The organism is Clostridium sp. YIM B02569 (genome assembly GCF_022320765.1).
GTDB classification, from domain to species: domain Bacteria; phylum Bacillota; class Clostridia; order Clostridiales; family Clostridiaceae; genus Clostridium; species Clostridium beijerinckii.
This window is the reverse complement of sequence record NZ_JAKJJX010000015.1, coordinates 1-57,671: the sequence shown is the minus strand read 5'-3', so window position 1 is coordinate 57,671 and position 57,671 is coordinate 1. Positions and strand designations below refer to the sequence as shown.

The 57,671-nt window shown below is 29.3% G+C and carries 60 protein-coding genes and 1 other annotated feature (1 of these 61 running past the window's edge); of the genes, 13 read left to right on the top strand and 47 right to left on the bottom strand.

Annotated features, from left to right (window positions below; genetic code table 11):
• From L3B96_RS14655 to L3B96_RS14555, 21 genes are all read right to left on the bottom strand, one after another.
• A protein-coding gene (locus L3B96_RS14655; protein WP_238861606.1) for a radical SAM protein crosses the window boundary here: on the bottom strand, positions 1–1,090 show its 5' portion. It extends 203 nt beyond the left edge of the window; only the first 1,090 of its 1,293 coding nucleotides appear in the window; the start codon lies at positions 1,088–1,090; the stop codon falls past the left edge of the window.
• 291 nt (positions 1,091–1,381) lie between these two features.
• A complete protein-coding gene (locus L3B96_RS14650) occupies positions 1,382–2,527 on the bottom strand; it encodes a hydrolase (protein ID WP_238861604.1) in 1,146 nt (381 codons plus the stop codon).
• A 168-nt stretch (positions 2,528–2,695) separates the two neighbouring features.
• Entirely contained in the window at positions 2,696–3,070 is a 375-nt protein-coding gene (locus tag L3B96_RS14645) for a hypothetical protein (RefSeq protein WP_238861602.1), read from the bottom strand.
• A 318-nt stretch (positions 3,071–3,388) separates the two neighbouring features.
• On the bottom strand, positions 3,389–4,408 hold the full coding sequence (locus tag L3B96_RS14640; RefSeq protein WP_238861601.1) for a nucleotidyltransferase domain-containing protein: 1,020 nt from the start codon (positions 4,406–4,408) through the stop codon (positions 3,389–3,391).
• Positions 4,405–4,752 (bottom strand): nucleotidyltransferase domain-containing protein, encoded by a 348-nt coding sequence (locus L3B96_RS14635; RefSeq protein WP_238861599.1) that lies wholly within the window; start codon positions 4,750–4,752, stop codon positions 4,405–4,407. The genes L3B96_RS14640 and L3B96_RS14635 overlap by 4 nt, the downstream gene beginning before the upstream one ends.
• Positions 4,718–5,185 (bottom strand): nucleotidyltransferase domain-containing protein, encoded by a 468-nt coding sequence (locus L3B96_RS14630; RefSeq protein WP_238861597.1) that lies wholly within the window; start codon positions 5,183–5,185, stop codon positions 4,718–4,720. Before L3B96_RS14630 ends, L3B96_RS14635 begins: the two co-directional genes overlap by 35 nt.
• Before the next feature lie 22 nt (positions 5,186–5,207).
• Entirely contained in the window at positions 5,208–5,789 is a 582-nt protein-coding gene (locus L3B96_RS14625) for a hypothetical protein (RefSeq protein ID WP_238861595.1), read from the bottom strand.
• A 36-nt stretch (positions 5,790–5,825) separates the two neighbouring features.
• Positions 5,826–7,049, bottom strand: a complete 1,224-nt coding sequence (locus L3B96_RS14620) for an RtcB family protein (RefSeq protein WP_238861593.1) — start codon at positions 7,047–7,049, stop codon at positions 5,826–5,828.
• 66 nt (positions 7,050–7,115) lie between these two features.
• Positions 7,116–7,589: a barstar family protein gene (locus tag L3B96_RS14615; protein ID WP_105411216.1), complete on the bottom strand. Its 474-nt coding sequence runs from the start codon at positions 7,587–7,589 to the stop codon at positions 7,116–7,118.
• A gap of 181 nt (positions 7,590–7,770) precedes the next feature.
• Positions 7,771–9,231: a TROVE domain-containing protein gene (locus tag L3B96_RS14610; protein WP_105411217.1), complete on the bottom strand. Its 1,461-nt coding sequence runs from the start codon at positions 9,229–9,231 to the stop codon at positions 7,771–7,773.
• Positions 9,232–10,020: 789 nt separating this feature from the next.
• Positions 10,021–11,034, bottom strand: a complete 1,014-nt coding sequence (locus tag L3B96_RS14605) for a WYL domain-containing protein (RefSeq protein ID WP_238861591.1) — start codon at positions 11,032–11,034, stop codon at positions 10,021–10,023.
• On the bottom strand, positions 11,018–12,322 hold the full coding sequence (locus L3B96_RS14600) for a WYL domain-containing protein (RefSeq protein WP_238861589.1): 1,305 nt from the start codon (positions 12,320–12,322) through the stop codon (positions 11,018–11,020). The genes L3B96_RS14605 and L3B96_RS14600 overlap by 17 nt, the downstream gene beginning before the upstream one ends.
• Before the next feature lie 27 nt (positions 12,323–12,349).
• Entirely contained in the window at positions 12,350–12,868 is a 519-nt protein-coding gene (locus L3B96_RS14595) for a GNAT family N-acetyltransferase (protein ID WP_238861588.1), read from the bottom strand.
• A 471-nt stretch (positions 12,869–13,339) separates the two neighbouring features.
• Complete coding sequence (locus tag L3B96_RS14590) at positions 13,340–14,431, bottom strand: leucine-rich repeat domain-containing protein (RefSeq protein ID WP_238861586.1); 1,092 nt, start codon at positions 14,429–14,431, stop codon at positions 13,340–13,342.
• 221 nt (positions 14,432–14,652) lie between these two features.
• On the bottom strand, positions 14,653–15,102 hold the full coding sequence (locus tag L3B96_RS14585; protein ID WP_238861584.1) for a flavodoxin family protein: 450 nt from the start codon (positions 15,100–15,102) through the stop codon (positions 14,653–14,655).
• Between the two features lie 269 nt (positions 15,103–15,371).
• A complete protein-coding gene (locus L3B96_RS14580; protein ID WP_238861582.1) occupies positions 15,372–16,634 on the bottom strand; it encodes a HAMP domain-containing sensor histidine kinase in 1,263 nt (420 codons plus the stop codon).
• Complete coding sequence (locus tag L3B96_RS14575; RefSeq protein ID WP_238861579.1) at positions 16,627–17,307, bottom strand: response regulator transcription factor; 681 nt, start codon at positions 17,305–17,307, stop codon at positions 16,627–16,629. The genes L3B96_RS14580 and L3B96_RS14575 overlap by 8 nt, the downstream gene beginning before the upstream one ends.
• Positions 17,300–17,854, bottom strand: a complete 555-nt coding sequence (locus L3B96_RS14570; RefSeq protein ID WP_238861577.1) for a ubiquitin — start codon at positions 17,852–17,854, stop codon at positions 17,300–17,302. Before L3B96_RS14570 ends, L3B96_RS14575 begins: the two co-directional genes overlap by 8 nt.
• Positions 17,855–18,117: 263 nt before the next feature.
• Entirely contained in the window at positions 18,118–18,660 is a 543-nt protein-coding gene (locus L3B96_RS14565) for a DUF4342 domain-containing protein (protein ID WP_238861575.1), read from the bottom strand.
• Positions 18,661–18,854: 194 nt separating this feature from the next.
• Positions 18,855–20,012, bottom strand: coding sequence for a nucleotide disphospho-sugar-binding domain-containing protein (locus tag L3B96_RS14560; protein ID WP_238861573.1), 1,158 nt, complete (start codon positions 20,010–20,012; stop codon positions 18,855–18,857).
• A gap of 521 nt (positions 20,013–20,533) precedes the next feature.
• On the bottom strand, positions 20,534–21,400 hold the full coding sequence (locus tag L3B96_RS14555; protein ID WP_238861572.1) for an EFR1 family ferrodoxin: 867 nt from the start codon (positions 21,398–21,400) through the stop codon (positions 20,534–20,536).
• A 184-nt stretch (positions 21,401–21,584) separates the two neighbouring features.
• Here L3B96_RS14555 and L3B96_RS14550 point away from each other — a divergent pair, with 184 nt between their 5' ends.
• The gene (locus tag L3B96_RS14550; protein ID WP_077855135.1) at positions 21,585–22,226 is read left to right on the top strand and encodes a TetR/AcrR family transcriptional regulator; all 642 of its coding nucleotides are present in this window, start codon (positions 21,585–21,587) and stop codon (positions 22,224–22,226) included.
• A gap of 228 nt (positions 22,227–22,454) precedes the next feature.
• Here the strand turns inward: L3B96_RS14550 and L3B96_RS14545 are convergent, their stop codons facing one another.
• The 4 genes from L3B96_RS14545 to L3B96_RS14530 all read right to left on the bottom strand — a co-directional run bounded on the left by L3B96_RS14545 (position 22,455) and on the right by L3B96_RS14530 (position 26,991).
• Entirely contained in the window at positions 22,455–23,549 is a 1,095-nt protein-coding gene (locus L3B96_RS14545) for an FMN-binding protein (protein ID WP_238861569.1), read from the bottom strand.
• Between the two features lie 21 nt (positions 23,550–23,570).
• Complete coding sequence (locus L3B96_RS14540) at positions 23,571–24,773, bottom strand: FMN-binding protein (protein ID WP_238861566.1); 1,203 nt, start codon at positions 24,771–24,773, stop codon at positions 23,571–23,573.
• Positions 24,774–25,183: 410 nt separating this feature from the next.
• On the bottom strand, positions 25,184–26,140 hold the full coding sequence (locus tag L3B96_RS14535) for an FAD:protein FMN transferase (protein ID WP_238861563.1): 957 nt from the start codon (positions 26,138–26,140) through the stop codon (positions 25,184–25,186).
• Between the two features lie 266 nt (positions 26,141–26,406).
• Positions 26,407–26,991, bottom strand: a complete 585-nt coding sequence (locus tag L3B96_RS14530) for a TetR family transcriptional regulator (RefSeq protein WP_238861561.1) — start codon at positions 26,989–26,991, stop codon at positions 26,407–26,409.
• Positions 26,992–27,129: 138 nt separating this feature from the next.
• On the opposite strand from L3B96_RS14530, the gene L3B96_RS14525 reads away from it, so the two are divergent.
• The gene (locus tag L3B96_RS14525) at positions 27,130–27,639 is read left to right on the top strand and encodes an HXXEE domain-containing protein (RefSeq protein ID WP_238861559.1); all 510 of its coding nucleotides are present in this window, start codon (positions 27,130–27,132) and stop codon (positions 27,637–27,639) included.
• 86 nt (positions 27,640–27,725) lie between these two features.
• Here L3B96_RS14525 and L3B96_RS14520 read toward each other — a convergent pair whose 3' ends face one another.
• Positions 27,726–28,079: a helix-turn-helix domain-containing protein gene (locus tag L3B96_RS14520; protein ID WP_238861557.1), complete on the bottom strand. Its 354-nt coding sequence runs from the start codon at positions 28,077–28,079 to the stop codon at positions 27,726–27,728.
• Between the two features lie 133 nt (positions 28,080–28,212).
• On the opposite strand from L3B96_RS14520, the gene L3B96_RS14515 reads away from it, so the two are divergent.
• The 3 genes from L3B96_RS14515 (at position 28,213) to L3B96_RS14505 (ending at position 31,101) form a co-directional block, all read left to right on the top strand.
• Positions 28,213–28,992: an EFR1 family ferrodoxin gene (locus L3B96_RS14515; RefSeq protein WP_238861556.1), complete on the top strand. Its 780-nt coding sequence runs from the start codon at positions 28,213–28,215 to the stop codon at positions 28,990–28,992.
• Positions 28,993–29,237: 245 nt separating this feature from the next.
• On the top strand, positions 29,238–30,194 hold the full coding sequence (locus L3B96_RS14510) for an AraC family transcriptional regulator (protein ID WP_238861555.1): 957 nt from the start codon (positions 29,238–29,240) through the stop codon (positions 30,192–30,194).
• Between the two features lie 346 nt (positions 30,195–30,540).
• The gene (locus tag L3B96_RS14505; RefSeq protein ID WP_238861554.1) at positions 30,541–31,101 is read left to right on the top strand and encodes a flavodoxin family protein; all 561 of its coding nucleotides are present in this window, start codon (positions 30,541–30,543) and stop codon (positions 31,099–31,101) included.
• Between the two features lie 394 nt (positions 31,102–31,495).
• Here the strand turns inward: L3B96_RS14505 and L3B96_RS14500 are convergent, their stop codons facing one another.
• From L3B96_RS14500 to L3B96_RS14470, 7 genes are all read right to left on the bottom strand, one after another.
• A complete protein-coding gene (locus L3B96_RS14500) occupies positions 31,496–31,882 on the bottom strand; it encodes a hypothetical protein (protein ID WP_039771692.1) in 387 nt (128 codons plus the stop codon).
• 148 nt (positions 31,883–32,030) lie between these two features.
• Positions 32,031–33,119: a cell wall-binding protein gene (locus L3B96_RS14495; protein WP_238861552.1), complete on the bottom strand. Its 1,089-nt coding sequence runs from the start codon at positions 33,117–33,119 to the stop codon at positions 32,031–32,033.
• Between the two features lie 350 nt (positions 33,120–33,469).
• The gene (locus L3B96_RS14490; RefSeq protein WP_238861550.1) at positions 33,470–33,715 is read right to left on the bottom strand and encodes an AraC family transcriptional regulator; all 246 of its coding nucleotides are present in this window, start codon (positions 33,713–33,715) and stop codon (positions 33,470–33,472) included.
• A gap of 226 nt (positions 33,716–33,941) precedes the next feature.
• Entirely contained in the window at positions 33,942–34,715 is a 774-nt protein-coding gene (locus L3B96_RS14485; protein ID WP_238861548.1) for an EFR1 family ferrodoxin, read from the bottom strand.
• 693 nt (positions 34,716–35,408) lie between these two features.
• Positions 35,409–35,723, bottom strand: a complete 315-nt coding sequence (locus tag L3B96_RS14480; RefSeq protein WP_238861546.1) for a hypothetical protein — start codon at positions 35,721–35,723, stop codon at positions 35,409–35,411.
• 234 nt (positions 35,724–35,957) lie between these two features.
• The gene (locus tag L3B96_RS14475) at positions 35,958–36,335 is read right to left on the bottom strand and encodes a hypothetical protein (protein ID WP_077831562.1); all 378 of its coding nucleotides are present in this window, start codon (positions 36,333–36,335) and stop codon (positions 35,958–35,960) included.
• A gap of 421 nt (positions 36,336–36,756) precedes the next feature.
• Entirely contained in the window at positions 36,757–37,650 is an 894-nt protein-coding gene (locus L3B96_RS14470; protein WP_171786176.1) for a LysR family transcriptional regulator, read from the bottom strand.
• A gap of 289 nt (positions 37,651–37,939) precedes the next feature.
• Here L3B96_RS14470 and L3B96_RS14465 point away from each other — a divergent pair, with 289 nt between their 5' ends.
• The gene (locus L3B96_RS14465; protein ID WP_238861544.1) at positions 37,940–38,500 is read left to right on the top strand and encodes a nitroreductase; all 561 of its coding nucleotides are present in this window, start codon (positions 37,940–37,942) and stop codon (positions 38,498–38,500) included.
• 1,186 nt (positions 38,501–39,686) lie between these two features.
• On the opposite strand, the gene lysS is transcribed toward L3B96_RS14465, so the two are convergent.
• From lysS to L3B96_RS14450, 3 genes are all read right to left on the bottom strand, one after another.
• Positions 39,687–41,213: a lysine--tRNA ligase gene (gene lysS, locus L3B96_RS14460; protein WP_238861543.1), complete on the bottom strand. Its 1,527-nt coding sequence runs from the start codon at positions 41,211–41,213 to the stop codon at positions 39,687–39,689.
• A gap of 170 nt (positions 41,214–41,383) precedes the next feature.
• Positions 41,384–41,784: a binding site (T-box leader), on the bottom strand.
• Positions 41,785–41,857: 73 nt separating this feature from the next.
• Positions 41,858–42,397: a dihydrofolate reductase family protein gene (locus tag L3B96_RS14455; protein WP_238861542.1), complete on the bottom strand. Its 540-nt coding sequence runs from the start codon at positions 42,395–42,397 to the stop codon at positions 41,858–41,860.
• A gap of 143 nt (positions 42,398–42,540) precedes the next feature.
• Entirely contained in the window at positions 42,541–43,287 is a 747-nt protein-coding gene (locus L3B96_RS14450; RefSeq protein WP_238861541.1) for an EFR1 family ferrodoxin, read from the bottom strand.
• A 119-nt stretch (positions 43,288–43,406) separates the two neighbouring features.
• Between L3B96_RS14450 and L3B96_RS14445 the strand changes: the two genes are divergently transcribed.
• On the top strand, positions 43,407–43,946 hold the full coding sequence (locus tag L3B96_RS14445) for a TetR/AcrR family transcriptional regulator (RefSeq protein ID WP_238861540.1): 540 nt from the start codon (positions 43,407–43,409) through the stop codon (positions 43,944–43,946).
• A 19-nt stretch (positions 43,947–43,965) separates the two neighbouring features.
• Here L3B96_RS14445 and L3B96_RS14440 read toward each other — a convergent pair whose 3' ends face one another.
• Both L3B96_RS14440 and L3B96_RS14435 read right to left on the bottom strand, forming a co-directional pair.
• On the bottom strand, positions 43,966–44,121 hold the full coding sequence (locus tag L3B96_RS14440) for a hypothetical protein (protein ID WP_155715541.1): 156 nt from the start codon (positions 44,119–44,121) through the stop codon (positions 43,966–43,968).
• A 71-nt stretch (positions 44,122–44,192) separates the two neighbouring features.
• Entirely contained in the window at positions 44,193–45,146 is a 954-nt protein-coding gene (locus L3B96_RS14435; RefSeq protein WP_238861538.1) for a 2-dehydropantoate 2-reductase N-terminal domain-containing protein, read from the bottom strand.
• A gap of 160 nt (positions 45,147–45,306) precedes the next feature.
• Here L3B96_RS14435 and L3B96_RS14430 point away from each other — a divergent pair, with 160 nt between their 5' ends.
• The gene (locus tag L3B96_RS14430; protein ID WP_238861536.1) at positions 45,307–45,873 is read left to right on the top strand and encodes a TetR/AcrR family transcriptional regulator; all 567 of its coding nucleotides are present in this window, start codon (positions 45,307–45,309) and stop codon (positions 45,871–45,873) included.
• Between the two features lie 435 nt (positions 45,874–46,308).
• On the opposite strand, the gene L3B96_RS14420 is transcribed toward L3B96_RS14430, so the two are convergent.
• The 3 genes from L3B96_RS14420 to L3B96_RS14410 all read right to left on the bottom strand — a co-directional run bounded on the left by L3B96_RS14420 (position 46,309) and on the right by L3B96_RS14410 (position 48,752).
• Positions 46,309–46,830 (bottom strand): helix-turn-helix transcriptional regulator, encoded by a 522-nt coding sequence (locus L3B96_RS14420; RefSeq protein WP_077308214.1) that lies wholly within the window; start codon positions 46,828–46,830, stop codon positions 46,309–46,311.
• Positions 46,831–46,893: 63 nt separating this feature from the next.
• Positions 46,894–47,742, bottom strand: coding sequence for a sialate O-acetylesterase (locus L3B96_RS14415; RefSeq protein WP_238861534.1), 849 nt, complete (start codon positions 47,740–47,742; stop codon positions 46,894–46,896).
• A 437-nt stretch (positions 47,743–48,179) separates the two neighbouring features.
• Entirely contained in the window at positions 48,180–48,752 is a 573-nt protein-coding gene (locus L3B96_RS14410; protein ID WP_238861532.1) for a flavin reductase family protein, read from the bottom strand.
• Positions 48,753–48,989: 237 nt separating this feature from the next.
• Between L3B96_RS14410 and L3B96_RS14405 the strand changes: the two genes are divergently transcribed.
• Entirely contained in the window at positions 48,990–49,382 is a 393-nt protein-coding gene (locus tag L3B96_RS14405; RefSeq protein ID WP_077830599.1) for a MerR family transcriptional regulator, read from the top strand.
• Positions 49,383–49,499: 117 nt separating this feature from the next.
• Here the strand turns inward: L3B96_RS14405 and murI are convergent, their stop codons facing one another.
• A complete protein-coding gene (gene murI, locus L3B96_RS14400) occupies positions 49,500–50,303 on the bottom strand; it encodes a glutamate racemase (protein ID WP_238861530.1) in 804 nt (267 codons plus the stop codon).
• A gap of 411 nt (positions 50,304–50,714) precedes the next feature.
• Between murI and L3B96_RS14395 the strand changes: the two genes are divergently transcribed.
• Positions 50,715–51,557, top strand: a complete 843-nt coding sequence (locus L3B96_RS14395; protein WP_238861528.1) for a nitroreductase family protein — start codon at positions 50,715–50,717, stop codon at positions 51,555–51,557.
• A 110-nt stretch (positions 51,558–51,667) separates the two neighbouring features.
• Here the strand turns inward: L3B96_RS14395 and L3B96_RS14390 are convergent, their stop codons facing one another.
• Together L3B96_RS14390 and L3B96_RS14385 are read right to left on the bottom strand one after the other, a co-directional pair.
• A complete protein-coding gene (locus L3B96_RS14390; protein ID WP_238861526.1) occupies positions 51,668–52,258 on the bottom strand; it encodes a TetR family transcriptional regulator in 591 nt (196 codons plus the stop codon).
• A 71-nt stretch (positions 52,259–52,329) separates the two neighbouring features.
• Positions 52,330–52,869 carry a GNAT family protein gene (locus L3B96_RS14385; RefSeq protein ID WP_077830596.1) on the bottom strand — a complete coding sequence of 180 codons (540 nt, stop codon included), beginning with the start codon at positions 52,867–52,869 and terminating at the stop codon, positions 52,330–52,332.
• Between the two features lie 390 nt (positions 52,870–53,259).
• Between L3B96_RS14385 and L3B96_RS14380 the strand changes: the two genes are divergently transcribed.
• Positions 53,260–53,946: a DUF421 domain-containing protein gene (locus L3B96_RS14380; RefSeq protein ID WP_023974145.1), complete on the top strand. Its 687-nt coding sequence runs from the start codon at positions 53,260–53,262 to the stop codon at positions 53,944–53,946.
• 177 nt (positions 53,947–54,123) lie between these two features.
• On the opposite strand, the gene L3B96_RS14375 is transcribed toward L3B96_RS14380, so the two are convergent.
• The 3 genes from L3B96_RS14375 to L3B96_RS14365 all read right to left on the bottom strand — a co-directional run bounded on the left by L3B96_RS14375 (position 54,124) and on the right by L3B96_RS14365 (position 56,840).
• Positions 54,124–54,474 carry a DUF2200 domain-containing protein gene (locus tag L3B96_RS14375; RefSeq protein WP_023974146.1) on the bottom strand — a complete coding sequence of 117 codons (351 nt, stop codon included), beginning with the start codon at positions 54,472–54,474 and terminating at the stop codon, positions 54,124–54,126.
• A 634-nt stretch (positions 54,475–55,108) separates the two neighbouring features.
• Positions 55,109–55,636, bottom strand: coding sequence for a GNAT family N-acetyltransferase (locus L3B96_RS14370; RefSeq protein ID WP_238861525.1), 528 nt, complete (start codon positions 55,634–55,636; stop codon positions 55,109–55,111).
• Positions 55,637–55,901: 265 nt separating this feature from the next.
• Positions 55,902–56,840 (bottom strand): YafY family protein, encoded by a 939-nt coding sequence (locus tag L3B96_RS14365; protein WP_238861523.1) that lies wholly within the window; start codon positions 56,838–56,840, stop codon positions 55,902–55,904.
• 127 nt (positions 56,841–56,967) lie between these two features.
• Here L3B96_RS14365 and L3B96_RS14360 point away from each other — a divergent pair, with 127 nt between their 5' ends.
• Positions 56,968–57,420, top strand: coding sequence for a VOC family protein (locus tag L3B96_RS14360; protein WP_238861521.1), 453 nt, complete (start codon positions 56,968–56,970; stop codon positions 57,418–57,420).
• 36 nt (positions 57,421–57,456) lie between these two features.
• Positions 57,457–57,585, top strand: a complete 129-nt coding sequence (locus tag L3B96_RS27285) for a hypothetical protein (RefSeq protein ID WP_017210371.1) — start codon at positions 57,457–57,459, stop codon at positions 57,583–57,585.
• Positions 57,586–57,671 lie beyond the last annotated feature (86 nt).

Below are 57,671 nucleotides of genomic sequence, written 5' to 3'. Positions count from 1 at the left end.
TGTAATAGCTCCAATCCTCTGTTATTAATCTCTTTTCTTCTTTTAGCTTTGAATATACTGGTGTTTTAGGCAGAGGCGTTAATATACTTACAGTTGCTCCATCTATTCCTAGCTCATTGCAGGCATCCAGAGTTTTCTTGAATACATCCTTTTTATCTGTATCAAATCCAAATATTATTCCTGCTTGTACACAAATTCCATTATTATGGATCTTATCTATGATACTTTTATATTTATCTACATCATTTATCCCTTTATTTACACTTCCTAAACTATCCTGTGAAAAAGATTCTATTCCTACAAAAAAGTATACACAGCCAGCCTCCCTAGCTAATTTTAATAATTCATCATCTTTACATCTCTCTAATGTTACTTGTGCTGCCCACTTTTTATTAAGTTTTTTCAACTCTATCAGTAATTCTTTCACAAAATTTATATCCCCAAAGAAATTATCATCCCAAAATACAAAAAACTTACTTTTCATGGTCTTTATTTCAGAAATAACTTCTTTAATAGGTCTTGTCCTAAACGGCTCGCAATAAATTTGCTTTAAATTGCAATAACTACAATTGTAAGGACATCCCCTTGAAGAAATAACTGCACCTTTTGTAAAGTATCTTTTATGAATTAGATCTCTTCTTGCTGTTGGCATATTTTTTAGATTAGGTACTTCTTTGCAGATATATTCTGGTTTTGCATTATCCTTATAGAAATCTTCTAAAAATTCTGGCCATATAATTTCTCCCTCTCCCACCATTATATAATCACAATGTTTTTTTACCTCTTCTGGTAATAATGTTGCATGTGGACCACCCATTACAACTTTAATATTCTTATCCATAAACTTCTTTGATATATTATAACAATGGGTAGCATTTGATGTATTTACAGTTATTGCAACCAGATTGAATTTTTCTTCAAAGGGAACTTTTTGATTATATTCATCTACTAGCGTTATTTCATATTTATTTTCATCTATAAAAGCTGCCAAGTATGGCATAGTTATCTGAATAAAATTGTTAAATTGACTTTTTCTAAATCTATTAATTTCCTCATTCTCAGGTGTTATTAATAGTATTTTCTTTTTCATGCCAGGTCCCCCATATCTATTATTAATTGATGCATATTTCTTTGTTACGATTTTTTTCTAAATGACTTTGGAGTTCATCCCAATTTGGCGTTGAAATATTTGATTTTTTCATTATATGTCATAAAAGCAGATTCTATAAATCCATTTCAATTATATTTATATTATAGCATTTTTTAACAAAACATATTATTGAACTTCAAATTTAATTGAATCTATAACAAAAAGTATCACATATCATATGATACGTGATACTTCAATTTACTATTTATTTGTATAACTGTATACAATAATTTATTGTCCATTGCTATACCATTTTTTTATAACTTCTGTACTTTCTTGACTTGGATAATAATGTTTGTCATTGCTTTGTTCACCAACTGCAAATATGGAAAATCCTAAAAACCAAGGTTCGTCTTGAAACTCTCTTCTATAGGCTTCAAAACAATTAGCTTGCTCAACGTTATTAATATTATTATTTTTATATGGATTCCAATTCCAAGGCTCATATGATGCGTAATCGAATTTAGGAAAGCCAAGTTCTCCAAAGAAAATAGGCTTATTCCATTTATCATAGAAGTTTTTTATTTCTTGTTTTATATTTTGGTGTCTAACTTGTCCGCTAAAATCTATCTGTGAATTTTCTATTGCGCTTGTAAGATTTTCAACTGTATTTGTAGGCTTATTTGTAAGTTCAAAATAAGCTGCTATAGAAATAAAATCTACTTTTGAAAATAACTTATTATTTAACTTGCTATTATATGCAGTAATACTGTCAGGAGACCATGAAGCAGTATCCCATTTATTTGTTCTATATGTTACCAATCCTTTATAATATGTTCTAACATAATCTATCGTATCACACCAATTGTTTTCTTCTGATTCCATATTAACTAGATTACTTCCTATGTTTAGGGCTGTTACATTATATGGCACTGCAATATCAGTTATTAATGTCTTTAATACATTAGTCTTCCAATTTAAAAAGAAAGCATTCATGTTATTAGGTTTCCATTCAGTTTCAGCCTTTGTCCCCTGCTCTATCCAAGGATATGGCTCTAATATTACATTTATATTTCCATTTGTATTCTTTAATTGTTTAATTAAATTAATTGCCTTTTCTTCACTTATTTTATCGACTATCATATTACTCGAAGAAATATTATCAACATCTATCATTACAGGTATATTTAAGGTATTCAATTGAAACTTATTTATATCATTTAAAACTTGTTCAGTATTATAGTCTGTCGATAAGCTACCTGATTTAATCTTCTTCCCATCAATTGTCCATCCGATTTTAGAATTTGATGTTTGATCACTTGTAAGAGTTGCTGCTTGTACATTAGATGAAATAATAAAAAAACTAATGAAAATAATTGCTATTAAAATTATATTTTTCAGTTTGTCTACTGTTTTGCAATTGTTTATATATTTCATGTATTTATTTCTCCCCTAACATTATGTCTTTATACGTTCTATTTGACATTCACCCTTGTAAATATATTCCTATTATAACACAATTTAAGGTAACACATTAGTTAATTCAAAAAACATTTTTATTTGTTATGTAAGCTTTACAGATCACTCCACCATATAAAAATAATATCAAATCTTGCTATCTCTTTTATTAATTTCATCTGCTATTAACGATTTCGAAATATACATTGCATTTATGATATTCTTAAGGCGAGTGTGATGAGATGTACCTTCCTCAAATTTTAGTTTAGCTTTTTCACATTTGCTGATAATTGAAGATACAGGAGTTAGTGCTTCTATCAATTCTTCTTTTGTATATATATCCATGGTATCTTCACCTATTATTAATGCTTTTGAAACATATAGAGCTTTTAGTCTATTTTTAAGAAGTGTGTGTTGTGAGGTGCCTTCTGCAAATTTTAGCTGCGCTTTTTCACAATTATTAATAGTTGACGATACAACTTTTAGTGCATCTACCAATTCTTTTCTTGTGTATTTTTCCATAGAATTTTACCTCCTAAATATACTGTTGGCTTTTTATATTTTTTAAATTAACAACCATAAACATCTATTTTTAATTTTAAATACTTTTCATAAGTTCAATATTAAAATAATCTTCTCTATATAGCTATGTCCATCTTTTACCTTTCTAATAACACTATTCCTATAAATTTGTTTTAACTGAACAGGATCAATATTAAAATCAAATTACATAAAACTATAAATCCTCTCTAAATCACTATAAACAAGTATCATAACCTTTCAAACTAATCTATATACTCATTCTAGCTAAATCCATTTTACTGATTTAAACCAACTAATCTACTTAATAATTTTTCTTGTACCATTATAATATCTCTCATACAAAGAAATCAATAATTCTTCAACTTGCCTCTCATCAGGTTCTTTAGGCAATGTAGTATTAACTGATGCTTCTTTAAAATTAAAATCATATAACTCGACTAACTTAAACAATTCATCATAACTATACTTGCCTTTTCTGATATCCATTAATAAATCATGTTCTTTCTCTCGATAGGTGTTGATTTCATGAGTTTTTAATATTTCTGTTCCCATGATTAGGAGCCTTATTAAGTGCATAGCATGTTTTAAAAGCTTCCCATCATCTTTTTTTCTATTCCTATGATTAAGCTTATCATAATCGTGAACAATATTACTCATTTCTGAGTATATACTTTTAAAATCTCTTAAAGAATATTTATCTATATGAATGTCCATTAATATCTCTGTTTCTATTTCATTTTTATCAGATTTATCAATGTATAATTTTATGCTACCCTTTGGAAACTCTGTGTAATTAGATGAAAAATGATTCATTTGATTATTTATTGTATTAAGTATATGTTTCTCCTTTTCTTCCTTCGGATACTCATCCCTTGCCAAGGCATTTTGCAGTCTTCTTAATTGTGCAGTAGCATAATTACCAAAAGTGTGTATAACTCTTTTTGATAAGAACAGCTCTCTATTTTTACGTAATGCCTCACCATATTTATTCATATATATAATATGCTCATCCTTAGTACCTAATAATTCAAGAATATTAGGATTTCCCTTTAATGCTAATGAAACAAATTTCCTAAGTCCATATATAACAGTATCAGTTGCTGTATCTTCAAATTGTTCAAAACTTTGAAACCCATATATATTTTCTTTTCTTTCAATTGTAATTCCTCGTAAATCTACATCACTATTATCTATATTAGTACCATATCCAATTGACCCTGAAAGTGTTAAGTATATTATGTTTTCTCCTAAGTTTTCATTTGAATGTATAAATTTATATTCCTCTTTATTTAAAATTTCCTTTGTTACTTTATTCATTCTATATCACCACTATATTCTTTAATAGTCTTATGGAAAAATTCATTTAGGATACTAGAATCTCTTTCTTTTTCAGTTTTAATATTTTTTGCATAACTATAATAATATTCTAGCTTGTCTCTTAAGAATTCCATTAATTCTGTAGGTTGTTTTATCGTGTCTGACTCTATCCTATCAGCTTTGATAGTAACAAGTTCTTCTATTATCGTCTTGACTTTGTCATCCATTTTAACTTCTTTCATCATTGCTTGTAAATTCATAGGTGGAATTGTATTGAAATTCTCTATCCACATACATGATAAAATTGGCCTAATAACATAAAAAAAGCTTTTTGATGTTAACATTATTTAAGCCTTCCAATCCATCAAAGCTTTTCTTTGCAATATTTATATAATGGTATTTGACTGATATTGGTGAAAAGTACTTTTCTGCCACCTGTCTTAATTCTTTTACAAGCTCTTGATTTTGCCTGTAGGTAATTGGCGATGATAGCCATTCTAATAAAGATGCATTTGACCTGTACATTAGTTTTAAAGCTTTTCGAAGATCCCATCCATTAACATCTAACACCTCATCTACAGGTATTTCAATAATATCAGGGCCTTCAAATACACTTAAATACCATTTAACTGGATGTATATAAATAAATCTCACATCAAAATCACTATCCTTAGATTCAAATCCCCAGCCTCGACTCCCTGACTCTATTGCATATAGTATTTTTACATTATTTTTTTCTTCTATATCTCTTAATTGAGCTTGTATTATTTTCTCCATGAATCTAGTTTCGCCCCCTTCCTCATTTTGTATATAAAAAAGTCTTATTATATCCCAATGCATTTCTATAAAATTTGTATCCTACATATTTTTTAAATTTAATTCCTTTATAATAGCACCCCCAGTAACTTCCCATACGTGCATAACCCAAAGCAATAAAACTTTTATTTTCATTAACAAATTCAGCTATTTGCTCTTTAGAAATTTTTGTAATATTATCATTGATACATTCAATTATCTCCATCACATATTCATCACAAAGCTTTATAATATATGGAAGTACCCACTTAGGAATTTCATTGAATGAAAAAATTGATTCAATATGCTTTTGTCTTATAAATCCATTATTATTTCTAGAATAAATACAATGCAAAATAATTTGCTCAGTTTCTGTTAATTCTTCTACAACATCTTCTAATAATTCTTTATTATAAAAACGATATGGAATTTGAAGCTTTTCTCCGTCTAAACTGATATCTGCAAAGCAATTTTGTAGTATAGGAAAAGAATTATAATAAGGTTCTTTTGATTCGATTATATTTAATACATTCTTTACATACTTTTCTAAATATTCAGGAAAACCTGAAACAAATTTATCTAACACTCACTTCACCTACTCAATATATTAATTTTCGCTTTCCTAACCCTGAGCTTTAAAATTATAAATTGGTTTGATTATTTCAATAATATCAACAGTCTCAGAAATATTTTCAAGTATTTCTTCCTTAGGCTTATATACCATTGGGGCTTCATCAATTGTCGCTTCTGTAACTGAAGTTGTAAAAATCCCTTCCATTGAAGCCTTAAATTCTTCCAAATTGACTTTTTCCTTAGCTTTAGTCCTGCTCATAATACGGCCTGCCCCATGTGGTGCTGAGTAATTCCAATCTGGATTACCTTTCCCTATTGCAATTATGCTTCCATCTCTCATATTAAGGGGAATTAATACTTTTTCTCCTTCATAGGCTGAAATACTTCCTTTTCTAATTATATTGTCTTTGAAATTTATATAATTATGAGTAGTAGAAAATGCTTCAAATTCATCAAAGCCTTTTCCAAACATCTTTTTCAAAATTATATCTGCCATTGTGTTTCTATTTAAGACAGCATATTCTTGGCAGATATTCATATCATGTAGATAATCCTTCCTATAATCTCCACTTAAAAAGCACAACTCTTTTGGGTAACTTGGCATCAAGTCATTATATAGTGCTTCTAAATCTTTTAAAGCTTTCTGGATTTCTTTTCTACGCCCATCAGCTTTATATTCACTAATTATTTTTTCTCTTTTAACAAAGTAATCACCTTTACCACTGCATAAATCTATTGCAAGATTTTGATAAATGCTAGCCACTTGTGTTCCTAAATTTCTGCTTCCTGAGTGAATCACAAGATACTTTATGCCATCAGCACTTTCATTTATTTCAATAAAGTGATTTCCTCCACCTAAAGTGCCGATACTTCGCTCAATTCTTTTAGTATTTTTCAAGCTCCTATAACATTTTAAATTTTGTAATTCTGGAAATCTAACAACTCTTCCTTCATGGACATTCATTCCTGATGGAATATATTTATGGATAATCTCATCTAGCTTTTCTAAATCAACATCTACTATTCCTAAATTTACAGTTAACATCCCGCATCCAATATCAACTCCTACAATATTAGGAATGACTTTATCACCCAAATCAGCTGTAAATCCAATAACACAACTTGCCCCTTTATGTGTATCAGGCATTATTCTAACCTTACAGCCCTCTACAAAAGGCTGATTACATAATTCTTTTAATTGTTCAATTGCTTCTATTTCTATATTATCTGTAAATACTTTTGCAGTATTATATTTTCCTTTAACTTCTAACATGAATTATCTTTAGTGATGTGCAACCCAACAAATGTCCACTCACTAAATCCTCACTTCCTTCAAAATTTATTCTAACTTTAAATCTACTATCCATCCTAAACGTGCTCTATTTGTAACACTTTTAATTGTTTCTACTATTTCATCAAACATAGTCATTTCTCCATTTTCGGCTTTTTCAATCATGTACTTTGATATATTTAACATATCGTAAAAAAAGCATTCATCTTCTTTTGCATCTTTTCTACCACCTTCATGCAATTCCTTCAGTTCATTGACTAATCCTTTTTCACAATTAATTCTCTCTATTTCATAATATTCTCTAAGCATATTGCAATCTAATTTTTCTTTTGACAAATTAGATTCCTTCCAAATAATTTCGCATGGTGCTTCTAATCCAAATCCGCCAAAAAGACAATCATCAAATTGCATTAAGTCTCTTCCAAAATATCCATTAGGTGCATTTACCGCTTTAGCAAATTCATTAAAAAATGAATCTAAATCATATATATTTTTTCCTTCAAGAACATAAATATTTTTCATATGAATTACCCATCCTTAAATCCAAAATTTAAATAAGGGGAGAAAAACTATTTAAGTATTTAGTGCTCTACCACCTGAGCTACTTATAATCTTTCCAAATTATAAGACCGGGTTCGAACCGGTGACATCTATCGTTAACATCGAAGTAACTTAAATATACACTTCCCCTTACTATTTTTGTCTATATAATTGATTCTAATTTTTCCTTAAAATAATACTCTTCAATCTTGTCCTTTATATTGCTAAGACCGTTTTCTACATTTGGTATGAATTCTAGTATTTTTTCATTCCATCCTGCAATTATATTTACTTTGTCTCCTTTAAATTGCTGTGTACCATAACCTAAAAGGTCAATTGCATGTACCCAGACATTAGGATTTACTTGCTTTCTATATTGATTTATCAAATCTTGGCATACTCTAGCATATCCATAATTTATTTCGTTGTCTGATAGAATTATTATTCTATCAACATAAATTTTATTATCTAACAAATGATATATTGGCAATGAAAGATTTGTCCCTCCGCCTGTAACACTTATAGAATTTGCATTAGCTATAATTCCATTTGTAGCTGCAAAAGGAGTTATTTTAAATCTTGTATCAAAAGTACTTGTTATAGCTTCATCACAAATGCTATTTGCAATCGCCATAAGAACAGTACCTATTTCAGCACAAGTAGTATCACTTTTTCTACTTAGCGTACTTCTCATAGAACCTGATACATCAGTAGATATAAAAGTCTTACCGCTTAATCTACCTATATTTTTTGTAGACAATCTAATTGCATTTTCCAATACATCATAAATTTTTGATGTTCCAAGGCCTTCATTTGATAGTACATTAAATGCTGAATAATATCTAAAAGGTAGCTGCTTGCTATTTTTAACTCTATTCTCATTTTCTAAAATTTCATATACCTTTTCTATATTATCTGGTTCAGCTTTAATGATGTTTCTCAAATTACGAAGTATAGCCATATAACCAAGCTTATTGCTATCAATTAATTTTTCCCAAGTATTCTTGTTATTGCCCTCACTTGAAAGCATTGTTTCCCATGTAAATGGTGTTTCTAGGTTATCCTCAAGTAATCTCTTAAACATATCGCTTTGCTTACCTGTACTTGGTCTTGGATGAACTAAATTTACTATGTCCTTAAGTTTAATCTCCTTTGCTCTATTGTATTTTGCAAGAGAATACTCATCAAATCTTATGAAAGAATCACCTAAACCTTTCTTCAGTGAATTTGGAATTGGTTTACCATATACATTTAAGTAATAACTTAAAATTTCCGCCATATCATCTACTCTTTCAACTATTTCACTTAAAACTCTTCTAACATACTTCTTTCCCTGCACATCATGAGCAAGCTCTGCAGCCATAACATGAGATATACTTCTTAAATGAATTTCTTTTCTAGCATATATGGCCAAATTTGCTACAAATTTCGGATCTATCTTAATAACATTTCTTAAATCGTTAACTATTTCTAAAGAATTATCTCCATAAAACTTTCCTTCATTAAAGAAACTTGTTAAAACTTCAGTTATTAATTTTTCCTTCAGTTCCATTTTAAAAGCCACATGGCCTTCCTTATTTACTGTATTTACTGTTGTGTTTCTAAAAAAATTAAATTTTGACATTTTAATTTGCTCCTTTCAATGATGAAGTTATATTTTTCAGATGACTTATGGAGTTGCACCATACTAATACTCTTATCATCATGTTAAATCAATTTTAATTAAATTGATTAATATCCTTTGCGTCCTACTTGTGAAGAAAAAATTTAAAACAATAAGGGAGAAAACCTAAAAGTGTTCATTGCTTTTATTGCAATTATCTTTACTCCGAAGTAACACCTTCATGCACTTCCCTTAATTTAATATGGAGAAAAAAGCTATTTAAGTATTCTGGTGGTGTGTTATCCCTTCTACTATACATATTAAAATATGCAATTGGATTCGAACCAATATTACCACCCCTAAAACGAAGTAACTTAAATATACACTGCCATATTTTTTCATCAATACAACAATTTAATAAGGAGAAAAGTTATTTAAGTATAATCTATTAGTGCTCTACCTGCTGAGCTACTCACAACTTTTTTAAGAATTATGAGACTGGAATCGAACCAGTGACACCTATATTTAAAACGAAGTAACTTAAATATTCACTTCCTTATTGCTTTGTCCTCTCGACTACAATACTTATTATATTATTTCTATAATTTTCTTACAGACAAAAACTTTGCATCTTTTGAATTATAATCCATTAGTACCAATAAAATGTCAAATGCCTGTCTCAATAAAATACTCTAAATACACTTAAGTAGCATATATACTGTAAAACAAAAGAGCCCGAAGTCTTTTTAACTTCCAGCTCTATTTCTTGATTATATATAATTAAGATAACTTATTTATATTTTCCATACCTTAAGTTGTTTCATACATAAATGCTCTTTTAATCTTATCAATAATAATCTCTCTAACCCTATTAGGCGCCTTTACTTTAACATATGGACCTAAGGACATTATTTTCCTTATAACCTCATCTTCTTCAAATGTATAACAATAAATATCTATTTCATATTTATTTTTTGAAATGGTTCTAGAATTTCTTTCAAATGAAGAAAAACTCATAAAACACCTTTCCATAGCTCCCCTGATATCTTCAAGTTCAATTGTAATTGGAACTTCTGAGTATTTCTTTTCCTTTAATTTCTTAAGAACATCTTTTCTTTTTATATTCGAATCTACATTATTGGCTATTTTAACTTCCTTTAAGGTATGTAAATTAACTAATATAGATCGTTTCTCATCTAAAGAATATAGGGATGCTCTAAATTTATCATCTTTTAATGAATACTCAATTCTAATTGGAATTGCTAATTGGTTATTATATTCATTGCCGTTTTTATCTACATTAGAATATAATATAGGCTTCTCATTAATTATACCTTCCAAAATAGTATAGAAATCCTTACTTAATTTTTCTAAATCAATATCAAAGCCATTTTGTACTTTATTTGTAAATTCTATTATTTGATTACTTCCCTTTTCTTTCATATCTGTCAAAGCTGTTTCTAATTTTTTTAAGGTTTCTTTTCCAAGTAAAGCTTGTACCACTGGTTCCTTAATCATTCCATTAAGCCAGGATTTTTCTAGCTTTGAAAATCTGACTTTAAGAGGTATACTATCTTCACTATTTAAAATACTATAATATTTTCCTTCTCTTTCTTTTAAAAAATTGAAATTATCCTCTTTACCATATTGATTTAAAATCATTCCTTCAAAAGTTTTAAAGTCTTTTCCTATTACTTTTTCATCGTACTCCTCGTCTTCAATAAGCCTTATAATTTCATCTTTATAAAGTCCATTTTTTGCTAGATTTAAAATTCTAAACACTAAATGAAAATATTTATTTTTATATTCATGAAATAACTCCATAATTATTTAGCATATCCTCCCAATCCTTTTTTATTTTCTTATGAAGATATCTAGGTGAAATAACCTTTAAATAGCCACCATATTTTCTAATCCACGGAATCATTTCACAAGAATCATTTACTATCTTTTTAAATAAATATTTAGTATCACTTATCTTCTCAAAAGTGCAATCCCCAAGCTCCCCTTTTATCTTTTCAACTATATAATATTCATTTAAAGAATCAATATTAACTTCAAATTCAACTTCTTCGTATGGAGTATCAGTGTTATGAGGCACACTTGAAAAACTTTTTTCCATAGCTAATTTATACTTTTCATCATATTCCTCATAATTAAATCTTGTTTTTAAAACCTCAATATCATCTTTCCTATCAAGCCTAGCACTAATACATCTTCCAGTGCTAGTAAACGAAAAGACGTAGAACCTTCCACATTCAACATCGTATCTAAGCTTAAAAGGCCTAATCACTTCATTATCATACATCTTGACACGAGTGGCTTTGCAATCATTTTTAAATCTTATCTCATTCCTATTTTCAATTGCTCTCATAACTTTTAAAATCAATTCTTCTTCAATTACAGGATGAAAATGCAGATTTTTATATTGGAAACAATTCTTATCCTTTGGTATTACATTTCGTTCAAATTCTAAATAATCCCTTAGTGTATCAAAAAAATAATGCCCACTTACATTAGGAAAAATAATATTTTTATATAAATCCACTATATTATAAAGCTTTAGAATTTCTTCATTATCAAGTTCTTTTAGTATATCCTCTGAAATGTAATACTCTTTAACTCGTCCATTTTTCTTAACTGATACGATTTCCATAGAATTTGCTAATTCATTAAGCTTTCTTTCTATAGTTTTACTACTTATATTTTCATAATCAATCAATTCTTCACTTACCAGCTCATTTTCAATATCTGAAAAGGCCATTGGTTTATTTTTATAATTTAAAATTAAAAGCAAATAATAATATAAGATAATATCAGCTTTAGTAAAACTCTTGCTTAAATATGTATTGACTAAAAAGTTTTTCGTATTTGATATATCATCATAGCTTAAACTTAAAAGTTTATTCTTGCCATCTTTATCTATCTTAATAAAATCCTTCTCTATATATTGTTTAATTCGGCGCATCTCATAACTAACTTTTCGTGAGCTCCCATGATTTTTACTTTCTAAGTCACCTTTTGAAAAACATCCGTATAAAAAAACGTCCCGAAGTATTGAACGTATTAAATCATAATGCTTAATAAAATCTGGAAAAATAGAAATCCCCACCTTTGCTTAATCAATCTCTAGTCAGCCCTATAATGATTTTTCAAAACACTTCAAATCTTCCCATATTACATTTTGAAAATGAAATTTTGTTGTACCTACATAAAGATATCCAATCTTAGGATATAGCGTTGCAGCCGGAATATTGCCTTCATAAGTATCAAGGCGAATAGCTTTATATCCTTTCTCTTTTGCGTATTTTTCAATGAATTCCATCATTATTTTTGCTTTACCTTTTCCACTTGCAGAAGGTCGAATACACAAAGTATGAATGACCATAATTTCGCTTGATTCTGCCTTAGTAACCCACGAAATATTGTCATATTCTTTGGGTTGAATACCATTAAGTACTACGCATCCATATATTCCGTCTTCGTCTTCACCAACAAACATTGTATTATTATCAATAACACTCCTTGCATAATCAACTGTTGGATAAAGCCCCTTTTGCCAATTTGTATAAGACACTGTTTGTTCTTCATAATCCAGAATCTCATTATATATCTTTTCTATTTCCAAAATATCATCTATAGTAGCAACCCTAACCATCGTCTTTCTCCTCCACAAATCACTATTTTTTCTTTCACTTATTATAACATATCTTGTAAATACCACACTTCGAAATTTTTAAATAGCATTTTATACCTTACCTCATAAATACTCTATATAGATAAAGAATTTTATTTATACTTTGCAATAAATACCATACTAGAAAGTAGAAACATTTTTATGCAGCAGGCATTGAAAATGAGCTGTTAAAAGCTCTTAATTGTAGGTTGTTCAACTAATGCTTGTCACAATTAAATTGGGAGCAAGCACTAGTGGTGCAACCTACAATTTAGCACTTTCAGCGAAATTTTCATAGTCCTGTGAAATAACAATGTTTTTACTTTCGGTGGATTATTGCACAAGTCTAGGTTATATACTGTTTATCTATATGTGAAATAAAAATTTTGCTTATAAAAATAGAGCAGCTTTTAAACCACTCTATAAAATTATTTATTTAATTATTGTTTATGACTAAACGCTTACTACAATCTTATTTTGATTTACACCAGATCTACGTAAAAGTTGTTTCATTGCTTCACTCTTTACATAAAAGTTGGTATTTTTACATCCACCAAATGCACTCATTCCTATTTGGGTTACACTGCTAGGAATTGTCATGCTTGTTAAGTTAGTGCAGCTTGCAAATATACTGGGTTCTATAGATGTCAAACCACTTGGAATGTTTGCACTTGTTAAGTTTGAACATCCGATAAATGCACTATTTACTATACTTGTTACACTGTCAGGAATTTTTATCTCTGTTAAGCCTGTACACCCTTCAAATGCTCTGTAATCTATGGTTTTTACACTATCAGGAATTTCTATGCTTGTTAGATTTGTACATTTACTGAACGCACTATTTCCTATAATTATTACACCATTTGAAATTGTATAATTTTTATCTACTTTTGCAGCAGGATAACATAGTATATTAGTTCCGTTTTTACTATATAACACTCCATCAACACTTTTATAACTTATATTATTATCATCTACAGATATATTTGCTAAGCTACTACAACCTATTAATGCTTTTTCCCCTATAGATTGAACGCTTGCTGGAATATTTAAGCTTGCCAAATTTGCACAGCCATAAAATGCAGAGTCTTCTATATTTGTCACACTATTGGGAATAATTATATTTTTAATGTTATTGTGTTTATAAAATGCCTTATTACCTATACCTGTTACTGCAACATTATCAATTTTATCTGGAATTACTACATTGCTGTCAGAACCTAGATATGCTACTATTTCACCTGATAATTTGCAAAAAGCCCATGCTCCATTTATTGTGACATTTGTAAATTGACCATCATCATTTAATCCAACTTTATCTCCAAAATCATTTGGCTTACCATGATCCATATAGCCTTGTGAATCAAAAAAATATAAATACCCATCTATTACTCTGAAACCTTCAGCCCATGAGTTTGCTTCTGTATACCACCAGCCTTTTGCATCCTGTTTCCATTCTGCATTTGCTCCTATCGGATTTAATGCCAATACTGAAGCTGCTACTAATGTAATAGCTATTACTTTTGTTAATTTTAATTTTTTCATATTTCTCTCCTATATCCCCTAAAACTTAATAAATATTAATAATATATTAAATTTTACCATTCCTATAAATAATTGTCTATAAATCTCTTAATCCTTTATAATAAATATAATAATCCTACTCGCATTGTCCCACTTTAAAGCTGCAGAAAAAAAATACCACATTTTCTAAATGCGATATTTCAATCTGTTATTTATTTTTGCTTGTAAATAATGATAAAATATTATAAAGATATAAGTTTTTTAGCAAAATCTTTTGCATTTTGAAAATCCTTATCATTTGGTCTGCCTTTAGCGATTCCACCAATTAATTTAAATGGTCCAAAAGTATCATAACCCTTGCATGCAAAACTACCAACAACATTAAACCCTTTTTCTTTTAGCTTTTGTTCAACAAAATCATTATATTTAGCTTTACCCTGTCCACTCGTAGAAAAAACAAATGCTTTTTTATTAGACAAAGTTGGTAACTTTTCAATTAACTCAAGAATATTTTTATGTAACTTCCCATAATATATTCCAGAACCAAAACCTATTAGATCATATTCATTTAATGTATTTATCTTTAAATTTCTTGTTTCTATTATATCAGCATTTATAGATTCGCCAATTACCCTTGCTATTTTTTCCGTATTGCCATGATGTATAGATGAACAGATTAATAAAACTTTCACATTAATATCCTCCTAAAAATATGCTATAAACCAATTATAACATATTTTGTAAATACTCAATTGTCTGTTTTCATATATATTGCAATTCACAAAGCACATCTCAAAATCTACAATTATAGCTAAAATTCTTGTAATATTATCATAATTATGACGAAGAATTATTTTGGCAACGTATATATTATGGTTAATAGTATTTTAATTTAAATATTATTATATAGATTTATTTTTAAAATATCTTCTTCTGTATCCTTCTTCACTTATACTTTCAGTTAAAAATTTATCGAGCTGCTAGGTAAAAATATTGTTATCCTAGTACCAATGCCTTTTCTGCTTAGTACAGAGAAATATCCTTTATGTCCATCAACAATCCATTTTGCTATAGATAACCCTAACCCAGTACCACCATTCTTTCTAACTCTTGCTGTATCTGCTCTAAAGAATCGCTCAAATATATGTGGTATGTCCTTTTCATCCATTCCTATACCATTATCCTGAATTGAAAAATAAGGTTCCCCTTTTTCATTTATTCCTGTTTTTAGCATTATAACTTCATTTTCTTCAGTATACTTAGCTGCATTTTCAATTAATATTCTAGCTGCCTGCTTAAGTAAACTAATATCACCTTGAACTATTATTTCTTCTGAACTGTAGTATTTATATATGTGCTTTTCATCTATCATCTTCGACTCTTCAAGTACTTCATTCATCATATCATTTAGTAAAAACTCTTTAGGGTTAATCTGTGTTTTACCATTAATCCCTCGAGCTAAAAATAGCAGCTGTTCTACTAGATTTTTCATATTTTCAGATTCAGTTTTAATGGCTTCAATAGACTCATTTAATACACTTGCATCATTTTTTCCCCATCGATCCAGCATATTAGCATAACCTTGAATTACTGAAATTGGAGTCCTGAGTTCATGAGATGCATCAGAAACAAACCTTGCTTGTTGTTTATAAGAATCTCTCATTCTTTCCAAAAGATTATTTATTGCCTCCTCTAATCCATGAAGCTCACTATCCCCTGTATATATTCTTTCATCAGAGGTTACAGGGCTAATTTTAGAGATAGCCTCTTCAAGATTTTGGAACTTCTCTTCATCAAAGGTCATATTACTAAGTCTGCTTGCAGTTTGAGCTATTTCATCAAGTGGTTTTAGCGCCCTTCTAATTTTCATTGTCCCAAAGATGATTTCTTTCAATAAGAATATTCCCTCTATAACAGCTATAGATTGAGCTACTCTTTGAATTATATATAAATAACTGCTTGCATCTTTAATCATAGTTTTACCGTTATCAAAAACTACTGTATATGTGGAACTTTCTATGGGAAAAAAGATAAATGTTCTTTTGGCATTTAACAGAAATTCTCCATAGAAATTAACTTCCAAATCAATACACCAATATCCGATAAGAAAGAGTATTAAAAATATATCAATCCAAAGAAACTTTGAAAATAGCTTTCTTACAAAAATAGAATTCAATTTTATTGTAATAGATATAACATTTTTTGATTTACTAACCTTATTCATCTTTTATAACGTATCCTACTCCACGTACTGTGGTTATTATCTTTGTTTTAAATGCATCATCTATTTTAGTTCTTAAAAATCTTATATAAACATCTATTACATTAGTTTCTCCAATATAATCATAGCCACATACTTTTTCCATTAGTATATCTCTAGTTAATACTATGTTCTTATTTTCCAATAAAATTTTTAGTAAAGTAAACTCTCTGTTTGTTAATTCTATTTCTTTATTATCATACGTTACCTTATGTCTCATCTTATCTAAAGACAATAATCCGCAGCTTATTATATCTGTATCTCTTTTTTCAATAACAGTTCTTCTTTTAAGCGCTGTTCTTATTCTTGCTAATAACTCTTCTATTGCAAAAGGTTTTGTTATATAATCATCTGCTCCTGCATCAAGTCCAGATACCTTATCCATAACAGCATCCCTTGCAGTAAGCATTATAACAGGCAAATCTGAACTTTTCCTAATTCTACGTAATACTTCTAATCCATTTATTTGTGGAATCATTATATCAAGAAGTACTAAATCTGCTTCACCCTTCTCAGCTATTTCAAGTCCTAATCTTCCATTATCAGCTTTTAAGATTTCATATCCTTCATGTAACAATTCTAACTCCACAAATCTTGCAAGCTTCTCATCATCCTCAACAATTAAAATTTTAACCATTTTTAAATCCCCTCTTTAATTTACCTTTTATCTTTTTAATATTTTCTGATATTTCCTTAAGTACATGATTAATCTTATTTATTTCTACCCTATTTCCTGATATTGAAAACTCAAAATCAAAGAAAAGACCTACTATATATAAAGGTATAACTGCCCAAAACGCAAATATTAATAATACTATAATCACTGTGACTGGAATCCTAAGAAATATCTTATTCTCTTTCTTTATCTCAAAGAAAATATTATTGCATATATCTACTATTTTGCATACTTTTACAAAAACCCCTTCAAATCTATTATCCTTTTTTGAATTATTATAATTATTCCCTTGATCCTTATTATTAATTATCACGCCATTTTTATGAGTTTCCTTATATTCATTAGTATAAAAGATATTAACAGAAGGCTTTTGAACTTTACCCATTTCTTCTAAATAAACAAACGCATCTAAAATGTCCCAGTTTGACTTTTCTAGCGCAATTTTTGCTTCTTCATAACTTATATTAGCTTCGTTTTTTAATTTTTCTACAAGCTTATAATCTTCCATATTAACCCTCCATATCCATGGCTATCTGATAAATTGAAACTTTTCAGGCGGAGTATACTCCAGCTGAATTTAGTTGAACTTATACCCACAAGGGGCACCTAGTACAGTAGCGTGCAGCCGTTATCTCCAATTGGAATAAAGGGGAGTGTTACGGATGCTAGCTATCGCATAAATTATACCATTTAATCTAATGCTTTTATATACACAAAATTAGAGGCTTCGAATAATTTCAAAACCTCTAGTGCTGTACTATTAGACTACTCCTATCCTTTATAGCTTTCTTTAAAATCACTTTTTATATTATCTGCTGATTCTGAAGCTTTATCCAAAATATCATTAACCTTATCAGTATTAATATCAGGACCTGCTATTGAATATTTATATCCAAAAAATAAACCAACTAATAATAATACTGAAACAGGCCAAAACCCGATTATTAACAATAACGCTGCTATCGTAAGTGATATCCTTATTGGCTTTTTATTTTCCTTTTTCATTTCAAAATAGTTTTCATTTCCTTTGCTTATAACCTTCCCTATAAACTTAAACATTCTACCAATAATTTCTCCAATGCCTCCACTTTTCTTTTTATGATTTTCCTCATTTTCTTTTTTATTTTCTTCATTATTATCTATAGCCACTTCTATAATTGTATTGGCTCCATCATTTTCAACTTTTCCTTGTCTTTCTAAATAAGTTATAGCATCTAAAAGATCAAAGTCACATTCTTGCAACACTTCTTCTGCTTCCTTATAACTTACTTTAGTCTTTTCCATTAAAATTTTAATCATTTCATTTCTTTCCATATTAATCATCCTCCAAAACTTTGTATTGACTTATCATGTTTATATAATACTTAGAGAAAATTAATCTAAAATATAAGAAAGATTAAAATCAGATTAAAATTGCATAATTTTTTATAATAATATGATACCAGACGCAATCAGCCAAATAATTATATCTTTCATTTTGCTATACTAATACTTAAAAATATTGTTAATTATATTATATTTTCTATAGCCTGTACTGCTTTACTTGTCCCTCCTAGATTTAATAATTTTTCTCCTGCTTTCTTAGAATTATCTGCATATATATTATTTGTACTAAATTCATTGACTATTTTCTTAATCGTTTCTGCATTAAAAATATTTGTTTCTAATGAGACACCTGCCTTCAAATTAGATATTGAAGCTGCATTATACTTTCTCTCAAATATATTTCCAGGGCATACAATTTGAGGTACGCCATATATTAAACCCGTCATAATACTATTTTGACCACCATGGTTTATATAAGCTATGGCTTCTGGCATAAGTTTACTAAAATCAAATCTTTTATCTACATTAATATTATTTTTCTTATATGGTTTCACTTGTTCTGTTGCAATATATATTTGAAAATTAGTTTGCTCAAATGCTTGCGTTAAAGTGTATATAACTTTCTTTGGTAAAATTGTCCCGTTGCCCATGTATGCTATAATTTTATTTTTATTATGATATTCTGATTTAAAATTAGGTACAAAAAACGGACCTGTAAAAACTAAATTTTCATCATTAATGGGTTCTAACTCATATGAGCTTGGAACTATTTTTAGATCGGCCCAATTAAATATATCAAGTGCCGATTCGATTGGAGGTAGTTTATTTTCTTGAATAAATCTTTTAACTCCTGTGCTATATTCAGGATTAGAGGCAAAATACTTCGAAGCAGGATAACTGAATCCTGTAACAACTTTAATATTTTCAAGTTTTGAAGCAACAATAGCCGCAATTCTAAATTCGGCATATACCACATCCGGCTTAAAATCTAGTATTGCCTTTCTTATACAAGACACATCTTCTGAAAAATGCTTGTATGTAATTGCTCCAACAAAATGAAGCACCTGTTCATAACTATTAACCTTTTTCTTCTGTTGAATTCCAAGTAATTGTCCAATTTTAAACATTCTTTTTCCCAAAGACATAGGCATTCCAAATGGTGATGGAGTTGGCGCATAATAATTTTTTACATTTTCTATTTTTTTATAATTTATATCTTCTGCTGCGCAAAATGCAACTTCATGTTTTCTTTCTATTAATTTATTATATAAAGCTGCTGCTCTTGAAAAAGGACCACTTGTCTCCGCCATTGCTGCCATAGGTGCTATTAAAATTTTCATAAATAGTCATTCCTTTTTATATATGATATAGTATTCTAATATTTTATACTTAATAAGCTTCTTATATGAATATTTCCCCAGACAATGCTATCATCATAGGCAAATCTTTTAATTATCTAAAGCAATTTGCTTTTTACAAAAGGCTTCTCTCTTTTTCAATTCAATTTTTATTTCATCCTCAATCATTAAAAAACACGCTCCATAAATTTATTATACTCTCAAAACTTTTCTCTGCCGATATTAGAACATGTTCTCCTATTTTAAATAACGTAAAAATCTGTGTTTTCTTAAGGTTGCGGCCTTCACCCCCGCATTATTCAAGCATATTCTGAAGAATATATATTCTTCACCATATTTATGGTAAAGAATATTAGAATACAGTGGTGCTTCTGGATTGTTTCTATTTAGAATCCGTGCTTATTACCATGTAACACTGATTGTAAAGTATACTTCAGCCTGTTATTCACTTTTAATCAAATTTAACTATCTCTATATCATGATGTCCACTTGAATTATTAAAGTCACATCTTGCCATTGCTAATATAATTATAATAAAATTTAGGAACCTTTTTGCTATTTATTTTCCTTTCATTAAGTGGTTGTCCAATAATTTTTTTTATGTTATATCCATCTGATATACGGAAAAAAGTAAAAACTCTATAGTTAATAGCCGTTTTAGGACAAGAGTAAACACATCGCATACAACTGCAGCAAGAAAAATTAAATTTAATTTTACCATTACTCTCATATATATTTCTAGTTGGGCAATTCCTTATGCAAAGTCCACAATGAGCGCATGATTCATTAGCACTTAAATCTTTTCCAATCAAAGGAAATATCCATCGAGTTATTGACATAACTCCTATCATAATCACCTTAAGGCCAATTCCTGTTTTAAGTATTCGACTTTCACCGTTAATAACTTCTTTACACATGATAGCTACCTTTTTAGTTGTTGCCTCATAGAGTTTTTTAATAATTATCTCATCAAATTTATCTATCCAATTGCTGCTTATAGAGAATATCCTCTCATAGAAAACCTCATATCCTTTTTTCGAAAGTTTTATTATTATTGGTCTTGAGGAATTATAATTAATTGGTGCCACACCACCTGCCGTTCTAAAAATAAACACCTTTTTTTGCAATACTTTAGGCATACTATTAATAAACTTATATACTATATTAGGTATACCAAATCCAATAACCTGACATCCAATTCCAACCAAATCATATTTTTCAACGTCTATTTCAAGATTCTTCTTTAGAATATCTTCAATTTTCACTACACTAACTTTGTATTTATAATTCGTAAATCCTTCTTTAACCATGTTAGCAACAAGTTCCGTATTACCTGTTCCTGAAAAATAATAAATTATAACTGATTTCATATTCTAATAACCTCCTTACCATTTTTTAAATTTTAAAATCTGATATCTTTTCTTTATTTTGCCCTTCCATTTGCTTCTGATTGCTTGATAAAATCCATACAAATTGGTATACTATCAGTATACTAATATACCATCAGTATACTTTTTTACCTATTTCTTTGTCAATAGATGGGAGAGATGTTTCTTGAAGGAATTAACAAGACAAGAGAAAGAACGATTAGAACGTGAAAATATCATAGTATCTGCAGCTGAAGAGCTATTTTGTAAATATGGATTTGAAAAAGTGTCAATGGATAATCTAGCTAAAAAATGTGAGTTTACTAAGAGGACAATTTACAGATATTTTACATGCAAAGAAGACTTATTCTTTGCAGTTTCATTACGAGGCTATAAGAATCTTTTTAAGATGATAAAAAGTGAAAGCCAAAAAGGGACTACAGGCTTTGAAAAAATACGTTTATCTTACTATGCTTATTATAATTATTTTGGTAATTTTCCTGAAATGGTGCAATTAACAAATACGTGTGGAGTTATAAAATCAAATTCTGAAGGGATGAATATTCCTTATCGTGACAAATTTACTGATTTAGATAAATGCTTGTTTGAAGAACTAATTAAGATGTTTCATGAAGGAAAAACTGATAGAAGTATTCGTTCTGATTTAGAAATATCTACACTTGCCCTTTCCTCAATTTTTGTTGTTACAGGCTTCTTCCAGATGATTTCTTTATCAGGTAATACCTACACAAATCATTTTGGTTTAGACAATGAAGCATTTATTAAATTCACAATTGAGATGCTATTAGATTCTTTTAAACATCAGTAGCCTAAGAGTTATCATTTTTATACTTTCTCCTTAATTTTCTAAGAGTATTCCATTTCATTTCTATCAAATAAATAAAAATTATTATAGTAAAATAAAATTATAACGCTGACAAAAGCTTTTACTGCTTATTGCCAGCGTTAATTTAGATATCCTATTCATTACCACATTCTATATAATTATTGATCTTCTAAACATAAGAATATGATCTTTTTATTAACTTATAAGAAATTATTCCGCTACTACTTTATTTTCAAGAGCATCTTTTACTGCACCTATTATACCTTTAGATGAATATGTGGCACCTGAAACAACATCAATATCAGTAGATTGCTTTTCTAGGATTTCATTTATTACACCCTTTTTGGCTTTACTGTAATAATCCCAGTCATCCTGCTGCTCTAGTACAGATACTTTAGTAATCTTGCCATCACTAACTCCTACCTTAACTTTTATATTACCCTTATACCCAGCGCTGTTACCAACATAATATACAGAATTATCAACTTCTCCTTTTTTTGGTGCAGTTGTTTCTTCTTTTACTACTACTTCTTCTGATTTTATGTTAGTCTGCTGCCTGTATTGATTTATACAAAAAAACACCAATAATACACCCAGAGAGCAGGCAATTTTTATATTACGTGTTTTACCTTCAACCATCCCATATGTAAGGGTATTTTTTTTAGGACAATTTTTAATACATTCAAAGCAGTTTATGCAATTAAGCGAGTTAACTGTCTTATTGCAGGTAGATATTTTGATATTCATATCACATGCTTTATCGCAGCGCTTACAATTAATGCAGGAGTTTGCATCTCTTTTTATTGTAAACAACCTCAAGTAACTAGCTAGTCCATATTTTGCCCCTTGAATACAAAAATATTTACAGAAAATTTTATTATAAAATAAAGACAAAGCGGCAAATCCTAAAATACTTACAAACATAATAATTTTAGCTGGTTTACCCGTTAGAATTAAGAACAAATTAGATCTCGCATCAAATTTTAATAAAGAACTTATAAAACCTATAGAGAAAAAAGTTACTAAAACAAATAATACATATCTAAGCAATCTCAATATCTTATCAAGTTTATCTGGTATTGTTTTCTTTTTTATTTTGAGCTTCTTTCCTACTGCAGAAGATAACTCTTGTAGTAAACCAAAAGGACACAAATATCCGCAATAAAAGGAGCCACAAATTGCCGCTATTATAACTAGTATAGTAGCACTATAGCTAAAATTATTTATAAGCATTATAGTTAATGGGAGTGCTGCTATTAATTGAATTATCTTTCTTATTCCGATTTTTTTTACATTTACTTTCAAGTTATTTCTCCAACTTTCTAATTATTTAGCTTTTAATAATGCTTCTAAAGTACCAATTCTAACAGCTTCACTTGATAAAGTAGCACCAGAAATAGTATCAACATCTGTAGATTGTTTTTCCACAATTCTATCTGCAATAATATCAAAAGCTCCATTAGATCTATCATCTTGAGGAGTTGCTTGATTAGCTTTTACATTTGATACTTTGCCATCCTTAACTGTAACTTTAACATTTACAGGACTTTGCATAAAACTAATTGAACTGCCTTCATATTCTCCGTCCTTAAGATCTTTTAAATCAGCTACTTGTCCACTTTTAGCTTTCTCTGCTAATTCTCTATAAGCTTGAATTTGAGCAAAAGATGCTTTCCATTGTCTCATTGCATACTCGTTATTATCTTCAAAACCTTCAAAATATGATGAATTTTTGCTATCAACACCTTCTTTACTTATCCTATCTGTTAGTTGCAAGACTTTATCATAATCTCCATTTGAAAAAGCATAAGCTGCAGAACCTACATTTGAAGTTGCAGTCTTTAATTTGCTCTTTTCCTTAAAGTTATCTGGATTTGATGCAAATTCAAAGGTCTTATATGCTTCTTCTTTATTACCTAAAGTTCCAAGTGCAAATGCTATTGTTGAGGCATCAGTTGGGCTATCATATTCAATATCTTTATTCTTAGCCTTAAATTCTTCATCATATCCTTCAACTGCTAATATTTTTAAAATCATAATTTTTGCATTACTATCTAAATTTAAGTCTTTCTTTGTATTTTTTACTATCTTACCGTCTTTTCTAGTTTCACTAACAACTGTATCAGCTGGTAAGTCTATTACTTTTGTTAAATAGTTGTATGCTAACTTATATTCACCTACTTTTAAAAGACTATCCCCAAGGTTATACATCCAATAATAATATGAAGGAGTCTCTTCTGATGATTTTGTATTTTCAATTAAATAACGTAACTGTTTAATATTATCATGAGCACTTTCAAGATCAATGGAAGATCTTAATTGGAAAGTTGCATATTTCACATCCTCATCTATATCTACTGCACTTGGCTCTGCCCACTCTGGCCAAACATTTTCTTTTTTCTCCCAAGCTGCAAAAGTCGGTTTTGCAGTTGATGATTTTTCGGCTGAATTGAAATTTGCACAGCCTGTAAACACGCTGCTCCCCACAACCAATAATGATATTAATAATTTGCTTTTCTTACTAAGCATAAATGACCTCCTAAATAATAAAATATGTGTTTAAGCTATCAATTTCATTGATTTACTTAAAAGTAATGTATTAAAATAATGCCATTAAAACCTTTTTATCTTTTCGTCTTAATATAAAAATTTTATGTAAATTATTTATAAGATTAAGATATAAAAACTTTACTACAAAACAATACCATAGTTGATAATGATTTTCAATATCTTTTTTCTCGAAAACTTTTTGAGTCTCTTAGCTGACTTTCTAATATAAAAATACAATTATATAAGTTGCATTAAATATTTTTATAAAAGATTATCAGCAGTTAAATTTTAAAATTAACTGCACTCCAAAGTTTTTATTCGAACTTATTTCAATCCCAAATTTCTTTTTAGACACATGAAAAATAATAATATGTCTGAAACTTCTATGATTACACTAATGTAAAACCCTCAGTTTTAAAGAAAGTAAAATCTTCCTTTAAACCTTTTGTAACATGTATTTCTTTATCTTTAGTTATAAATATAGCCTCCATATCTTCTTGGCTATCAATTAACTTAATTCCATCCTCAAGTCCTAATATGAATATAGCAGTAGACAGTGCATCTGCAGCTATAGACTCCTTTGATACTATAGTTGTACTCATTAAAGAAGACTCTGCAGGATAACCTGTTCTAGGATCTAAAATATGGTGATATTTTTTATTATCTTTTTCAAAATATCTTACGTAGTCTCCAGACGTAACAACTGTTCTATTTGCTGCATTCACTGCTCCTAAACATTGCCCTCTTTGAAGCAATGGGTTTTGAATACCAACTCTAAAAGGATCTCCATTTGGCTTGTTACCAAGAACTGCTACGTTGCCTCCAAGATTTACAAAAGCCGATTCTACTCCATATTGTTTATATATTTCAATTGCTCTGTCAGCAGCATAACCTTTTGCAATAGCCCCCAAATCCACGCATTGCCCTGATTTTTCAAGTTTTGATGTCTTCAACTCATTATTTATACTTAGGTAATTATGCCCAGTAAGTTTTAAAGCTTCATTAATTTCTTCTTGTAAAGGAATTTTTTCACTACTAGTAAAGATTCCCCATAGTCTAGCAAGTGGAGCTATAGTAATATCAAAGCTCCCTTTACAAATCTCTGAATAATGTTTCGCTTTATTTAATACAAATAAAACTTCATCACTAAGCTTAACTTCATATTGACCAGCAGCTCTATTTAACTTGCTCACTTCGCTAGATTCTAAAAAGAAACTCATAAGTCTCTCTAATCTTTTCATTTCATCCTCAACTTCAATTGCTGCTATTTTTGCATTTTCTCCGTAAACCTTCTGACTTATTATTGTTCCCATGCAAAAGCTTTCCATTTCATAAAATCTATCCATAAAAATCTCCTTTTGTAACTTTATAATACTTCACATTAATCGATATTCTGTATCAATTGATAAATCGTATCAACCGTTCCTTATTATATATTGTTTTGCTATTTATCACAATAATTTATTAAAAATTTTAATATAGGTATGATATAACTAGACAGTTAGAAGTGCTTGTGACTAAAAAAAGTAGCCCCTACTCACATTTAGTTGCTACCTCTTTTATTTAACTTATTTATTTTTATAAATTATCTGTTTTTTCTAGATAACACTATTCATTTACATGGATAATCAAACACTTCTGCTAGTTTTAAAACAAGCTGAGTATGACTAGTCAATTCTTCATACCCGTCGTTTTGCAGACACCACTTAATTGCAGTCATAACAAGTGCTACATATAAATATGATACATAATCTAAAATTTCAGGTGACTTTTTATTTTTTGTTTCATACTGGTCATAAAAACTTCTCTTTAGAAAATCAGACATATCATCATACAGATGAATCGTATCTTTATGAATGGTAAAAAGAGCTAAAATTTCTTCTCGTTTAACAGATAATATCTGATATAAAGGTTTTATAACCATAATTGCATCTTCTACATTATCACAGTCAAATCGATCTTTTACACCAGTTTTTAGCAAGTCAAATATTTCATTGCAAAGAGTTTCAGCTAGTTTGTATTTATCTGTATAATGCTTGTAAAATGTAGAGCGATTAATCAAAGCCTTGTCCAATATATCTTGTACTGTTATTTTGTAAAAGTCTTTTTGCCCAAGTAGATAAATAAAAGATTCTTCTATGTTTCTTTTTGTTTTTATAACACGCAAATCATTTTCATTCATATGCAGTTCCTCCATACCATTATTTTAAAGAAGTTTATATAGATAAACAACACTTTGTATAATTTTTGTATTTTAAGTGCATAAACACTTAGATATTGATGTTTGAAGCATTAAAGTAAATGAGTAGAATAAATAACAAAAGGGGAATGAAAAATGAATGAATTAAGATGGTTCGTATGGTTGTTTCCATTATTATTTATTGTTCACGATATGGAAGAAATTATTATGGCAAAACACTGGTGCAAAAAAAAATTAAAACAATATGTCCGCCTTCCTATAACACCCTTTGGAGGTACAAAAAGTACAGCTGGATGTGCAATTGGTGTATATGAAGAATTGATTTTATGGATTATAGCTACTATGATTGGCAACATTAGTGGATTTTATGGTTTGTGGTACGGTTTACTTGTAGCAAATATCGTTCATCTGATCTTATTTCATATTATATTATTACCATTATCCTACCGTCATTATGTCCCTGGTGAAATAACAGCATGGCTAACAGTTATTCCATGTTGCTATATTTTAAAACTTGCCCAGAATATCTTGAGATACTCTGCCATTGAAATTTCTATCTGGGTAACAATAGGAATTATATTCGCTTTCATAAATATGAAAATATTGCATAAAAACATCGATAAGTTGTCTAAATTGGTGGAATGATCATACTTTAACGGTATGCATTCCCGTTTACAATAATATGTACCCAATTTGACAATCTTTAATTAAACGTTGTTATAAATATATGCTTACTGATGCTTATTATTCCATAGCATCATTTCAACAAAAATAAGGTATAAATCTTTTCCTGCCTGAGATAGTGAGTATTCAACATGTGGTGGAACTTCGTTAAATTGGGTTCTATCAACTAAGCCCTTGTTTTCTAGATCACGAAGTGTAGATGTGAGCATTGTATTAGTTATTTCTCCTATTTGTTTTTTTAAATCACCAAAACGAATAGAATCACATTTCATTAACTCAAATAGCACTCGAATATTCCATTTTCCTTGGAAAATCTCTAATGTTTTATATGTCCCACAACTTTTATCAATTCTTACATCTTTTATTTGTTCTTGATACTCCTTAAATGTTATGTCTATCATTTATTTTATTCTCCTTTGGTTTTAAAAGTCAGTACGCTTAAATATACTTAGTCTGTATATTCTGCGTACTTGTGCTATATATATGATCTAAGTATAATAAACGTACTAAAGAAAATCAAGGAGTGATACAACTATGAGTACAACAATTTATTATTTTTCCGCTACAGGAAATAGTTTAAAAGTAACAAAGGATTTAAGTGAACAATTAACTGATACTAAGATAATACAAATCTCTAAAAAAAGCATTCCAACATCAAAAGACACTCAATCAGATAAAATAGGTTTTGTATTTCCAGTATATAATTTTGGACTACCTGTGATTGTAAAAAATTTTATAGAAACCTTGCCGATTGGTAAACATACCTATGTTTTTGCTATAGCAACTTGTGGAGGAATGGTAGGTGCTGCTCTTAATCAAATAAAAAAAATACTAAGCAAAAAAGACATTAATTTAGCTTCATCTTTTTGTGTATTTATGCCTGGCAGTGATCAGCTGATGTTTCCTACCGTTTCTGAAGAAGAGCAAAATAAACTTTTCAACGATGAAGAAAAACAGATAAGTACAATAGCTCTTGCTATAAAAAGCAAGCAACATATTAAATATAAGTCTAATGCTATTATGAGTTCTGTTTACAACTTACTATACACTGCTACCTTTAGGCCAAAAGGTATGGGAAAGAATTTCTGGACTGATGAAAAATGTATAGGATGCGGTTTATGTTCTCAGGTCTGCCCCGCAAATAATATAGTTATGCACGATGGAAAACCAAAATGGGAGCATCAATGTGAATCATGTCTTGCTTGTATGCAATGGTGCCCGCAAAAATCTATACAATATAAAAAAACTACTGTTAAGAGAGGTCGCTATCACAATCCTCAAATAAATGTAAGAGAACTCATTCCCAATCGTTAAATTAAGCACAAATCAATATTTTACTAAATGTAAACTGAAAGCATACGTTTTAGCTGACACGTATACTTTCAGTATAAATGAATCTGACTAATTCCTTCGATACTTTTCATTTCGAAGATATCTCACATATTCTATATAAATTTCAATGATAAACTGCTATTATATTTAAATAGATAACTAAATATTTATAATCTAAATTAGAAATATGATAATGAAATTTATATAATAAGGAGCGTTTTCAAATCATGAATGTATATCGTGAGTATGTAATTCCAGAATCGGATGGCATTGAAAGATTACTCAAAACAAAAATGACTCGATTAGCACACCTGCTATATACCTTTGCTCCACAGGATGGTGTTTTAGATCTGCCAATCTCTGGTCTGTCTATCGTTCGCTATTCAGGAACAGAGATAGATTGTCCAAAGACTTTCTATTTACCTTCTTTAAGTATTGTTGCCCAAGGAGCAAGGTCTATCTCAATAGGTCACGAGACATACAAGCTTGATAAATCACAAATGTTAATGAATCCAATCACCCTGCCAATTTCTCTGCAAACTATGAAGGCAACTAAATCCGAGCCTCTCCTTATTATAAGGCTAGATCTTAATCCCGAGCGGATTGCTGAGATTGTTCCGAAAGTATATTCTCATGGTCTGCCTGAAATAAAACAGTGGCGTGCTGGACATGTTATGAATGCAGATATAAACATTATTGATGCAATGATAAGGCTTTTAGAGTGCTTGCAAAAACCAGGGGATGTGGAATTCATTGCTCCACTAATTATGGACGAAATTCTAATTCGCCTACTTCGCAGTTCTGCTGGAGTTCATGTTGCGGCCATGGGATTTGCAGACTCAGGAGTACATCAAGTGTCAGATGCAATAGCTTGGCTTCGTAAAAATTTTCCTCAGTCAGTTAAAGTTTCAGACTTAGCCAAACTGACACATATGAGTGAATCCTCTTTCTATAATCATTTTAAAGCGGTCACTTTGATGTCCCCTATACAATATCAAAAAGCTCTGCGTCTACATGAAGCGAGGAATCTAATGCTGTCCCAACACATGGATGCGACCACTGCCAGCGGAATGGTAGGTTATGTTAGTAATTCTCAATTTAGCCGAGATTACAGCGCTTTTTATGGAGCTCCCCCTAGAAAAGATATAGGAAGACTATATAGACGAACGCCCAAAATATATTAATCTAAAATATAGCTTTGAGTTTATAGTGATTGATATGATTTTTGATCCACCAAAAAGAGACTCCAATCACTGATTTACCATGCCTGCTGCCTTATGAGCTTGCAGACTTTCCTTATATTAATGAAGAATATTCTGCCGGTTTAACACCCTCAGTTTTCTAATGTGGCTGAGAAAAAATAAATATCTGGAGAATAAGGCAAAAAGATAATTGAAAAAGGCAAATATTCTTGTTATGTAACATTTATAATTAATTTAGTCTTTGAACCGGTACTAGCCTATCATCTTGGAATGTTATGCTGGTTCGAATACTCTTTTAATTTTGAATTGATATTAGGAGGTAATAAAAATGAAAGTTATAGCTTTTGTAGGCAGTGCAAGAAAGGACGGAAATACTTCAAAAATAGTTGATGCCATTTGTTCGGGCATTAAGAAAAATGGACATGAAGTTGAAACTTATAATTTAGCAGAACTTGATAATAAAGGCTGCAGGGCTTGTGGTTTATGTCAAGCAAATAAGGTAGAATATTGTTCTATTAAAGACAAGATGACTGAACTTTTACCTAAGATAGCTGATGCTGATTGCATTATAGTTGGAACACCAGTCTATATGGTGCACGTGAGCGGTTATACAAAAAATTTCCTAGATAGACTATTTACGTTTTTTGTGGAATCCAATCATACCACAAGACTTTTACCAGGGAAAAAGTATATAACTGTTACATGTAGCGGTGCACCTGCTGAAGCGTTTAAAAATGTTACAGAATATCTTAATCAAATTTTTGGCGGCTATAGTCAAATGGTGAATGCAGGTAATATCATCGCAGGAAACTTGCACAGTAAGGATGATATCCTTAGTCAACAAGAAATGTTAAATCAAGCTGAGGAAATAGGGCAAAAACTAAACTGATTGTTGTAAAGTAGAAGAAAATCACTATACCATCCAGGTACGGTAAAACTTCTAGCCACGTTTAAAACAGGCAGCACCTTATTCTTGCAGGAAATGTTTGTTTCTCCCGAAGCATCGCGGAGAAGCAAACAACTTTCCCATAAACATTTTTCAAAAGATTAATGAGTCCGATAATAGCTCATTAAATTTATATATATATGTTGCAATTCACAATGCACATTTCAAAATTACGGCTAAAATTCTTTCAATATTTTTAGAATTATGATGAAGAATTATTTTTGCAATATATATGCAATAAATACATTAGGGATTATATTTTAGCAGTTTCTCATGACAATTATCTTTAATGCAATCAGGGGTATGTTTAGCAATCGAAACAGAAAAGTGCATATCCTTATTTTTTTCTTCTTTCTAAAAATGTAACATCTACAAAAGCTAAACCAAAAGATAAACCCACTGCATGAGAAGCAGCATTAAGTAGGTCCACATTAGGACTTTTAAAGATGTAATCGAAAACGCAATTAAGTGCAAAAAATGTTGCAAACATAATGACAAATTTAATTAATACTTTTCTAAGATGATCCCATTTCAGTTTTCTTGCATTAAATAAAGTAATTATAGGCACATACAATAACATAAATAGAGCAAACACAGCATAGCCAATCACAAATTTTGAAGCCATACCATTATCTATGTTGCTATAAACAATAATACATGTAATTATTGTACATATAAAAAATATTGAATAAATAACTTTGTTAAAGAGTAATGTTTTACTCATATAATACCCCCAACTCTATATTAAGACCATTAATTTACTATAACGAGTAAGTTATAGAATATTTCTGTAAAATCCACTTTTAATTTCTGCTTTAAAAATTATTATATAGTGTTACAAGCTTATTATTTACTAGAGAATTCTACAATTTCTATTGAAGCTCTGGTTCATCTCCTACTATTTTATAGCTACGTTCTTCAACAACTGTTCCATCTGATTTCGTTTCTTTAAAAGTGATTAAATCATATCCATCAGTGCTTTTACTTTGAGATGTTTCATAAATTAGTCTTACGCCATTTTCCACACGCTCTTTTGTTCCTATCCAATAAGGACAGTCATTTAGAAATGAGTCATGTTTCCCCAAGTATACAAATAGTTTATTTTCTGCTGCAACATTAATATTAGGACGTTTCTTTTCAACATATTTTGAGCTCACCTCAGCAGTTCTACCAATTTGTTTTAGGTATTCTTTAGCCTCATTCTCTTTTGATTCTGCAAGCTGCGAATAGCTTTCCTGACCTTTTAAAACCTTGTCCCATAACTTCTCTGGAAACATCTGTTTTATAGAATTTTCACATTCTTCTCCATCTTCAGGTTCTTTATATTCGATTAATGAATAACCACCATTTGAATTTTTAGAGAATGTCATTACCGTAGGAATAGCTCCACTTCCACTGATTTCTGTGAAAATCCCATTTTCAAAGCCAAAATAACCAAAACTTGAAATAGTGTAAACTTTCACGATATTATCTTTTTCTTCAACATCTAAAACTATGTGCCCTTCTGTAGCCGCTTCTCCACTTAGATAATTTGTCCCTCTACTTTTTATGGCTTTGCTTACAGCTTGGTCAATATTTTCAGTAGTGTTGTTATTGTTAACATCTGTTGAATTTACAATATTGCTTGATGAATTGTTTTCTTTTATTTGAATCCATGCTCCATCAGCATTCACTTCATAACCGCCAACACTAGTATTTTTAGCCATTTCTCCGCTATCATATAAATAATACCAATCGTTTTTATCTTTTATCCATCCTGTTTTCATATATCCGTTGCTATCAAAATAGTACCAGTTATTATTAATAAACTTCCAGCCACTTGACCATGAGCTTCCTTCTGTATACCACCATCCGTTATTATCTTTTTTCCATTCAGCATCTGCCCCCATTGGAAACATTGCTAAAACTCCAACTAATATCAATCCCTTGACAATTAATTTTTCTATACTTTTTCTACTCATTTTTTTACCCAATCCCCCTTAAGATTAGCAAATTAAAATTTACAATTGTAACACTTATACTTTCATTCTTCATTAAAATAATATAACAATACAAACTGAAATTTGCCTTTCTCTTAGTATCATATAACATATTAAATACATATACCATGTTTCCCCAGAATTTTTTATCATTTTGCTCTATGAACTTAATAGTAGATTATGAGTAAAAAATAATACTGACAAGAAAAATCATGCCAGTATTATTTTTATTCATAATTTTTTAATTATTTAATCTTGACGTATTATTTCTTACTTTTTCCTTTATATACCATTTTTTAATATATCAGTTCCAGAATCTTTTCTCAAATCTCTTATATCTCTAAGTGGTGACTTTCCAAAAAGCCGCTTATATTCTCTCTAGAAAATTGAGATGAGCTTTCATAACCAACTACCATTGCTGCACTCGTTATATCCAAAGATTCTCTTAACATAAAACGTCTTGCCTCACGAAGACGAAGCTCTTTCTGATATTGTAATGGTCCCATGGTAGTCACTTCTTTGAACTTATGATGAAGACTTGAAACACTCATATTATTTGATTTTCCTAACTTTTCCATGGCAAAGGCACTAGTATAATTTTTTTTAATCCATTCTATTGCTTTACCTATTCCATCAGCCTGCTTTTCCTACAAATGCTCCTAAATAAAGTTTCTTATTATTTATATTAAAAGGCGTATCCTTGAAGATGAATCAATTGTTTCTATTGGTGATCCAGCCAAAATGGTCAAAGCCATGATTGACAGTGCAAACCAGCAAGAGGCTCCAAATTTAATTTTTACTTTTCTATTTATTGCCGTCTATTAATTCTTTCAAACTAATACTAGGATTAGTATAACGTCCCCTGCTTTGTGTCTTATTCTTATAGTTAATAGCCTGCTTTGGGCACCATTGAACGCACGCCATACATTGTTCGCAATTATGCTTAAAACTCGGCTTTTTGTTTTTCATTACTATGTTGGAAACAGGACAAACTGCCTCACATGTTCTACAGCCTGTGCAAGCATCGGAAACATTAAAACCTTTGTCTTTTCTAGCATATATTAATTTTTGACCAATAGCAGTCGATATATTAAGGGGCTCGTTCACCTTACACACTGGCTGCTGTGTTTTAGCTACTATCTTTTGTACTAATTCAGGTATATTATCAGTAGCAATTTGATATTTCTCTGGATTTCTCTCGTTCATTTTATACATCGCGACATAATTTTCAACCATAATAATTTTCTCTGCAAAATTAAGTGTCACACCTTTTTTTGCTAAAATTTTAGCAGGGACAGTTAATGCAACACCACTTATATTGCCGCATCCAGTCACAGCAAAAAAATATGCATTTTTACTTTTTTCAAACGACATTTCACTTATAAATTGTGTTACTTTTCGTGGCAAATTCAAGGCATATGTGGGATACACAAAACCTATATAATCGTACACTTCATTGCTGTCATGTTTCCCTTTACCCATGGATATCAACTTACAATCAGGCAATGCCTCAGCTATTTTTTTAGCTACCTGTAAGTTGTTTCCTGTTCCTGTAAAATAATAAATGACACTTTTCAATTTCAATTACCTCCTTATTTGTTATAATCAATATCATCCATATAATTATTTTGTATAGTTATTATCTTGAATCACTATTATTAGCTATTCCTTGAAGGAGCTTTCATATTAGCCTCACTTAATTTATCCATTGTCATATCATATTTTTTATTTATCTTAGATATAAACCTTTTAATGGTTGCTTCATTTTAAACAAAAAATCATGTCCAATCACCCAAACTATGTCCAATAGAGTTATGGTTAATCGTAATTGATTACGCAAACTCTGTTAAAGTCCTGATCAAGCATTACAAGTTACATTAATATATTTATGTAACTTATGATGTCAATATACCACATTCCACTATAAATTACAATATACTAAATATGTAACTTGTTATAAATTTTATACTAAGAATGTTTTTCTTTTTTAAGTTTGACCATGCTTTTATAAAGTATAGTCAAAGTATTGGACTCCAAATAAATAAAGTCCTCAACAATTCTTTCCAGAAAGTCAAGGACTAAAAATTTTAACTCATCATATTTGGGTTTTGGATTCATTTATCTTGTACTATAATCTCTTTAATACTATTTATCCCGTATTTTATACTTTTTCTATTGGACTCAACATCGTAAAAGCACCTGCATTTACTGTCCAATCACTATCATTAATATCTCCAATACTTCCTTCGTTGCACTCTTTTTCAAAACTGATTAACTATAGCTATGAAACCCAAATCCATCTTCTGGTTCCCCTATTTCAAAACCTAATGTTGCTGAACCATTCATCTTAAATAGTTCAAGCCATTTATCCCATTCTTCTTGTTGCATTTCAGCATAGAATTGCAGCCCACTAGGTTCAACTGAAGCAGTAATTATTCTTTTACCATTATCTTGTGCATACCAATGAGGAATTCCATCAATAAAACCACTCCATCCTGGCATTTCAGAATATAATTCAGCTAATTTATCCCATATATAATCTGGTGATGAGTAATGAATATTCAAATTATCATTGTGTATTTCCATAAGAAATTCTCCTTCATTTTTTTATGCTGCAACTTGCCTACTCAATACTAAAATAATCCCTGTTATATAAATAATGTAAAGTTTTCTTTGTAATAAATAAAATAACCTAACATTCATTAAACTTTAACGTTCAGTATTCTGAATTAAAAACACCTCAAGTTTATTTAAGATAATATATACGACCACTTCTATACAACTTATCAACTTGATATATAACTTCTATACATATATAGTTTAAGTAATTACTAGATTTAATATAAAAATTATAAGAGCTAAAAATTGAATCAAAAATGATATTATGCTTTTACCCTTAATTCTTAATATTGAAGAAAGAGAAATACTTACTACAGAAAGTACTGGCATTATAAGTAAGATATAATCTCGTGCATTAAATGTGTGAGAGTTTGGCAGCTCGGACATTGCCGATAATACACATAAAAAGAGACTTACTATTGATAATACAATATATACACTTATTAAAGCCAGGTTAAACATTCCACCTATTTGATCAATGGCCTTATCTGACCAGTATCCTCTATTCTTCTTTTTAATAATAACAACAGCAACTACTGGGATTATCATGAATATTAGGTATAAAAAAAGTCCTATCATTTTTTTATTTTAATTCCTTTCTTATTAGAAATCAGATTAGTTAGCTCAACCCTGTTAATATATTTCTACTTAATTTATCTGTTTCCCTTGTTATTTTACTAATAAAATAACAGTACTTAGTAAATTATAGTAACAACAGATATTTGATAAATGTAATTTAATATCTATAGATTATAAAACTCAAATCCATCTCCTGGTTCCCCTACTTCAAAACCTAATGTTGCTGAAGCCTTCGTCTTAAATAGTTTAAACCATTCATCCCATTCTTCTTGTTGCATTTCAGCATAGAATTGCAAACCACTAGGTTCAACTAAATCATTAATTATTCTTTTGTCATTATCTTGTGCATACCAATACGGTGGATTTTTTCATCAATCTGCATAAACAATTACTCAAAAACTATACTTTAATGCAAATCTTATTAAATATCGATTTTTGAGGAGGCCTCAATAACAAAATCTTTAAATATTTTGGCTGAAGGAGTCATATATCCATTCTTCAACCATCCCATATGCACAGTTCTATAGCAGTTGGGTTCTTTTATTTTTAATACTGATACTTCTTCTGTTATTAAATTTGGGGTGTTAGGAACTATAGAAATACCAAGACCTGCACTAACAAAACCTGTTACCACCATACTGCTTTCATTATATTCTATAGATGTTTTTGGAACAAAACCAATGCTTTCGAAAATAGAACACATTTTTCCTTTGATTCCTTCTGAAAAAAACACAAACGATTCTTCTTTTAGACCTTTTAGAAATACTTCTGTTTTATCAGCAAGATGATGATTTTTAGGGACTATGAGAACAAGCTCTTCATTTTTTATAGGAACTGACTCTATTTCTTCATACCTTTTAATATCTTCAAATTCATCATAAAAGCCAAAATCAAACTTACCATCCTTAAGGCCTTTTAAAATATTAAAAGTTGATTGAATCCCAAATTCAAATTTTGTATTTGGACTCTCCTTCAAAAACTCACTTATAATCGAAGGAATAAAATGTGTTCCAATAGTGTAAAGTGAAGATATGGAAACTGTACCTGCCATAGGATTAATTATATCCTGTAATTCCTGAATTCCTTTACTAATCTCATTTATTGCAGCGTTAGCATGTATTAAAAACATACTGCCAAAACGAGTTAATTTTATATTGCGACCGTTTTTTTCAAATAATGGTACATTCAACTCTTCTTCTAATTTTGAAATAGCTTTACTCAAGGCTGGCTGTGTTACAGAAAGTAAATTAGCTGCCGATGTAAAATTCTGTGTTTCTGCTACTGTTTTAAAATATTCTAATTGCTGCCAGTTCATAAATGCACTCCTTAATTTATAATATTTTAAGTTATAAAACATTAATAACAACCTATAACTTTTAGTTATTGATTTAATGAAAAATATTAATTAGACATATGATATACATATTGATATTATTATATTACTCTATAAATTACATTTAAATTTTGATAGGTTAATTATAAATTCAATTTATGTATTAGTCAAAGGTAATGATGTCTTTTATTAAGCAAAAATCTTACATATTTTATTATCATCTAGTAAATACGTAAATTAAAATGTCTTTTAAATTGAAAGGAGAAAAACTATGAATGAAGTAATACAAAATATCTTAACAAGAAGAAGTATAAGAACTTATAAAGAAGATCAAATTTCTGATGCAGACTTAAATACTGTTTTAGAGGCTGCCCAATTTGCTCCAACAGCTATGAGCAAACAAGGCTGGCATTTCACAGCAGTTCAAAATAAAGAAAAGATTGAAAAGCTAATTTCTGCAATAAAAGAGGCTATGTTAAAGTCGTCTATAGAACAATATAGAAAAATGGGTGAAAATCCTAATTTCAATCCATTTTATAATGCGCCTACAATAGTCATTACGGCTTATGATAAAACTTTACCTACAAAGGAATCTGATTGTGCTGCTGCACTTCAAAACATGCTTTTAGCTGCTCATTCACTTAATATTGGATCTTGCTGGATTCATATATTAGCTATTACTGTAGAAGATCCTAAAGTTAAAAGCGTACTTACAGAACTAGGTGTTCCTGAAGATTATGCAGTGTTTGGTACTGCTGTTTTGGGCTATAACAGTAAAGAAGAACCTAAAGCATCACCTAGAAAAGAAGGAACTTTTAATATAGTAAAATAAAACTCTAATCTGGTTTCCTTGATAGCATCCTGCTATGGTAATGTAAACTCCCAACTAAATGTAGAAACCAGAATCAATAGATACTCTTCCGCCAGAAATGGCGGTTTCTTTTTTGTACTCTCAATTCATGCAAAGTCATTTTTGAAAATAAAAATAGATGAGCCCACTAACTACGGACAATATCTCCAAATAACTACGAATATCTTAATGGGTTGATACAATAATTTACTTTTTCATAATATCAATGCTAATTAAATTCACAAACTGTTTCCACTATCTTAAGCCCTATGCCCATAAAATGTAATGCAGCCATAGGACTCTACCTACATTCATTGGAAAAATAACGATTGCTACCACTCCAACGATATAATAAATATTACAGGTCCATCTTTTTTTACAAAAGTCTTTTCTCTTTTTAATTCAATTTTTATTTCATGCCTAATCATTTAAAAATGCGCTCCCTAATTTTATTACTCGATTAAAATTTTTCTCTACTAATATTTAAGGCGTATTTTCCTATCTTAAATCATATAAAAATCGATTTTTTTAAAGCCAACAACCTTCAAATCCGCATTATTCCAGCATATTCTTCAGAATATTAGAATATCAGAATATATATTCTAGTATTCTGAAGAATAAATATGGTGGAGAATATATATTCTTTACCATATAAGAATATTAACTAAATGTTTTTGAGCTTGTTTTAAATATCTCTCTAAATTTTACAAAGCCTTATTAAAATTCTTGCGCCCTATTGCTTAGTACATTCATAAAAATAAAAAAAGGGAATACCTAAAGCTCTTATTTCTCTAAGTATTCCAGTTAATTATTTAAGTCCATTATTATAATATATACTTGTTTTTATTCTTGTTTCTCTATAAAACAAACTAATTATAAGCTAAAGCCATACTATAAAATATCTCTAAACTAGAAATAAGGATTATGCTTTTGTAACCACAAGGGTCATAATATGAAATGTTTCATTAGGAATTTGATGGTTTTGATTATTAGAGTAAAAGTTGTTCCAAGTATGCTAGTTCAAAGCTCGCCTTTGAGGCTAGCGTCTTGGATGCAACTTGTACTCTTAGAATCATACATCATAATTCCTTAGAAACTGGAACAACAACATAATTCTTATTTCGGCGAGCTATACTCATAAGTTTGAATATCTGTAGTATTTCTATTTTTATCTTTTAACTAAAGGAAATGCAATAACATCCTTTATTGTATTTGATCCAGTTAGAAACATTATCATTCTATCAATACCGATGCCTAGGCCTCCAGTTGGTGGCATTGCTGTATCAATAGCTATAGCAAATTCTTCATCCATTGGGCTTGCTGTTTCTAGTCCGCCTCTTAATTTTTCAGCTTGATCATGTAATAATATACGCTGCCTTAATGGATCATTTAATTCTGAATAAGCATTTCCAAGCTCTACTCCATAGGCATATGGTTCAAATCTTTCAATTAAATCTGGATTTTCCCTATGAACTTTACAAAGTGGTGATGATTCTTTTGGAAAGTCTATAACAAAAGTAGGTTGTATTAATTTCTTCTCGCTATATGCTTCAAAAAGATTTGTTATTAATTCTCCTTTAGAAACTTCATTTATATTTAAACCTTCATTTTGTTCTTCAAGCAAAAGAGAATTCTCTTTAATTTTACTTATAATTTCTTCTTTAGTGAAATTCTCCACATCAATTCCTGTATCTTGTTTTACAAGATTACACATAGTTTCTCTCTTCCATGGAGCTTTAAAATCAATTTCTTCTTCACCATATTTTATTTTAGTAGAGCCATTAACAGACATAAACACATATTCATATATTCCTTCCATAATTCTCATCATATCTTCATAATCCGCATAGGACATATAACATTCCATTAGAGTAAATTCTGGATAATGTGTTCTATCAATTCCTTCATTTCTAAAAGATCTTGCAAATGTATAAACTCTTTCTATTCCTCCAACAATAAGTCTTTTTAAATATAATTCTGGAGAAACATTCATATATACTTCTGAGTCTAAATCATTAACAAAAGTTTTGAATGGTTTTGCTTCTCCTCCACCATATTTAGTATCAAGTACAGGAGTATCACATTCAATAAAATTCATATTATTTAAATACTCTCTAATTGCAGTAATTGCTTTAGAACGTTTTATAAATCTTTCCTTAACGTCTGAATTCATTATCATATCTAAAGATCTATGTCTTTGTCTTAAATCTGAATCTTGAATCCCATGATATTTTTCAGGAAGGGTCCTTATTGATTTAGATAACAATTCAAATTTGTTTGCTCTAATAGTTATTTCTCCAGTCTGAGTCTTAAATACAGTTCCCTCTACCCCAACAATATCGCCGACATCGATTAATTTTAAAACATTGTAATTTTCACTTCCAATTAACTTTTTACTAAAAAATATCTGTATATTTCCTCTTTCATCTACTATATTAGCAAAAGTTGCATTTCCCATTCTTCTAAGAAACATTATTCTTCCTGCTAAAGAAAACACTTTACTTTCATCAATAGCATCAAAATTATCACATATCTCTTTTGTATAAGTTTTTTTGTTAAAATCGTAATTATAAGGATATGGATTTATTCCTAACTCACTAAGTTTATTTAACTTTTTTATTCTCTCCACTATAAATTCATTTGCATTTGTCATTATATTTTCTAATTCATTTAGATTTTCATATTGCTCATACATTTTTGTTACCACCTTTACTTATTTATTGATTAATTCAGGCATATAAAAGAAAATAACACTTTCAATTTTGCCTTAAGTTTTTTATCAGGCAAGAAAGCGGATTTACTTGTTATTCTTCTGATATTTCCTTAATACAAATAAAAAAAACCTTCACCTCCAAGATTTCTAATCTTGAGGACGAAAGTTATAAATTCGTGGTACCACCTCAGTTTATGTATGCGTTGCCGTATACACCTCTTCAAGTACATCAAAAATGAGATACTCTATACCTATAACGGGGTATTCCGTCACATCCTACCTCTATTAAGTGAAACTTGATTCATGCTGGGCTTTCATCCCCATCTGAATTCTAGTTTAACTTATCCCCTCAATGGGTACTCTGTCCAAGAGCGTGTAGCCGTTATCTTCCACTTATATGTGAGAGAGTATCACGGATTACTAGCTATCGGATAAAATAGACTCAGTGTGCAGCTCCAAGACCTTCTTCAATAAAAATCCATTGCTCAATCCCACCATCTAGAGCTCTCTGAAAATGAATTATTTTATTTACTCTTCTTTTCATTGCTTTTAATACATTCTACAATAAAAACCTGTTTTTGTAAATATAACATCAAAAAACTCTCTTCATAGTTTTTTATCTTCAATTAACAATCTTCTGTTTTTCTTTTTGTATATTTTAATATAGTAATACCGTTCTCCACAAAAACCCCATCTAGATGAAGCTTTATTATTGGATTATTTTCTAAAAATAAAGGTCTTCCTTTTCCTAATACAATTGGAATTATTCCAACTATAAATTCATCAATAATATCTGCTTTGATAAAATTGTCTACAAGACCTCCACCTCCAAATAGGAATATATCCTTACCGTCCTTCTCTTTTTCTTCTTGAATTATCTTAATAATATCTCCATTAATAAAATGAAGATTATCTTGATTTTGAAGTTTTTGAGATGTTGCTACATATACTTTTTTATTTTTATAATCATTGTGCATATCTTGGTCATAGCAATTTTTACCCATAACTACTATATCTATACCTTCTAGAAATTTGTCAAAATCAAATTTATTTTCAGTATTTAATGTATTATCTCCATGTCCAACTATCCAATCATATCCACCATCTTCTGAAGCTATATATCCATCAAGACTTATTGCCAGATTTAAAATTATCTTTCTTTTCACATTAAAGCCTCCCTAATTGTCTAAGACATTTTGATTTTCACCTGTTTTATTGTTATTATTGTTTGATATACAATTAATTATAAGTCATAATAATTGTCATGACATATAATATATAAAAAAAGAAAATAATGGAAGAAGACAGATTAATTGTTTGCATTTATTATTTCCTTCAATGTAACATTTTGATTAATAAATCTAGTCTTACTTTTTTCCTTTTTAACTCTTATTGCATTATGTGGACAATTATTAGTACATGCCAAACATCTCTGACAATTATTCATAAATAAGGGTTTCTTATCTACTTTTATATTATTTACAGGGCACACTTTTTCACAAGTTTTGCAGCCAGTACAAGTATTTTCTACAGTAAAATTCTTTTCAAATTTATCATCATAAAATAATTTTTCACTTAGTATTCTAAGACCACTAGAAATAAAAGAATGTTTTTTAATATATTTCTTTTCTTCATTAATATCTTTAATTATTTTTTCTAAGTTCTCTTCTATCTTTTTCTTAGGTTCTTTTTCTAGCTCCTTATTTATATCAAATCCTGGAAGGTAGTTATCAATCATAACTATCTCATTAATATAAGAAAATTCAATTCTATTTCTATTACCAATTTCTAAAAGGTGTCTTGTTGCTGCACCAGCATACATTCCATAAGTTGCTATTCCAAAAATATATTTACTCTTAAATTTTACTTTATTTAAAAATTCTTCAACTATTTTAGGAACTCCGCTATTATAAATTGGAAATACAATCCCAATTTTTTCATCTTCAAAATCATATTTACCTTCTTTTATTAATTTAGGAATTGAATAATAATCGCTTCCAAGGCTTTTTGCTATATATAGACTATTTCCTGTTGCTGTGAAATATAAAATTTTCATAATATCCTCCTCAAATTTCACCGTTACAATTGTAACGCTTATTTGAGTATAGTATAATTGGGGCAAAAGAATATTTCAATAGAAGGTAGAGCAAACGTTACAAAAGAAAGGATATTGTTATGGTAAATAAAGCCGCTAATATACAAAATATAATAACAAAAGAAAGTATTTTCACTGCACTTATGATTTTAATGGAAAAAAAGAATTTTAAAGAAATCTCTATTACAGAAATAACAAAAAAAGCTGGAGTTTCTCGAATGGCTTTTTATAGAAATTATAATATAAAGGAAGATATTATTACCACATACATTGATGAACTCTTAAAAGAATATTCTAAGGAAGTAATGCAGAAAGAAAAACTAGACAATTATGAGAATTTGCGCTTATACTTTTCCTATTTTAGAAAACATGAGAAGTTAATTTCTAATTTAATTAATTCCAATTTAATTAACATACTTCTTGAAAAATGTATTGAATCTTTTTATGAACTATCCCAAAGGATTCTCTGCAAAGATTCACTTCTTCCAGATCAGCATAAATTTGGGATTGATTATATGGCCGGTGGATTATATAATGTATTAATCGAATGGTCTAAAGGTGGGATGAGGCAAAGTGATGACTATATGGCAAAGACAATTTCTGAATTTATAAATAAGTAATATAGATGAATCATATCAATTAGAGGCTCTTTTCTTTAATAGTTCCAGTGTTTTCTATTAATACGTATTTATCTTCAAGTATATAATACGGAAAATCGGCCATATCTAATTCTTGATTAGGATTACCAGATTTATAGTATTCAGGTATTTTAGTTTCGTCATATCCTTCAAACATTTTATACCTCAATTTAAAATTTACATGAACCAAAAAACTGTCTAGTTATTTTTGTTTAAAAATCACTAAAATTATTTATAAATAGGTGACTCTAAAGATTCAAGCCTAGGAAGTGATATCCCAAGTCTACGTGCTTCAGCAAGAGTATCGCGCACGAATATTACATTACTTTCAGCTTTTAGATTTTCACTCCCACTAGCACTTCTCATTATTTCTCTTGGTAGCTTACCTTCAGCTAATGCTAATTTCATTACAAAAGCCACAATACCTGCAGGTAAATTCACTGCGATATTTATTATTGTACTAACCTTAGAGCCCTTAGCTGCCATCAATGGTGTAAGTTCCCTTAATATTAAAGCAAAATCTTTAAGGGCACTTGTAGAATCAAATAGATTATTAAGCGAACCTGCTTTTGAGGCTGCCGCCATCATACTTGCGTTAGTAATTACATGAAACCATAGCCAATTACGCATATCTTTCTGTTCAGAAATACCAAAACCTGCATTTTTAAATAGTCGAGTTACCATATCATATCTAGCTTTATTAGTAGTATTGTCAATGAAACCCATAAATATGTTTTTCATGAACCCACCATCTAACGTGTTTTTATTTATAAAAGATCCGCCAGCTCCAGGGAATCCCCAAACAACTTGCTCTTTTGGAATTGATCCAATTGAGTTTAAAGGCTCATTAATAATATTATTAAATATTAAAACAGTTGAATTATTAACAAGCGGTTCTAACCAATTTATTATAGTACTTAATTGATTATGGTTTACGCTAATCATGATTAAATCAAAATCATGGTTAGATGATAGTTCTTCTATCATTTTAATTTTCCAAACTTTATTTACTAAATCACCTTTTTTATTCTTTCTGCCATACAATATCTTTAAATTTACTATATCGCCATACTGATTAGTCCTTCCTTTACGCACGTAAAATGTCACATCATTCCCTGCTTGTTCTAAAGCCCATCCATATTGTGTTGAAATTACTCCTCTGCCTATCATTAAAATTTTCATTATATTCCCTCCTATTAAACATATGTTGTTTAAAATACAAGTGTATGTTAATATAATATTTGATTACTCATAAAGCTACAACCAATAGATTTTTAGCTATGTTGTATAAACAACATTTTATTAAATCTGTTGTTTTGTCAAAGGAGATTAATGATAAATTATGAATGAAAAAGATCCAAGAGCAGTAAGAACTAAAAATTTGATTAAAGAGTCGTTTGTTCAATTACTTGAGGAAAAAGACTTTAAATACATAACAATTAAAGATATTACAACAAAAGCAACTATAAATAGAGCAACTTTTTACGCTCACTATTTAGATAAGTATATTTTATTGGAAGAACTTGTTATAGATTGTTTTGGAGAAATGTTACCAATAGAAATTTTAAATGCTACAGATTTAAATGAAGACATTATAAAAGAACTTATTTTCTTCCTTTATGAATACAATATCTCATTTTATCAAAAGCGTAAAATTGATTCTACATCTATAGCTTCTACTGTAGATAATTTATTAAAATACAAAATAGATAACCTTATTGAAAAGATATTAAGTAATATGGTAGCTAGAAATGAATTAGATTTTAAAGATACAAATATATTAGTCAAACTAATTTCCTCATCAGTATATAGTTGTGCTCAATATTGCTATTTTAGTAAGAATGATAAAGAATACAATATTGAAAAAACTATTAGCTTTATTATGAACGGGATGAAAGCTGTTAAATAAAATTATTCTCTGAAAAATGCCCTTCAGCTTCACGAAGCAAGGCATTTAATGTTCTCTCGGCAAATGGATGCGACCGCTGCCTGTCATATGGTCGGATATATCAGTGATTCGCAATTTAGTCGTGATTACTCGAACTTTTTTGGAAGCCCCCCAAAAAGAGACATTGAAAAAATGAGAGGACAGTCACAAATAATGTTTTGACAATTCAATCTATGATCACAAAGTAGGTATTAAGAAATATGACCTATGAGAGCATATTAATATATACAAAATGCTAAAAGGTTTATTCCCGAGGATAAAAAAATAAGTGTGTTTCTGTTTCCCTTAATGACCTTGAAGCAGAAAACACACCCATACTTTTCTATAAAATATCCCTTAAATACTTGGTTTATCGTTCTTTCCTCTCTAATTTCTAAATAACAGATATCCCCTAAATCAATTTTCATTTCTTATATCTTTTAATAGTCCTTCAAACCACTTTACATTTACTAAATGATGTGAATGGGAATTCTCCAACATTTTTCTAAAATATGTAGAAATAGTTTCATCATGCTCAAGAGATTGTTCTAATAAAGAAATTTTCTTTTTAGTTTGTTCAATTTGTATTTCTATTAGTTTTGTTAGATCCTCGCTTTTATATTCATCAGCAAATAGCATTGCTGCATAAAAAGATAAGTTTATATAATCTGTCTTAGATCCATACTTATACATTAATTTTTGAAATTCCTTATCTCCTAGTTCAGTTATAATGTAATTATTAGTCTCCCTAGTATTGTCTGATTTGTTAACTTTTTTAATATATTTTTTTTCTTCTAATTGTTGAAGATTGTAGTAGAATGAACCTTTAGTGAAATTTGCTATATATTTATAGTGTCTCTCTTCCATTAAGGCTAATAATTCGTATCCATAAGAACCAGGGTTTTGTTTTAATAAACCTAAAATTAGTAATGGTATCAAAAAAACACCTCCTTTATGCTCTTCATCAAAATTATATTAACTATTATTTCATAATTATAAGATTTAATCATTGCTGGTTTGCATGAATTGAGATACAAATTCCTCATATGATATTTTTCCTAATGCAAACTCCATACTTTTTATATATATCTTTTCATTTTTAGTATGTGTTCTAGCATTATTTAAATTCAGCAACTCATCTTCGTTAATTAATGGCTTCAATACATGTTGTCTATTAGAAAAGGCCTCGAAATAACGTAAACCAAATTTTCTTTGAGAAATTGCATTAATATGAATACCATCAGGATTAGAAGTTAAACCTGATGCTGTAACAAAGAAACAATTATCTTGTTCAAAAGCAAACTTTTGTAACTCTTCATTAATGAATTTATATTCAGTGCAACTTTTCCCAAATCCTTCTTTACCTAAAAAATCTCCTAATCCACCAATAATAATTGGAATATCTGGAGCATTCAACTCTTTTCTAAAAGCCTCAATGATTAAAAGTAATTTATTATAATATACTTTATAGTTACCATTAACACTATCACTTTCTCCCTGATGCCATAGAATTCCTGTGAGTTCACTACTTTCCATAGCAAATTTAGCTTCAGTTACAGCATGTCTAAAAAGCACTCCGTCTACAGCCCACTCATCCAATGTGCTTCCACCTTCAGCACAAGGAATTAAACCAATAGTTTCTTCTTGGTTCTGACTACACCATGCATCTGCAAATGAACCGGCAAGACTTATTCCCGAAACAGGCCTGTCATAATTGATTGGCTCAGTCATCATCTGCCATCTACCATTACGCAGCATTTGTATTCTTTCATTATAAATTTGGGGTACCTCATGAATGAACCCACGCCCAGCCATATTTGACTGTCCTACCATTAAAAACGATTTAATCATTTTTTTCATCCTCTCTTTTGTTTAATCTTTACTAAGAAATGCTTTTAGTTCTCAGTAAATATTAAGTATTTACTATTACCAATAATACATTTGTATTTATCATTAGTCTAATTAGACTAACATCACTTACATATTATAGTCTAATTAGACTAATTGTCAACTATAACTTTTTTCTTAGCATTTATATGGGTTGGCGGTTTCAACTTGTCCACTTTCCCTTTTAATTCAGTTTCTAATCTAGGCTAGCGCTACTCATGAGTTAAATTCTTACTCATAACCATAACGTTTTTACTTGGTCTTTCCAAGTCATCCTGCCCTCCTTTCGTAAGAACTTTGGGCATAAAAAACACACCATTCATTTTAGAATAATGTGTTTATTATTTATTATTTGCTTTTACTCAGCAACTTCATTGGAAAAATAATTTCACTAGATGTTATTATTTTTTAAAATCCTCCCCTATAGAAAATGCATTTCCAAGCTTATCACCTAATCCATAGTAACTACGGTCATTGCCTACAAATAAAATAGGTTTCAGTTTTGCAATATCGCTATTCCCTTTTTCATCAACTACTTCTTCACTAATCTTAACCTCTACTATCTCTCCTATGAATTGAATATGTGAACCTAATTCAATTGTTTTTATTAGTTTACATTCTATATTTATTGGAAATTCTTCAACATATGGTGCGTCTACAAAAGTCCCTTTGGTTGCTGTTAAACCTGTATCTAAAAATTTAGAATTATTCTTTCCAGTGACTAGTCCAAAGTAATCCATTTCCTTTATATAATTCTCACTAGGAATACTAATTGTAAACACCTTGCTTCTAATAATATTCTCATAAGTAAGGGTAGCTTTTCTTATAGAAACGCCTAAAGCTGGAGGCGCTGCTGAAACTATTCCCCCAAACGAAGCAGTCATTACATTTGGTTCCATATCTACATTATAAGTTCCTATTACAAGAGTTGGTAATGGAGAGAATGCCAATTTCGCTCCTATACTTTTCTTCATATTTCTTCCACCTTCCATAAATTTTTATTTAAATTATACTTTTACCATCACCTTAAATAATGTGTATTGTGAAGTAATATACGCGATTGACAATAAACACTCTAATAGATCCGTAAATTCTTTTTTATACTCTATGATGCATATCTACCTCCACATTGAAACTCATATATTTATGTGATATGCTTATTGTAGTACGTTAAAGTAACTTTAAGTCAAGTAATAATTTAAGGAGGTTTTATGGAAATTTTTGAGTCTGGAGATATACCAAAATATACAATTAATCAAGTCTCTCAAATTACAAACTTATCTAAACCTACTATTAGATACTATGAAGATATTGGCTTACTTTCAGATATAAAACGAGATAAAAATAATATTCGCATGTTCTCTGATAATAATGTTAGCAGATTAACAACTATTCAATGCCTGAGGAATACAGGCTTTGGAATTGAAATAATTCGTAATTATTTTGAACTTTCTTCAGAGAATGCAGTAAAACTTAAAGATAGATATTTAATGATTTTAGAACACGAAGAATTACTTCTACAAAAAAAATATGATCTTGAAAAACAACTTACTAGTATTCAAAATATTAAACTTAAATATGAAGAAGATTTAAGAAATAAGTAAAAAGGATAAATTCTTGAAGTATTTAATCTGCCTTCAATATCATGATCATAATGATCAGCAATTAGGATTCCATTTTAGTTTTTACTATTTCCTGTAATCATTTCTGATGAATGGCTCTTAAATCTTTTCAGAAATATTATATTCGTTGATATTATCCATTCTTTCAAATAGTCTGTTATATTTATCTAATACTGCTTTATCCTCGACTCTAATTCCTGAATTATAGAAAGTGATGTTGCCATGCCCTTCATTTAATAAATTCATTTCTTTCAAAATTCTTTTAAGATTTTTTGCAGTGCCAATGTTTCCATCGATTATACTAACATTTGAAGGCACTAATTTTCTAACCATATCCTTATAGTAAGAAAAATGGGTACACCCTAAAACAATAGCCTCATAATTATTTAAATCAAATTTAAATAACTCCTCTTTAAGATACGGTAATACTATTTGTTCATCAAACTCAAGTCTTTCTGAGAATTGAACTAATCCTGGAAGAGGAAGTAAGTCAACAACATGTTCGTTATCTAATTTATGAATAAGATTATGTAATTTTTCTTCCTTTAACGTCAAAGCAGTGGCAGTTACCAATACTCGTTTATTCATATCTTTGTTTTTTTCAATGGCAGGCTTTACTGCAGGCTCCATACCAATAATCGGAATGCTATATTTACTTCTCAACGCCTCTATTGCTACACTTGTAGCAGTATTGCAAGCAATAACTACTGCCTTAACTCCTTGTTCAACAATAAAATCTATAGCATTTAAAATATACTTTTTAACTTCATCTTTTGGTTTTGGTCCATATGGAACATTTGATGTATCTGCATAATATATATAATCTTCATTAGGTAACACTTTTAACGTATCATATAATACAGTGATACCGCCAATACCTGAATCAAAAAAACCTATTTTCATCTTTTTCTATTCCTCCAATAAATAAAATTTATATGCTACTCCAATGAAGCTTTATTGTATCATTGTTTTACATAAATTTACTTCAGCAAAACAATTATAACACATTTGGTAAACATCACATTGTTCAATTTTCAAAGTAAAACTAATTTAAAAAATTATTTTTAAATTTTTGATTATCGCAAAAAATAAGAAATCTACTATTATGAAAATCACCTTATTAGTAAAGACAGGGCTGATGGTGTTTTATATATTCAAATTATATGTGGAGCCGGCATAACTAATTATAAGTTACATATTTATAAACTTGTAATCAGCTTTATTATATGATAAAATTCAATTACAAGTTACATACTTAAGTATTTGTAACTTTCGATTAAATTCTATAATCATCTCAAGGGGAGGAATTATAATATGGAAAAGGATAATAGAAATTTGATACAGATTGATCAATCTAAATGTACTAAGTGTGGAAGCTGCTCCAAAGTCTGTCCAACTGGCTTTATAGGTATGGATGAAAATGGACCAAAGGTAGTAGGACAGTTTTGTATCGCCTGTGGTCACTGTGTTGCTGTTTGTCACTGCTCAGCACTTGACAATGTAAAAACGCCTTTAGCAAATCAAGTAGAACTAGAAAAAACACCAGTTCTTGACGAAGATACTGCATCTCGCTTTCTCCGCAGCAGACGTTCTATTAGAGAATTTCAAAATAAGCCAGTTCCTAGGGAAAAGATCGAACAGCTTTTAAATGTTGCCAGATTTGCGCCAACAAGTGGTAATTCACAAGGGGTTTCCTATCATGTAATTGATAATCCTGATACATTACGCAAAATCACATCAGTTGCAATTGATTGGTTAGAAGAGGCATTGAAACACCCACCTTATGCTGGATCACCATTAGAAGCACCATTTACCAATCATGTAAGACACTATCGTGAGACTGGTGAGGATGTTGTATTACGTAATGCTCCTTGTCTAGTAATACCAATAGTTCATAAAAATTCTTCATCAATGGGACATGACAGTACGCTTTTTTCTCTAGCATATGCTGAACTTTATGCGGCTTCAATGGGACTTGGAAGTTGCATTACTGGATTTTTTGACGCTTGTGCTGCTTCTGGTTATAAGCCATTACTTGATATTTTGAATTTGCCAGAAAATATTAAGGTTACAGCAGGACTTATGGTCGGCTTTCCAAAATACACGTATAAACGTTTGGTAGATAGAAATCCATTGCAAGTTACTTGGGGAAAATAATAAGAAATAAATTGTATGATTTGCATTAATTTATATTTTAATGTGACTGTGATTTAGATAACCATATAAGAAATGGCCGATAATAGTCGGCCATTTCTTATATAAAATATTTACTTATTGGAATTCTTAAGTCCTTTTATTAGAAGATTTATAACAGATTCTATGTTTTGTTTTCTGTCAGGATCTTCAAATGTGTTTGGATGAATAAAAACGCTGGTTGCAAGATATACAGATCTCGCCTCTTGATAAGGAGATTCTGTAAAGAATATACCTTCTGTAATTCCTTGCACTATAACCTTCTCAATAGAATTAATTCCCTCTTCTATACCCTTTTTTATTACTTCCATTGATCTCTGAGCTAGTTTTATGTAGTTTGCAAACATTTCCGGATCATTAATAGCACTGTGATGTTTAGCTTCAACAAAACTTTCGAGTAAATTACTAAGTTTAACATCTGCAGGACTATCTTCTTTTAATATGTTATTTGACGGAGCATGCAAACGTGTAAGCCAACGCTCGGTAACAGCGTTCCATAGATCCGTTTTTCCATTATAATATCTATAAATTGCAGCATGACTTACTTTTAATAATTTTGCCACGTCAGTTATATTCGCTTTATCTGGTCCGAAACGGCGAATTATTTCTTCTGTTGCATTAAGGATCATTTCTTTATCTAGCGATATTTTATCCAAATTTATCACCGCTTTCTTATTTTATTTTTAATTATATCATTTTTAGTTTTATGTTTCAAATTACATTAATTGTAACAGAATTAAATTTGTTGTTTCTCCCATTCTTTTTTCAGTAATGCGTACTGAAACGTATTTTCATATTTAGGAATTCCATTTTCATCTTTTATAAACGAAATAAATTCTAAAAAACATCCCTCTTTACGCATCCCTAATTTTTCACACAGTTTTTGTGATCGATAGTTATCATCTTCAACATATGCATATAATCTTCTAGCTCTTTTTTCGTTGAAAAGGTATTGAAATAAAGCTTTCGCACTCTCGCCAGCATATCCTCTTCCCTCATATTGTTCATTAAAATTCCATCCTATGGAATAGGTGTCTGGTTCTTCATACAAATAAAATAATTCTCCAATTAAATTCTCGTCATCATTCAATAAAACAGCAATATGAGAGTCATCTTCACTTTTCTTTTTAGCCTCTGATATAGCCTCCTCATGTGTTGTTATTTTCTCACCTCGAAAACAGTTAACTCTAGGATTCGATAAATATCCCAGTAAACCTTTAGCGTCAGCCAATGAGAAACTTCTAAGTACTAATCGATCTGTAATAATCTTTTCCATAGGTACCTCCAATAATAAATATCTTGCCCAAGCAATATAGTATTCTAGTCTATAAAAAATTAAACCCACTTATGATTTTAATTTATTTATGGATAATTATAACATATCTTTTGAATATCCTATTATTCAATTTTCAAAAATCTATTTTTATTAATTGCTATGCAAAATCTACATATGGCTCAATATTACACACACATCTAATAATATCAATTTTCTATATACATTTTTTTAATATGTGGACAATTTATGCATTAATCATTATAATTGACTATTTATTTGAATATAAACGTTATTAATAGTCAATAATCCATTTATATTTATTACTTTTTATACTGCAATATTTTGTTTGCATAAATATTATTTTCACTATAACTTTAGGAGGTAATACCAATGATCCCAACAAACACACCTGACGTCTTACTAAGAACATTTATACTTTTTATAACATTACTAGTTTTAACCAGAATATTAGGGAAAAAACAAATGAGTCATCTAACTTTTTTTAATTACTTTACTGGAATCACAATTGGCTCAATAGCAGCTAATATGATTCGTGAAACCGAAGAACCTTTTTGGGATGATTTTATAGGGTTAATTTTTTGGTGTGTATTAACTCTTTTAGTTGAATACATTGGCTTAAAATTCAGTAAATTAAGACAAATAATTGATGGTCAACCTACAATAGTTATAAAAAGAGGGGTAATTTTAAAAGCTTCTTTAACATCTAATCGTGTTAATTTAGATGACTTATTAATGCTACTTAGGAAACAAAATATATTCTCTATTAAAGAAGTAGAATATGCTATATTAGAGCCCAATGGAAACTTAAGTGTAATGAAAAAGCCACAAGATCAGCAAATTACTAAATCTGATATGAACATTAATATTCCTACACCGAAATATTTGCCATCTGAAATAATTTCTGACGGAAAAATAGTTAAACATAATTTGAAAGAATTAAATTTAAGCGAAGATTGGTTATATTCTCAACTTAAAATTCAAAATATATCTAATTTAGCTGATATAATATATGGAGAACTTCAAAGTGATGGTACATTATTCTTACAAAAGAAATAATTTATATGCAAAATCTTCTTCCTAACATTTTTATATAACTTATTTCACATAACCTCGCTAATCTTTATACTAACTAAAAATACATTACATGATATTTTAAAATTAATCTGCTCAACAAAAAAAACACCAATTATTTATATTTCTCATATAAAATCAGTGTTTCTTCGCTTTTGATAATTATTTTCTTAAAATTTTATCCATCGCTTTTCCTTTTGCTAGCTCATCTATTAGCTTATCCAAATAGCGAATTTCCTTCATAGTTGGTTCTTCAATGTCTTCCACTCGAACACCACAGACAACTCCTTTAATCAAAGTTCGTAAAGGATTCATTTTAGGAGCTTCTGCAAAGAAAGTCTCAAAATCAGCCTGTTTTTCCAGCTCAGCTTCTAGCTCTTCTTTGCTATATCCTGTCAACCATAGGATTATTTCATCAACCTCTGTTTTTGTACGTCCCTTTTTCTCCGCCTTCATAACATAAAGGGGGTAGACACTTGCTACACTCATTGTATAAATCTTATGTTTTGTCATAATACATCCTCACTTATGTAATTTTCTTTATTTATAATATTTAAAGCATTTCTCTGAAATTTTCACTAAAAAACCCCTCCTAATAATATTAGGAATTTATAAGTTTAATTGAAACTATTGAACATAAGAACAAAAATATGCTAACTCCTATTAATAAGGTGTATTCTTTTTTCTTATTTAACTTGAAAGAATTAATACCTATTATTAATTGTTGTATTCCTGATAACATAAGCCAATTGGCATAATCATTTTTAGATTATGGTTCACAATAGAAAATATTGCTGTTAAAATAGTTACTATTGATACTGTTATATTAATAATCTTGAATTTAGTATTATAATACATAATTATCCCCTCGAAATCCATAGCGAGTTTATTTGCATTTATTCACATTAATCTAATTATATACCAATTACTTTCAAATATTCAATAAAATCGCTTTCTACTTATAATATGATCCTCCCATAATTAGAAAGTAATAAAACCTTTATTACTTCTTTTTTTAGAATTGTGTAAAAAAAATCGTAAATCCAATCTTGAATAATACGATTTTAAAACTTGCTATTTAATTTTACTGATTCATAACTATATGGAGAATATTCAACAAATACTATATAGGACTATACATATTATTTCATATTAATTTTTCATACAGTTTAAACGAATCCAATCCGTAGTTTCCGAGGCCCAAATCAACAGTATCAATATACTTAAATCCACATTTTTCATAAAGCCTAATGGCAGGCATATTACCTTCAAAAACATCCAATCTAATTGATTTAACTTTTGACTTAACACTATGTTTATCAGCAAAGTCCATTAGTGCTTTACCTACACCACATTTCATAAATCTTGGATGAACAGCAAATGTATGTATAACAAAAACATCTGAATATTCATACTCAAATCCCCATTTAACATTATAATATGCCGGTTCAGGCTCATGGCTTAAAATAATAGAACCAATGATTGTTCCATTATGCTTTGCTACATAAAGATTTCCGTTTTTAATGCCATCAATTGCATTTTGCCTTACAGGATATATACCCTTTATCCATCCCGGATAATTTACTCCATCTGCCAAATAATCATTTAAATCATTATAAAGATTTTCTAATTCATCAATATCATTTACTTCCCCAAATTCAATAGTAATATCCATATGTATCACCTCCAAATCAATTCGAAATATAAATTTTGTTTTATTACAATAATTTACCATTACAAATCGATTATAACATATCTTGTAAAAGCTATATTACTCAATTTTCAAAGAACATTTTTATAATTTACTACGTCAAATCTACAGATTGTAAATTACCTTAACGAGAAATCTGAATTTATCGCTCATAACTTTTTTAATATCCTCAATAGAAAACTTATATATTAGTACTTTAATCAAATTAATATTTTAGTATATATAAGTATTAAATTTCTTCATAATAATTTAGAATCTTTTTAATTTTTTCATAAATAATAGATTTTAATGATTGTGGTTTCACTGATTTAATAGACGTACCGTATCTAAGGAAATAATTAGATATGAATTCTTCTTCACCCACATTAAAAAATCCCTTTATAATTGTCTTTGTACCTAATTCTATTTTCATAGAAGGATAGTTTTCCTTATAAAAAATATCTTTTGCACTATCTAAAATTTCTACTTCGAATTGAATACTTTTATCAGATTGGCAGAACTCTAAAGGAGAGTTTATTAATTTTTCAATTGGAAATTCTAACTTATCATTGCTAAATTCTAATGAGGTCATTTTATCACATCTAAAAACTTTGTATTTATTACTCTTAAGCTCTATTCCACTAGCATACCACTGTCCAAATTTAGAGGAAATTTCAAAAAACTGTATGTGATAATTTACAGTTTTGTTATTTTTCAAATACTCAATCTTACAGCTAATTTCATTAATAATGCTTTCTAAAATCTTATCTAAGAATTGACTAACACTATTATGCTTGGATGCTTCAAATTTTAAGACCTTTTTCATCTTATTAATTTCTTTTATTTGTTCTCCTGATAGGCAGTTTTCAAATTTTTCATTTAATTTTTCTATACTCAAATGAAAAGGTGTAGACTCGTAGGCTTTCAGTGTGAGCATTGCAAAATATAAAGCATATACTTCATCTATGGTAAATATAATAGGTGACAATAATCTATTTTTCAATATAACATATCTTCCGTACCTACCTTGCTCTGCATAAATAGGCATTCCCAATTCTTCTAATGAAGCAATGTCACGCAAAGCTGTACTTCTTGAAATGTTATATTTATTTATTAAATCACTTAAATTAAAGTAATCTAAATCATTCAAATATATCATCATATGGTTTAATCTTTCTGATTTTTTCATATACCCTCCGTTGTAAAATTTTCCTGAATAAAGGTTTCATATTTTGACACCTTTAAGTATTATACTCTACTTATATCAATAATATAGTCATTGATATCTAATTTATTATACAAAGGAGATTAATATTATGAGTACAACGCTAGAAATTGCTATTTTCCTTTCAATGAATGGAGAAGCACAAGATGCTATTAATTTTTACAAGAAACACTTTAATGCAGAACAGTTAATGATTATAACATATTCAGACCTGGTAAAGATGGGGGATAAATCAATAGAAATTAATGACGAAAATAAAAATCACATCTCTCACTCTGTTTTAAAAATAGGTAAGACTAAAATTATGCTTAATGAAAATCCAATGGATGCTAATGAAAAGTACCAAGCTGGTAATAATACTTCTCTATGTATTCAAAGTGCTGATTTGGAGGAAATCCAACAATTCTACAATAGCTTAATTACAGATGAAAGAGTTAGAATAATTGTACCATTATCCAGTAATATATTTAGTAAAGCATATGGTATTATTGAAGACCCATTTGGTATTAAAATCCAATTATGTTTTGATGAGAGATTAAAGTAACAATTATTCAATGTATGAGAAATAAGAGGTTTGGAATTGGTTTATAATATGGTGTTTACGGGTAAACTGTATTTTATTAAAGGAGGTGCAGTATTGGATATTAAAAAGATTCTTGAAATCCTTAATAAAGAAATGAAAGCTACTGAAAATAATCAATCAAGTTAATTACTATAACCTAAAAATAGAGTCTGTCAAGACTTTCGTGTAAACTTCAAAAAGTAATATGTTTATTTTATAAGGTTGGAGGTAGA

Bases quoted from the DNA above. Each gene is read 5' to 3' on its own strand.
- L3B96_RS14470 (WP_171786176.1), bottom strand. From the start codon at position 37,650: ATGAACTGGCAGCAATTAGAATATTTTAAAACAGTAGCAGAAACACAG.
- L3B96_RS14520 (WP_238861557.1), bottom strand. From the start codon at position 28,079: ATGATAGACATAACATTTAAGGAGTATCAAGAACAAATAAAAGATGTA.
- L3B96_RS14385 (WP_077830596.1), bottom strand. From the start codon at position 52,869: ATGGAAAAGATTATTACAGATCGATTAGTACTTAGAAGTTTCTCATTG.
- L3B96_RS14530 (WP_238861561.1), bottom strand. From the start codon at position 26,991: ATGGAGGAACTGCATATGAATGAAAATGATTTGCGTGTTATAAAAACA.
- L3B96_RS14610 (WP_105411217.1), bottom strand. From the start codon at position 9,231: ATGTCAAAATTTAATTTTTTTAGAAACACAACAGTAAATACAGTAAAT.
- L3B96_RS14650 (WP_238861604.1), bottom strand. From the start codon at position 2,527: ATGAAATATATAAACAATTGCAAAACAGTAGACAAACTGAAAAATATA.
- L3B96_RS14490 (WP_238861550.1), bottom strand. From the start codon at position 33,715: ATGGAAAAGTTAGGAAAATCAAATAATATGAGTGTTTCAAGTCTTCAT.
- L3B96_RS14535 (WP_238861563.1), bottom strand. From the start codon at position 26,140: ATGGATAGATTTTATGAAATGGAAAGCTTTTGCATGGGAACAATAATA.
- L3B96_RS14365 (WP_238861523.1), bottom strand. From the start codon at position 56,840: ATGAAAAAATCAGAAAGATTAAACCATATGATGATATATTTGAATGAT.
- L3B96_RS14645 (WP_238861602.1), bottom strand. From the start codon at position 3,070: ATGGAAAAATACACAAGAAAAGAATTGGTAGATGCACTAAAAGTTGTA.
- L3B96_RS14505 (WP_238861554.1), top strand. From the start codon at position 30,541: ATGAAAGTTATAGCTTTTGTAGGCAGTGCAAGAAAGGACGGAAATACT.
- L3B96_RS14580 (WP_238861582.1), bottom strand. From the start codon at position 16,634: ATGAATAAGGTTAGTAAATCAAAAAATGTTATATCTATTACAATAAAA.
- L3B96_RS14590 (WP_238861586.1), bottom strand. From the start codon at position 14,431: ATGAAAAAATTAAAATTAACAAAAGTAATAGCTATTACATTAGTAGCA.
- L3B96_RS14560 (WP_238861573.1), bottom strand. From the start codon at position 20,012: ATGAAAATTTTAATAGCACCTATGGCAGCAATGGCGGAGACAAGTGGT.
- L3B96_RS14540 (WP_238861566.1), bottom strand. From the start codon at position 24,773: ATGCTTAGTAAGAAAAGCAAATTATTAATATCATTATTGGTTGTGGGG.
- L3B96_RS14555 (WP_238861572.1), bottom strand. From the start codon at position 21,400: ATGAAATCAGTTATAATTTATTATTTTTCAGGAACAGGTAATACGGAA.
- L3B96_RS14370 (WP_238861525.1), bottom strand. From the start codon at position 55,636: ATGGATATTACTATTGAATTTGGGGAAGTAAATGATATTGATGAATTA.
- L3B96_RS14410 (WP_238861532.1), bottom strand. From the start codon at position 48,752: ATGAAGAAAAGTATAGGAGCGAAATTGGCATTCTCTCCATTACCAACT.
- murI (WP_238861530.1), bottom strand. From the start codon at position 50,303: ATGAAAATAGGTTTTTTTGATTCAGGTATTGGCGGTATCACTGTATTA.
- L3B96_RS14620 (WP_238861593.1), bottom strand. From the start codon at position 7,049: ATGTTAGAAGTTAAAGGAAAATATAATACTGCAAAAGTATTTACAGAT.
- L3B96_RS14445 (WP_238861540.1), top strand. From the start codon at position 43,407: ATGGTAAATAAAGCCGCTAATATACAAAATATAATAACAAAAGAAAGT.
- L3B96_RS14480 (WP_238861546.1), bottom strand. From the start codon at position 35,723: ATGGAAATACACAATGATAATTTGAATATTCATTACTCATCACCAGAT.
- L3B96_RS14570 (WP_238861577.1), bottom strand. From the start codon at position 17,854: ATGGAAGATTATAAGCTTGTAGAAAAATTAAAAAACGAAGCTAATATA.
- L3B96_RS14595 (WP_238861588.1), bottom strand. From the start codon at position 12,868: ATGGTTAGGGTTGCTACTATAGATGATATTTTGGAAATAGAAAAGATA.
- L3B96_RS14375 (WP_023974146.1), bottom strand. From the start codon at position 54,474: ATGACAAAACATAAGATTTATACAATGAGTGTAGCAAGTGTCTACCCC.
- L3B96_RS14635 (WP_238861599.1), bottom strand. From the start codon at position 4,752: ATGTTAACATCAAAAAGCTTTTTTTATGTTATTAGGCCAATTTTATCA.
- L3B96_RS14440 (WP_155715541.1), bottom strand. From the start codon at position 44,121: ATGTTTGAAGGATATGACGAAACTAAAATACCTGAATACTATAAATCT.
- L3B96_RS14575 (WP_238861579.1), bottom strand. From the start codon at position 17,307: ATGGTTAAAATTTTAATTGTTGAGGATGATGAGAAGCTTGCAAGATTT.
- L3B96_RS14465 (WP_238861544.1), top strand. From the start codon at position 37,940: ATGAATGAAGTAATACAAAATATCTTAACAAGAAGAAGTATAAGAACT.
- L3B96_RS14615 (WP_105411216.1), bottom strand. From the start codon at position 7,589: ATGAAAAATATTTATGTTCTTGAAGGAAAAAATATATATGATTTAGAT.
- L3B96_RS14510 (WP_238861555.1), top strand. From the start codon at position 29,238: ATGAATGTATATCGTGAGTATGTAATTCCAGAATCGGATGGCATTGAA.
- L3B96_RS14515 (WP_238861556.1), top strand. From the start codon at position 28,213: ATGAGTACAACAATTTATTATTTTTCCGCTACAGGAAATAGTTTAAAA.
- L3B96_RS14395 (WP_238861528.1), top strand. From the start codon at position 50,715: ATGGAAAAGGATAATAGAAATTTGATACAGATTGATCAATCTAAATGT.
- L3B96_RS14435 (WP_238861538.1), bottom strand. From the start codon at position 45,146: ATGAAAATTTTAATGATAGGCAGAGGAGTAATTTCAACACAATATGGA.
- L3B96_RS14495 (WP_238861552.1), bottom strand. From the start codon at position 33,119: ATGAGTAGAAAAAGTATAGAAAAATTAATTGTCAAGGGATTGATATTA.
- L3B96_RS14415 (WP_238861534.1), bottom strand. From the start codon at position 47,742: ATGATTAAATCGTTTTTAATGGTAGGACAGTCAAATATGGCTGGGCGT.
- L3B96_RS14380 (WP_023974145.1), top strand. From the start codon at position 53,260: ATGATCCCAACAAACACACCTGACGTCTTACTAAGAACATTTATACTT.
- L3B96_RS14630 (WP_238861597.1), bottom strand. From the start codon at position 5,185: ATGGAGAAAATAATACAAGCTCAATTAAGAGATATAGAAGAAAAAAAT.
- L3B96_RS14565 (WP_238861575.1), bottom strand. From the start codon at position 18,660: ATGGAAAGAAATGAAATGATTAAAATTTTAATGGAAAAGACTAAAGTA.
- L3B96_RS14640 (WP_238861601.1), bottom strand. From the start codon at position 4,408: ATGAATAAAGTAACAAAGGAAATTTTAAATAAAGAGGAATATAAATTT.
- lysS (WP_238861543.1), bottom strand. From the start codon at position 41,213: ATGTATGAGCAATATGAAAATCTAAATGAATTAGAAAATATAATGACA.
- L3B96_RS14450 (WP_238861541.1), bottom strand. From the start codon at position 43,287: ATGAAAATTTTATATTTCACAGCAACAGGAAATAGTCTATATATAGCA.
- L3B96_RS14405 (WP_077830599.1), top strand. From the start codon at position 48,990: ATGGAAATTTTTGAGTCTGGAGATATACCAAAATATACAATTAATCAA.
- L3B96_RS14360 (WP_238861521.1), top strand. From the start codon at position 56,968: ATGAGTACAACGCTAGAAATTGCTATTTTCCTTTCAATGAATGGAGAA.
- L3B96_RS14500 (WP_039771692.1), bottom strand. From the start codon at position 31,882: ATGAGTAAAACATTACTCTTTAACAAAGTTATTTATTCAATATTTTTT.
- L3B96_RS14430 (WP_238861536.1), top strand. From the start codon at position 45,307: ATGAATGAAAAAGATCCAAGAGCAGTAAGAACTAAAAATTTGATTAAA.
- L3B96_RS14525 (WP_238861559.1), top strand. From the start codon at position 27,130: ATGAATGAATTAAGATGGTTCGTATGGTTGTTTCCATTATTATTTATT.
- L3B96_RS14605 (WP_238861591.1), bottom strand. From the start codon at position 11,034: ATGGAGTTATTTCATGAATATAAAAATAAATATTTTCATTTAGTGTTT.
- L3B96_RS14475 (WP_077831562.1), bottom strand. From the start codon at position 36,335: ATGATAGGACTTTTTTTATACCTAATATTCATGATAATCCCAGTAGTT.